Source organism: Allobrachymonas sp., assembly GCF_041912815.1.
Classification (GTDB): Bacteria; Pseudomonadota; Gammaproteobacteria; order Burkholderiales; family Burkholderiaceae_C; genus Brachymonas.
Window position 1 is genome coordinate 1 of sequence record NZ_JAYRLV010000010.1, and the last position, 57,671, is coordinate 57,671.

Here is a 57,671-nt window from a genome sequence, read left to right on the forward strand (position 1 = left end):
GCAGGCTCTCGAAGAACCATGAGCGATGGCTCAACACCAGCTTGCAGTTCGTTCACTTGGCATTCTTGGCTCTTTTGCTCAGAAGATTGTGAACACGTTCTGAGGGCTTATGACAGCGTGATTGCGGCCAAAGTCGATATTGCACAGTTCATCGAAGGGTACAACACCATGCTGACTCACGGCAGCATGGCTGACGAGGCGCTGGATTAAACCTACAGGGGCCTACTGCCAGCCCACCCTCGCAATGGGTCGCATAGAATGGAATTTTCTGGTGTGCCGGAGTTGTCCACAGCGGTCCCAGCGAAGTCGTAAGCGACGCACGTCGCCGTGGACGATTCTGCACATCTTCAACCCGCCAGCAGTCTGGGGTAAACTGCTAAAAAAGCAGCGACACTTCTTGATGCACTTGCGTTTTTTGAGGACTCGCGTGATCAGAATATTCCGCACCGCCCAGCTTATCTGGCATGTATCTGCAGGATACATTGTGTTAGTCTTCTTCATCGAGACACCACATGGAAACTAAGAACATATCTGCTGCGGATGCACTGCAGCTTTCCATTCGATCTGAGGATCATTTCTTCGATCGGAAAGCCGCTGAAATTAAAGGTGCAAAGCTGCAAAGAGTAGCTGTCGCGTTTGCAAACGCTGACGGAGGTGAGGTATACGTTGGAATAGCTGATGAGAAAGACGAGCCTGATCCGTCCAAGAGATGGGTCGGTGTCAAGAATATTGAAGACTTCAACCAACATATTCAGGCGCTAACTGAGGTTCAGCCAGCGCTTCCAATGGATATCGCTTTTCTTAAGGCTGATGGCAAGCCGCACTATGTTTTGCGAATACAGATTGACAAGAGCCAATCCGTTCATAAAACGTCGGATGGTACTGTGTACGAGCGAAAGGGTGCGCAGTCGCTTCCGGTAAGCGATCCAGCTCGTATTACGGCGTTATCGTTTGCGAAAGGAGCTGTCTCATATGAAGACTATTCGCTTGATAACGCAATTGCAGAGGATATCGTCGATTCACCCCGTATATCTGAGTTTCTTGCGGACTACTCGCCGACAACTGACCCTCTTGAACTTGCGCTCAACAAGAATCTGATCGATAGAAAAACTTTCAAACCGAAAGTCGCAGGGGTGCTGCTTTTTTCTGCAGAACCCAGCAGCCTGATGCCGAAGAAATGTTCGGTCCGGATCGTACGCTACGAAACCAAGGAAGAAGGCCCTGAACGCGATCATCTTGGCCCCATCGAGTCAGTTGAGGGGCCGCTATATCAACTTATTCACAAGACAGTTGATCGGGTGACGCAGATTATGTCGTCAATTAATGTTTGGACGACTGACGGCCCGAAAGCGATGGCCTATCCGCCGGAGACGCTCTGGGAGATAGTTGTTAACGCACTAATTCATCGTGACTACTCAATGTCAGATGACGTCCAGATTCAGATATTCGACAATCGGATTGAAGTTCTTAGTCCAGGGCGCCTTCCTGCTTTCGTTAATAAAGACAATATCCTCGACGTTCGCTACGCTCGAAATCCCAGGATCGTTGGAATTCTATCTAGGTACAAGAGTCCGCCAAACAAGGATATTGGTGAAGGATTGAATACGGCATTTCAAAAGATGAAGGAGTGGCGCCTGCGGAATCCCGACATCCTTGACGAAGGGAATTACGTTCGGGTAATCATTCCGCACGCCCCACTTGCGACTCCTCAAGAGGCGATTATGGAATTTCTTAATAAGCAAATGACTATAACGAACCGCCAAGCCAGAGATATTACGGGCATCAAGAGCGAGAATGCTGTTAAATCTGAGTTTTACAAGCTGAAAGATGCAGGTCTTATTGAAATGATTCCAGAACTAAGGGGCAACAAGGCCGCGTGGCGGCTGGTGCAGAAATGATGAGGGCTAATCCCTCGGTGCCGGGGAGTCTGCATATAGACAGAGCGTTCCTGGCCTTGAACGTTAAAGTGCAAAGGGAGACTATACGGTGCCATACACCATCGAAGAACACAAACATCGGTTTTCTGCTTGGGCTGCCGGGCGTGCAGCGAGTGTCAAGGGCTGCCGTTTTTCAGTGGAACAAGCGAAAAAAATTATTGAGGCGGCTGATTTAAACAAATTACTTGTCGATCCAAGCAATCTGCCTTTGCCACAAGAGGTAGACGCCCGTCATGAAAATTGGCGCAAAGACATTATTTTGAAAGCTGAAGGGCTTGGTCTTAAATTTACGCATGGGGTCGCGGCGAAGCTAATCAATATTTATCTAAAGGCGGGCTTTGTTTGTGGTGGGCACCATGCCCATGCTAATGTTAAAGCACTACATCCGCCAATTGATAACGTGCTTCTCGATGAGTTGTTCGCCAAAAACATCGGTGACCATCGTTGCGTATGGAATGAGGCAAAAATAATCCGCTGGTCTAAATTGAATTCAGTTCAATACCAAAAAATAATTGATGAAATTCGCAACTCAATGCCAAATCAAGCATTGTGGGAAGTTGAACAATATTGGCGAGGTTACCAGTAACAATGTTTGAGCGGTCTCCAATCCGAAGTGCAACACTGCCCAAAACGGGTAATGTACGCATATGGAATCGAGATACAAACATTTGCAAGCTGAAGAACGGGTGACACTGGCAGCGCTGCGCCAGCAAGGCATGGAGCATGCGAGCCATCGCTTGCCTGCAAGAGCGCAGTCCCTGCACCATCAGCCGTGAGCTGCGACGCAACAGCAGCGATGAGGGGGACGCCAGTGCCCCCGCCCAGCACCCATGCCAGCAGCGGCGCTTCGATGTGCGCCCACCGCCCAAGCGCCATCCTGAACCGCCCCGGTTTTGCGAGGGACGGTTGGTTGAAGGATGCCCATGCTTTGCCCCTCACCCCCGCATCACATGCAGCCGGTGCGAGAGCCAGTGGCGCAGGCCCAGCTGGTGCAGGCAGTAGCCGCCGAGCAGGCCCATGGCGCTGCCGAGCAGGGTGTCCCACAGGCGGGCGGCGATGACTTCGTTGACCATGCCGGGGTTGCCGGCTTCGGCGAGGAAGATGGTGAGCGGGGTGATGAAGACCACGGCAAATGCGTAGTGCCGGACCACGACGAATTCGATGAGGGTGCTCAGGGTCATCATGGTCAGGCACATGTACCAGACGTTCATGTGCAGCGACAGCAGCCCCCAGGCCAGCACCACGCCCAGGGCGGTGCCGGTGATGCGGTGCAGCTGCTTGCTCCATACGGCGCGGAAGTTGATGCCCTGCAGCACGGCGATGCAGCTCACCGGCACCCAGTAGGGGCGGGGCATGTCGAGGATCTGCGCGAGCAGCAGGGAGGCGCCCACGAACAGGGCGACGATGACGGAGTCGCTGACGACGAGTTCCATGTCCTGCTCGACGGGCATGATGGGCTGCTCCGGCACGCCGCGCGCCATGAGGTACAGGGTGTAGAACAGGCCCAGGATGCAGGCCATGAGGGCGCCCATGAACAGCAGGCCCACCTGATAGGGGATGTGGTCGACGGGCAGGGGCATGTAGGCTGCGATCATGGCCGCCATGAGAAAGAACAGGTTGCCAGGCGGGGCGATGCGGAAGTAGCGGCTCATGAGGGTGAGCGCAAAGGTCAGGATCGTGATGAGCGGCACCATGAGGTGCGGAAAATGGTGTGCGACGAGCCCGAACAGGAAGCTGGTGGTCATGCACGAGGCGGCGCACAGCATGAACACGATGCGGTGCGCGAGCTTGGTGTGCGGCATGTACAGAAACGTCATGCCGCCGAGGCTCGACACCAGGCCGTATTCCACGTGTTGGAAGTACGCGCCGATGAAAAGGGGCACGCCCGAGGCCATGGCGGCCACGAAGGGCATTTCCCAGCGCCGCTTGGCGGGGTTGAGTTTCCAGAAGTCGTCCCATTGCTGCATCAGCAAGGATTTCATGCGGGCTCCCTTGAGGTGAGAGGAATACAAAAACAAAGAAAGGTCAGGCAGGGCAAGGCGACACATCCCGGAGTCGGGCGATCGGCCGTACCGGGGCCGAGGCAGACCGCCCGGCCATGAGACGCGCGGCGTGCTCCCCCTCTGTCCGCCGGCCACGCGGGGGCGGCTGCATGGGTGTGCCATCTTCACGGCGCGCTGTGGATCGGCTGCCATTGACGGGCATTGACTGCCATTGGCTGTGACGGTGACTGCGGCAGCGTTCTGGCCGGAGCCGGAAACGGTGCAGCGAGAAGGGGTGGCGCGGCGTCCTCCTGCCGGAGAGAATGCTTGCTGCCGACTGGCAGCGTGGATGCCGGATGGTGAGCAGAGAGGTGCGCTGAAGGTGCAGCGCACCACTCCGCCGAGGGGTGCCCGCACCCGTCCCCGTGCGCATGCCTGAGCCACTTCCGCGAGGAGGGGCATGGGCATGATTCTGCCCCAAAGCCAGAACCCGAGAGGGGCGCCACCCTGTGCGCCACGGACGGTGTGCTTCGGTACAAGGCAATGGTAAGCTGCCCGCTGCCCGCTGCCCGCTGCCCGCTGCCCGCTGCCCGCTGCCCGCTGCCCGCTGCCCGCTGCCCGCTGCCCGCTGCGGCGGGTCGGGGGTTTCTTCTGTCGTTCTTCTGCATTCTGGTCTGGTCGTGTCCGTGTTTTCGTCTTCTTCCCTGCCTTCCGATGTGGCAGGCCGCCGTCGGTTCGATCCGATGGTGGCCATGCTGCCGCTGGCGGCGTTGCTGGGTGTGCTGGGGGCGTGCACGGTGCAGGGGTTCCGCTGGGCGCTCGATGCGCTCATGGGGCTGTATTCCAGCCAGCACCATCTGGTGGCGGCCGCTGCGGCACTGGCGCCCTGGCAGCGGGTGCTGGTGCCCTGCGTGGCGGCCACGGCGGCCGGGCTGGTGGTGTGGGCGGGGCAGCGGCTGCTGCGCGGTGCTCCGGGGCCCGCCTACATGGAGGCCGTGCGCGTGGGCGACGGCCGTCTGCCGGTGGCGCCCAATGTGGTGCGCGCAGGGGCGTCGCTGCTGGCGGTGAGCGGCGGCATCACGATCGGGCGGGAGGGGTCGATGATCCAGCTTGCGGCGGTGATGGCCTCGCTCGTGGGGCGGCTCTCGCGCATGGACGAGGCGCACCGGCGGCTGATCGTGGCATGTGGTGCGGCAGCGGGCTTTGCCGCGGCCTACCATGCGCCGATCGCGGGGACGCTGTTCGTGGCAGAGATCATTCTGGGCGGGCTGCACCTGCGCGTGATGGCGGCCCTGCTGGTGGCGGCCATGATGGGGGAGCTGACGACGCAGACGCTGTTTGCCGCCGGGCCGCTGTACCTGACCCGGGCGGTGCCGCCGATCAACTTTGCCGATCTGGTCGATGCCTGCCTGCTGGGGGTGCTGGCGGGGCTGGTGGGGCCTGCCTTTCTGTGGCTGCTGGAGCGCACGCGGCAGGGGTTCGAGCGCCGGGTGCCGTGGGTGCCGCTGCGCTTCGGGCTGGCGGGGCTGGTGATCGGGGGGCTGTCGGTGATCCGGCCCGAGGTGTGGGGCAATGGCTTCAGCACGGTGCAGGCTTTTCTGACCGATCCGTGGACGCTGTCGGCGCTGGTGCTTGTGACGGCGCTGCGGCTGATGGCCGTGACGGTGGCGAGTGCGGCTGGGGTGCCGGGCGGGGTGCTCACGCCCACGCTGGCGCTCGGTGGGGCGCTGGGGCTCATGGTGGCGCAGGGCGTGCAGGTGCCCGGTGGCCATGCCGATCAGGCGCTGTGGGCACTGGCGGGCATGAGCAGCCTGCTGGCGGCCATTACCCATGCGCCGGCCATGTCGGCGCTGATGGTGTTCGAGAGCACGCGCAGCTACAACGTGGTGCTGGCCGCCATGCCCGCGTGCGTGCTTGCGTCGGTGCTGTCGAGCATGCTGCGCCCGCGGTCGGTGTACAGCAAGGCGCTGGGGGCGCCGGTAGCTCCCGCAGGCTGGGCCGCTCTGCCGCCTCCTGAGACACGGGCAGACAGGGAGGAAGACGGGAAATCGGGCCACGAGGCTGCAGCCGCCACCGCCGCCGCACCACAGGGCGATGAGGATCTGCCCCCGGTTGTCGCGGAGTCTGCTGCACCCGAAGACGCCGGCGTATCCCCAAGTGCCGGTGCTGGTGCTGGGGCAGCCGTCCGCACGGCAGGGCGCGGGCCGCAGGGGGGACAATGACGGGCGCTGCCGTGTGTGCGTGTGCTGCTGTCGTTGCCGTTGTGTTCTGCCATGTCGTCGTCTTCTTCGTCCTTGTTTCCGGGGCTGACTGAGCCTCTGTCCCCGTCTTCTGCCACTGCCGTGCTGCCTGCGGAGCTGCAGGCGATCCAGTTGGCCACGCGCCGGCATCAGGCGGCACATGGGTGCAGCGCCCATACCTTCGAGGATGGGGAGGGGCTCTGGCGGCTGGTGGCAGCGCTCGCGCCCCGGCGCGTGCTGGAGTTCGGGACCGGGCTGGGCTACACGGCCTGCCTGATGGCCTGGGCCAGTCCGCAGGCACAGGTCGACACGCTTGAAGGCGATGCCGCCCATGCCGCGCTGGCGCGGCAGCACATTGCGCAGTGCGGTCTGGCCGGGCGGGTGCGGCTGCACGAGGGCTCGTTTTCCGTCACTTTCCCGGCGCTGGACTGTGCGCCGGGCAGTGTGGACATGGTGTTCTTCGATGGCCATGTGCCGCCCCATGCCCTGCTTGACGCATGGCACCGGCTGCTGCGGCCCGGGGGCTGGCTGGTGTGCGCCAACCTGGAGCTCAACGGCCCGCAGGGCTGTCGCAGGGCCAAGGCCGATCTGCGCGACGGGGCACGCTGGCAGCTGCAGCCTCCCCTGGAGGGCGGCCAGACCTGGGTGGCCTGTCGGGTGGAGAGGCCACGGCAGCAGGCCCTGGTGCGCCCGCCGATAATGCGGGCATGAATGTCTTTCAGCGCGCACTCGATCTGGCCGCCCAGGCCCTGACCCTCAGCAATCCCAATCCCCGCGTAGGCTGTGTCATCGTGGATGACGCCGGCCGCGTGCTGGGCGAGGGCCACACCCAGCGCCGAGGCGGCCCGCATGCCGAAGTCATGGCCCTGCGCGACGCCTCACGGCGCGGGCACGACGTGGCCGGCGCCACTGTGTACGTCACGCTGGAGCCCTGTGCCCACCATGGCCGCACGCCCCCCTGCTGCGATGCGCTCATCGCGGCCCGGGTGGGCACGGTGTGGGTGGCCCTGCGCGACCCCAATCCGCTGGTGGCAGGGCAGGGCATTGCGCGCCTGCAGGCGGCGGGCATTGCGGTGCACATGGCACCCGACGCCGTGGCCCATGCCGCGCGCGAGCTCAATCTGGGTTTTCTGCGCCGCATGGAGCAGGGGCTGCCGTGGGTGCGGCTCAAGACGGCTTCGTCGCTCGATGGCATCACGGCGCTGGCCGACGGGGATTCGCGCTGGATCACCGACGAGCCGGCGCGCGCCGACGTGCAGCACTGGCGCGCGCGGGCCTGTGCCGTGCTCACCGGCGTGGGCACCGTGCTGGCCGATGATCCGCTGCTCAACGTCCGCCTGCCGGATACCTCCCGCCAGCCGCATCTGGTGGTGGTGGATGGCGCGCTGCGCACCCCGCCGCAGGCCCGGCTGCTGGCCGTGCCGGAGCGGCAGGTGTGGATCTACGGCGTGCCGCCTGCGGAGCCGGCCGCGCGCGCAGCGTGGGAGGCGCGGCGCGAGGCCCTGTGTGCGGCCGGGGCACAGGTCGAGGCCTGGGGCGCCGATGCGGCCGGGCGCGTCGATCTGGTCAGCCTCATGCCCGAGCTGGCGCGGCGCGAGGTCAATGAACTGCACGTCGAGGCCGGGGCCACGCTGGTGGGGGCGCTGCTCGATGCCGGGTTGGCCGACGAATGGCTGGCCTATGTGGCGCCGCTGGCCCTGGGGCCGGGCAGACCGCTGGCTGCGCTGCCGCCGCTGGCCCGCGTGGCCGATGCGGTGCGCTGGCACTGGCACGAGGTGACGAGCGTGGGGGACGACCTGCGCCTGCGCCTGCGGCGGCAGTCCCCGCAAGATGCCGCGCCCTGCGCATAAGGTGGCGCAGCGCCTCCTGCGCCTGTCGGCACGCGTCTGCCGTGCATCCGTCACACTTTGCGCACATGTGTGCGGAACTCCGGGCTGCGCAGGGGAGTCCGAACGGCAGAGGCCCGCTATGGTGCATGGGCGTGGATGCAGCCCAGCCTGAGAAGGTCGAGCGGCTGCTTGTCCTGATTGCCGTGCGTGGGTGTTCTGTTCTGCTCTGTTCCGTTCCGTTTTCATCCCTTCCATCGGGGCCTCGGGTGCCCTGCCGAGGAGTTCTGTCATGTCCTTTGCTGTTTCCACTGCCGCGCGTACCGTGCGTTCGCTGCCTTGCCTGTTGCGTTGCGCCTGCGGGGCGGGCGTGCTGATGGGGGCCTCTGTGCTCGCGGGGTGCTCCGTGGGAGTGGGGGTGGGTGTGCCGATCTTTCCGGGCGTGTCGGTGGGGGTGGGGCTGGGGACGGGGGGTGCCGGGGCGGGAGTGTCCGTGCATTCCGGGCCCTTTGGCGTGGGGCTGGGTGTCGGGTCGCATGGCCAGGTCACTGCCGGCGCAGGTGTAGGTGTAGGGCTGGGCGGCCCGGTCGGTGTGGGCGTGGGAGCCGGCACGGTGGTGGGCACTCTGGGGAGTCCGACCTCGCAGCCGCAGCCGAATCCCACGGCTCCGGCCGGCGAGGCTGCACCGGCCACGGCGTTTCCGGCACCGGCATCGCGGGCTGGAGGCATGCCACCTGCCACCTCAGCGCCGGCGACGCCGGCTGCCCACGGAGGTGGGCAGGGGCTGGCGGCCTTCCGTGACTGGCCGTGGGGCGTGGAGGCGGTGCGGGCACCGAATCCCGCTGCGGCCGCCCCGGCGCCGTGACGTGACGTCCCCTCACGTGCCCTGCGCTCCGTGGCAGCCATCCGGGCAAGGGCCGTGTCTCTGCGGGAATGTCCTGTCACTCAGGCGTCACAAAGCTGCGACACCCGGGGCGGGAAGCCGGGGCGCGCGCAGATAATGAAGGCATGAGCAACACCCCTTCGGCAACCCCTCCGTGGAAACGGCGCAAGGAGCGCATGCGGCTGCGGCACCACCGGCTGGTGCGGCGCGGGCTCATGTATTCGCTGGCGCTGGCTGCGGTCATCCTGCTGCTGGGCGGGGTGGGGTTCTGGCTGCTCGACCCCACCGTCTACACCTTCTCGGACGGGCTGTGGCTGGCGTTCACCACGGCAGCCACCGTGGGCTATGGCGACGTGGTGCCTTCGACCCACGCTTCGCGCATGTTCGCGGTGGTGGTGGTGCTGCTGGGGCTGGCCGTGCTGTCGATGGTCACGGCTTCGCTGGCCGCGATCTTCGTCGAGCAGGAGGTGGAGGTCGAGGACAAGCACAGCGAGCTGGAAATGCTGGCCGAGCTGCGGATTCTGAGACACGAGCTGCATGTGGTGCGCCTCACGCTGGAGCAGCTCCAGGCACAGCGTGGCATCACGCAGGAGTCGTGCTACCAGAATGCGGCGTCTCCCTCCCTGTCACTGGCCTCGGTGGCCGATGCCCCGATTCCGTCGGCGGCAGAAGGCAGCGCCCCGATCGCTGCCGCAGCCCAGACAGCCCCCGAAGGCAACGGAGCCGCCGCTGCTGCTACCCACCGCGAACCGGAACAGGCCGTCGCCCGCGAAGCGGCCTGATGCGCGGCAGCCCGGTGTTTCCGGCACGAGTCCACAGGCGAGCGAGAACTGCCATGGAACAGACATGAAAAAAGGGACGCACACGGCGTCCCTTGTCGTTGCACAGGGGCCCGTAGAGGGCCCGCAGGCTTACTTGGCGGTGTAGTCGTACACGCCACGGCCGGTCTTGCGGCCCAGGCGGCCAGCGGCCACGTATTCGCGCAGCAGGTAGCAGGGGCGGTACTTGCTGTCGTTGAACTGCTCGACGTACACCTCCATCACGGCCAGGCACACGTCCAGACCGATCATGTCGGCCAGCGCCAGCGGGCCAATGGGGTGGTTGCAGCCGAGCTTCATGCCGGCGTCGATGTCCTCGGGCGTGGCCACGCCTTCGGACAGCACGAAGAAGGCTTCGTTGATCATGGGCACCAGGATGCGGTTGACCACGAACCCGGGGCTGTTCTTGACGGTGATGGGGGTCTTGCCCAGCTTTTCGGCCAGTTCCTTGACGGTGTCATGGGTGGCGTCGCTGGTCTGCAGGCCGCGGATGAGCTCGACGAGCGCCATCATGGGCACGGGGTTGAAGAAGTGCATGCCGATGAACTTGTCGGCACGCTGGGTCTGGGCAGCCAGCTCGGTGATGGAGATCGAGGAGGTGTTGCTGGCGATGATGGCATCGGCCGGCAGCATGCTGTCGAGCTGCTGCAGGATCTTGTTCTTGATCGTGGGGTTCTCGGTGGCGGCCTCGATCACCAGGTGGCAGTCCTTGAGGTCGTCGTAGCTGGTGCTGCCCTTGATGCGGGACAGGGCAGCAGCCTTGTCGGCTTCGGTGATCTTTTCCTTCTTGATCAGGCGGTCCAGGCTGGCCGTGACGGTGGCGATGCCCTTCTGGACGGCGGGTTCGGCGATGTCCACCATCACCACGTCGATGCCGCTGGTGGCGCAGGCCTGTGCAATGCCGTTGCCCATGGTTCCGGCGCCGATGATGCCGACCTTCTGAATGCTGATGCTCATAGAATGCTCCGCAGTTGGTTGATGATTCAATGGATTATCTTAACCCGTGTCGGTGGCATTATGCTGCACTGCACAGCGGCAAGCCCTGTCCAATCCGGCCCTTTGTGAAAGATGGCACTTCCCGTGCCGGCTTTCGGGAGAGCGCCTCCGTTCCATGTCCGATTCCCCTGCCGATTCCGCCTCCTCCCCTGCGCAGCCCGCTGCGCGCACGCCGTCTGCCCGGGCCGGGCGCCCGCTCTCGCCCCAGCAGAAGGCCCTGCGCAAGCTCGGGCTCGTGCGGCCCATGGACTTTGCCCTCCATGTGCCTCTGCGCTACGAGGACGAGACCCGCATCACCCGCCTGAGCGATGCGGCGCCCGGTGCGACGGTGCAGATCGAGGGCGTGGTCACCTCCTGCGAGGTGAGCTGGGGCGGGCGCCGCCAGCTCGTGGTGACGGTCGATGACGGCACGGACGTGGTCACGGCGCGCTTCTTTCACTTCTACCCCGGTCAGCAGAAGGCGCTGGCCGAGGGGCAGCGTGTGGTGCTGCGCGGCGAGGTCAAGACCGGCTTCATGGGCTGCACCATGCTGCATCCGGCCTTTCGGGCCGCCGGTGGCGAGCTGCCCGATGCGCTCACGCCGGTGTACCCCGCCTCCGGCAGCCTGCCGCAGGCCTATCTGCGCCGGGCCGTGGTGCAGGGGCTGCAGCGGGCGCAGACCACAGGCCAGCTCGCCGAAACCGTGCCCCCTGAGGCGCTGCGCGATCTGGCGGCGCGTCTGCACCAGCCGCCCTGGCCCCTGGCGCAGGCGCTGGCCTATCTGCATCATCCTGCGCCCGATGTGTCCATGGCCGCGCTGGAAGACCGCACCCATCCGGCCTGGCTGCGGCTCAAGGCCGAGGAACTCCTCGCCCAGCAGCTCTCGCAGGCCCAGTCGCGGGCCGAGCGCGACCGGCTGCATGCGCCGCGTCTGCCCGTGCGTGCAGGCGGCCTGCACGAGCGGCTGCTGGCAGTGCTGCCCTTTTCGCTCACCGAGGCCCAGCGCCGCGTGGCCGAGGAAATCGCCCGTGACCTGCAGACCGGCCGCCCCATGCACCGCCTCCTGCAGGGCGATGTGGGATCGGGCAAGACCGTGGTGGCCGCCCTGGCGGCAGCCATCTGCATCGATGCCGGCTGGCAGTGCGTGCTCATGGCACCGACGGAAATCCTCGCGGCCCAGCACTTCCGCAAGCTGCTCGACTGGCTCACCCCGCTGGAGGTGGGAGTCGCCTGGCTCACCGGGAGCCAGAAGCCGCGCGAGCGCCGCGAGATGCTCGCCCGCATCGCCAGCGGCGAGGCCGCCCTGGTGGTCGGTACCCATGCGGTGATCCAGGAGCGTGTGACCTTTCATCGTCTGGCGCTGGCCATCATCGACGAGCAGCACCGCTTTGGCGTGGCGCAGCGGCTGGCGCTGCGCGACAAGATGGCCCCGCCCGAAGTCCCTGGTGGGCCCGTGGCCGAACCCCATCTGCTCATGATGACGGCCACGCCCATTCCGCGCACCCTCGCCATGAGCTACTACGCCGACCTGCAGGTCAGCACCATCGACGAGCTGCCGCCGGGCCGCACCCCCGTGCTCACCAAGATCATCAGCCAGCACCGGCGCGATGAAATCGTCGAGCGCATCGGTCGCCAGCTTGCCGAGGGCCGGCAGGTCTACTGGGTCTGCCCCCTCATCGAGGAAAGCGAGACGCTCGACCTGCAGAACGCCACCCGCACCTGGGAGGAACTGCAGGAGGCCCTGCAGACCGCCCATACCCCCGATGGCCGGCCCGTGGCCGTGGCGCTGCTGCACTCCCGGCTGCCCGTGGCCGAGAAAAAGGCCGTGATGGAAGCCTTTGTGCAGGGGCAGACGCAGGTGCTGGTGAGCACCACCGTGATCGAGGTGGGCGTGGACGTGCCCAATGCCAGCCTCATGGTCATCGAGCATGCCGAACGCTTCGGCCTGTCGCAGCTGCACCAGCTGCGGGGGCGGGTGGGACGCGGTGCGGCCGCCAGCGTGTGTGTGCTTCTCTACGCCACCAACGAGGCCGGCCGCGTGAGCGACACCGCCAAGGCGCGGCTGCAGGCCATGGTGGAAACCGGGGATGGCTTCGAGATTGCGCGACGCGACCTCGCCATCCGGGGCCCCGGCGAGCTGCTGGGTGCCCGCCAGAGCGGTACCCCTTTGCTGCGCTTTGCCGACCTCGATACCGACACCGAACTCATCGAATGGGCCCGCCACTGGGCCCCTCACATGCTCGCCCACCATCCCCGCGAGGCCACCCGCCACCTCGACCGCTGGATCGGGGGGCGGGAGGACTACCTCAAGGCCTGAGAGCCGAGGCCCCAGGCGAATCGAATCGGCCGGCGGAACCCGTGTAGAGCGATCTGCAAAGACCTCTCGCTTCTTCCATTTTTAGACCGTCTGCTCAGTGATGGAAAAGCGCTGGGCCAGGATGCTGGCTGGTTCATGGCTTGCAGCAATCCCCGGTTGGATGACAGGGACTCTATCAGCTCTTGCAGGAGCACTTCTGGCCATGAAGAGAGGGGAGCGTTTGGAATCTATGCAATCATCCGGGATGCGACACTTAATGGCATATGCCGGGTCATCCTGCACCCACGCAGAAGGCGGCGGGATGCAGGGGGTGGGAGCGGCACGCTCACGCCGCCTGGGGGCGACGCACCAGGGCGAGGAGGATGCCGAAGGCGATCATCATGGTGCCGCTGGCGCGGTTGAGCCACTGCATCATGCGGCCGCGGTTGGCCATGTGGGCCATGTAGCGTCCCACGCCACCGTAGATGCCGACGGTGACGATTTCCAGCAGCAGGAAGGTGGCGCCGACTTCGGTGTAGCTCACGGCGTAGTGCTCGGGCACCACGAACTGGGGCAGGAAGGCGGTGAAGATGAGGATGGCCTTGGGGTTGCTGATGGCGGTGGTGAATTCCTGTCGGGCGAGCACACCGAGATGGGGGCCGTGGTCCTGTCCGGCCGTGTCGGCGGCGAGGTCGGCGATGCCGTCGGCCGGCACATGGGCGCGCAGGATGCGGATGCCCATCCAGATCAGGTAGGCCGCCCCGCAGAACTTGACGATGGCAAAGCCCACCTCGGAGGCCAGCAGCAGTGCGCCCATGCCCACGCCGGAGATGGCGATCATGATGGCGAAGGCCACGATGCGGCCCAGCCCGGCGGTGACGGCCACGCGCACGCCGTGGCGGGTGCCGTTGAGCACCGACAGCAGGTTGTTGGGCCCGAAGGCCAGGTTGAGGGCAAAGCAGGCCGGGAGAAAGAGCAGGTATTCGTGCAGGGACATGGCGGAACGATGCGGTGAGAAGGCAGGGACAGGGAAATGAAAATGGAGAAAGCCACGGACGGGGCCGTGCGTGCAGAGCGGAACGGCCGGGCCCCCTAGACCAGCGGCTTGCGGGCACTGAGGGCAGCAGTCCGGGGAGCGGTGGGGGGGCTGAGGGAGGTGTCGGGCGCGTCGGCGGCCGTGCCGGCTGCAGCCGGCTGGGGCATGCGGGCGTATTCGGCGAGTACGCCGCGCTCGGAATGGACGAGATAGGCTTCCATGGCCTGGGCGGCTTCGTCGTGCTGGCCGGCGATGAACAGGCTCAGGATGTGCCGGTTCATGTCGATGTAGGGGGCGTGCAGGAATTCGGGGTTCTGCAGCATGCCAAACACCAGCCGCAGCTCGGTGAGCACGTGCGAGAAGAGGGTCTGGAGGCGTTCGCTGTCGGTCAGCGAGACGATGGCGCGGTGGAAGGCCATGTTGGCCGTGCCGACGCCGCGCCAGTCGCCCGCATCGCGGCAGCGCAGCGCGTCGGCAATGGCGGCTTCCATCTGCTGGCGGGCCGGATGCCACGGGTGGGCCTGTGCCAGCGCCTGGCATTCGAGCATGCGGCGCACGCGGTAGATGTCGATGATGGCGGCGAGCGTGGGCACCGTGACCGACACACCGCGGTTGGGCTCGTGGCACAGCAGGCCTTCCTGCGTGAGGATGCGGAAAGCCTCGCGCAGGGTGTTGCGCGAGATGCCGAGGAGCTCGGCCATGGCGGCTTCCGACAGGCGCTGGCCCGGCGCGCAGGCTCCGGCCAGCAGCTTCTGCCGGATGTCTTCGGCCGTGCGATGGGCCAGGTTCTGGATGTCGGCGGTACGTGTCATGGCGGTCGGGGTGGCGCGGTGCACACCAGCGCGAGCGGGGCGCAGTGGGTGGGCCAGGGCTCCCAGTGTAGCGGCATCGGGCTGCAGGCGCAGTGGCGCCAGGGGCCCGGCCGGTGCGGCGGAGGCCGCTTTGCGGTGCATGAAACGCCGCCTGCATGCCCCGGCATGAGGCACAAAGAACCGACGACGCTCCGAATTTGCCCCACATTGGTGAATCTCCTGATGAAAATTCAACGCCATTTTGTTGAACAATATGTGTCTTATGAGTGATGCATAGATATGCATTGCTCAACGCTGGCATGGCTTTTGCATGGAGATGCGGGCCATTCCATCTTTACGGGAGAGTCTCATGAGTGAAGCACAGCACATGCCGGCACCGTCCGGCGACTTTGTGAAGGCGCGGCGTTCGTCGCTTGTGGCCGCCATCTTTCTGATGGCCACATCGGCCATCGGGCCGGGGTTCATCACCCAGACGGCGACGTTCACGGCCACCATGGGGGCGGCCTTTGCCTTCGGCATTCTGGCGTCGGTGCTGATCGACTTCGTCGTGCAGCTCAATGTGTGGCGCATGGTGTCGCTCACGGGCATGCGGGCCTCGGATCTGGCCAATGCGGCCATTCCCGGCAGCGGCTATGTGCTGGCCGTGCTGGTGATCTTCGGGGGGCTGGTGTTCAACGTGGGCAACATCGCGGGGGCGGCCCTGGGGCTCAACGCCATGATGGGACTCGACATCAAGTGGGGCGGGCTGCTGAGTGCGGTGATCGCCATCGGGCTGTTTCTGTCCAAGCGGGCTGGCCGTGCGGTGGACCGGCTGATCGTGGTGCTGGGCATCGTGATGATCGGGCTGACGGTGTTCGTGGCGTTTGCGTCCCATCCGCCGCTCGGGGAGGCGCTGCGCCAGACCGTGTGGCCCGACCGGATCAATTTCGCCACCATCACCACCATCGTCGGTGGCACGGTGGGGGGCTACATCACCTACGCGGGAGCGCACCGGCTGCTCGATACGGGGGTGACCGGGGTGGACAACCTGCCGGCCGTGACGCGCGGGGCGCTCAACGGCGTGATCGTGACGGGCGTGATGCGCTATGTGCTCTTTCTGGCCGTGCTGGGTGTGGTGGCCAGCGGCGTGGTGATCGACATCTCGGGCAAGAGTGCCAATCCGGCGGCCCAGGCGTTCCAGGCGGCCGCCGGGCAGATGGGGCTGCGGGTGTTCGGCGTCATTCTGTGGGCGGCGGCGCTGACGAGCGTGATCGGGGCGGCCTATACGTCGATTTCCTTCGTGACGGTGTTCCGTCCGGGGCTGACCGAGCCGGCGCGCAACCGGGCCACGGTGGTGTTCATCGTGGTGTCGCTTGCGGTGTTCCTGCTGCTCGGCACGGCACCGGCTGCGCTGCTGGTGTTTGCAGGCGGCTTCAACGGGCTGATTCTGCCGCTCGGGCTGACCCTGTTCATGTATGTGGGCTGGATGCGGCGTGACCTGATGGGGGGCTATCCGTATTCGCGTGCGCTGCTGGCGCTGGGCACGCTGGCCTGCGTGCTGACCTGGTGGATGGCACTGCAGTCCATCGGCCCGATTTTCCGGTTCCTGTCGATGTGAGCGAGGAGAGCGAGATGACCGTGATCGATCTGAACAGCGACCTGGGCGAGAGCCTGGGCGCCTGGAAGATGGGAGATGATGCCGCGATGCTCGACATCGTCACGAGTGCCAATGTGGCCTGTGGCTTCCATGCCGGCGATGCGGCGGGCATTCTGGCCACGCTGCGTGCGGCGGCGGCACGTGGGGTGGCGGTGGGGGCGCATGTCGGCTACCGCGATCTGGCGGGGTTCGGGCGGCGCAACATGGACGTGGCCAGTGCCGATCTGGTGGCCGACGTGATCTACCAGATCGGGGCGCTGCAGGGGCTCGCCCGTGCCGCAGGCACGACGGTGCGCTACGTCAAGCCGCACGGCGCGCTCTACAACACCATTGCACACGACGAGCGGCAGGCACGGGACGTGATCACGGCGATTCGGGCAGCCGATCCGTCGCTGGTGCTCGTGGCACTGGCGGGATCTGCGCTGGTGGGCTGGGCACGCGCCGAGGGGCTGACCGTGGTGGCCGAGGCGTTTGCCGACCGGGCCTATACGGCGCAGGGTACCCTGGTATCGCGCCGGGAGCCGGGGGCGGTGCTGCACGATGCGCAGGCCGTGGCGCGCCGCATGGTGCGTCTGGTGCGCGAGGGGGTGGTGGAGGCCATCGACGGCCGCGTCACCCGCGTCGAGGCCGATTCGATCTGCGTGCATGGCGACAGTCCCGGTGCGGTTCAGATGGCCCGTGCCGTGCGTGAGGCGCTGGCCCGCGAAGGGGTGGCGCTGCGCGCCTTCACCGCCCGCAGCGAGTTGCAGGGTCCGCGTGCCGGTTCGGGCGCGGCCTGCGGATGTGCGTGCACCTGTTCCACCACCGACTGAGGAGGATTCCCATGACGCAGGCTTCCACCGGGACGTTTTACCCCGCCTCTCCTGCCGCCCTGGCTGCAGGCCGTGCCGCGCGGGCGGCCTACCGGGCTGGCAAGGTCGCCCCCACGGCTGGGGTGGCACCCGGCATGACCCAGGCCAACATGATCGCCTTGCCGCGAGACTGGGCGTGGGACTTTCTGCTCTACGCCCAGCGCAATCCCAAGCCCTGTCCGGTGCTGGACGTGATCGAGGCCGGAGCCCACCACACGGTGCTGGCCGAGGGCGCCGATCTGCGCACCGACATTCCGCTGTACCGGGTGTGGCGCCACGGCCGCCTCGAAGCCGAGGTGGGCGATGCGACCGCACTGTGGGCCGAGCATCCCGATCTGGTGACTTTTCTCATCGGCTGCAGCTTCACCTTCGAGACGCCGCTGCAGGAGGCGGGCATCGAGGTGCGGCACATCACCGACGGGGTCAACGTGCCCATGTACCGCACCTCGCGTGCCTGCCGTCCCGCCGGGCGGCTGCATGGGGAGATGGTGGTGTCGATGCGGCCGATTCCCGCCGCGCGCGTGGCCGAGGCCGTGATGATCTCGGGGCGCTTTCCCTCGGTGCACGGAGCCCCCGTGCATGTGGGCGATCCGGCGGCGCTGGGCATCCGCGATCTGTCGCGGCCCGATTTCGGCGATGCGGTGCGCATCGAGCCGGGCGAGGTGCCGGTCTTCTGGGCCTGCGGGGTCACGCCCCAGGCGGCGGTGATGGCATCGGGCGTGCCCTTTGCCGTGACCCATGCGCCGGGCTACATGTTCATCACCGATGTGCCCGATGGGGCCTATCACGTCTGAGCCCGTCCAGGTCCAGCCGGGGCCCTGCGCCCGTATCCGTGTTTCCATCAGGAGTGTTGCGTTGCGTTTTCTGCCTGTACAACCCCATGTCGTGCTCGTCGAGCTCGATGACCTGCCGCACGTGCTGGCGCTTCTGGATGCGCTGCGCAGCGACCCTGTCGAAGGGATCGAGGAGCTGGTGCCTGCCGCGCGCACGCTGCTCGTGCGCTTCCGGCCCGAGGTGTGCTCCCGTGCCCGGCTGATCGAGCTCCTGCGTGCCCGGCAGGGCGGGGCAGTGGCGCGCGCGGCGGAAGGAGAGCTCGTCGAGATTCCGGTGCATTACGACGGCGAGGATCTGGCCGAGGTGGCCGACTACCTGCACCTCACGCCCGCCGACGTGGTGCGCCGCCATGCGGGCAGCATCTACACGGTGGCGTTCACGGGCTTCGCGCCCGGATTCGCCTATCTGGCCGGGGGCGATCCGCTGCTCGACGTGCCCCGCCGCAAGACCCCGCGCACCCGCATTCCGGCCGGTGCCGTGGGGCTGGCGGGTGTGTTCAGCGGGGTGTATCCGCAGGCCAGTCCGGGAGGCTGGCAGATCATAGGTACCACGCCGCTGGCCATGTGGGATCTGTCGCGCCAGCCGCCCGCGCTGTTGCAGCCGGGCCAGCGGGTGCGCTTTGTCGACATGGACGCAGCCGGCGCCGGCAGCGCACGCAGCACCCCCAGGGCGGCGGCTGTCCAGGTCACGCAGGCTGCGTCCCCGCTGTCGGCCGTGCCCACCCTGCCTCAGGCCAGGTCCGTGGCCGAAGCCCGCGCTCCGGCTGCTGCCGGCTTCGAGGTGTGCCAGGCGGGCCTGCAGACCCTGTTCCAGGACGGGGGCCGTCCCGGACTGGCCGGCATGGGGGTATCCGCTTCGGGCGCGCTCGACCAGGGCGCCTTCCGGCAGGCCAACCGGCTCGTGGGCAACCCGGCGCATCTGCCCGTGCTCGAAACCTTGGCCTGCGGGCTGCAGCTGCGCAGCCGGGGCGACAGCGTGGTGGCCGTGACCGGCGCGCGTGTGCCCCTCTCTCTCACGGCTGCAGACGGCACCCGCTGGCATGCCCAGCCGGATGCCCCTGTGGCGCTGGCAGCCGGAGACACCCTGACGCTGGGCCTGCCCACGGCCGGCGTGCGCTGCTATGTGGCCGTGCGCGGGGGCTTTGCCGTGGCACCCGTGCTGGGGAGCTGTGCCACTGATACGCTCGCCCGGCTGGGCCCTGCGCCGGTGGCTGCCGGCGACCTGCTGGCCGTGATGCCGCCACGGCCCGGGCAGGTGGTGGGCGACCCCGATTCCGCGCCCCCCGTGCTGCCCACCGCGCAGGACTGTGTCGTGCTCGACGTGCTGCTTGGCCCGCGTACCGACTGGTTCACCCCCGAGGCCGTGGCCCGACTGGCATCGAGCGAGTGGACCGTCACGCCCCAATCCAACCGCGTAGGCCTGCGCCTCGCGGGAGAGGAGCCGCTCGTGCGTGCCTGCACGGGCGAGCTGCCCAGCGAGGGCACCCCCACTGGCGCCATTCAGGTCCCGCCCAGTGGGCAGCCCGTGCTGTTCCTCGCGGACCACCCGCTCACCGGTGGCTACCCGGTCATCGCCTGCGTGGCGCCCCACCACCTCGATCTGGCGGGACAGATTCCCGTCGGTGCGCGCATCCGCTTCCGTCCCCTGTCGGCCTTTGTGGTCGAGTAGGGCGGGCCTGCCACCCGTATCTGCCCCCTCGCGCCTTTCCGTCTTCTCCCTTTCCGTTCACTGCACCGCCATGAAAAAAGTCCTGATTGCCAACCGCGGAGAAATTGCCGTCCGCATCATCCGGGCCTGCGCCGACTACGGCGTGCGCTCCGTTGCTGTCTACGCCGACCCCGACCACGATGCCCTGCACGTGCGCATGGCCGACGAGGCCTGGGCCCTGCAGGGCACCCGCCCGGCCGATACCTACCTCGACATGGCCAGGCTGATCGAGGTGGCGCGCGCCAGCGGGGCGGACGCCGTGCATCCGGGCTATGGCTTTCTGTCCGAGAACGCCGCCTTCGCCCAGGCCGTGTGCGATGCCGGTCTGACCTGGATCGGCCCATCGCCGCAGGCCATCGCCCGTCTGGGAGACAAGGTACAGGCCCGCGCTCTCGCGCAGGAGGTGGGCGCTCCCCTGGTGGCTGGCACGCCAGGCCCTGTCGGTGGCGCGGAAGAAGTGCTCGCCTTTGCGGCCACGCACGGACTGCCCATCGCCATCAAGGCGGCCTTCGGAGGGGGCGGGCGCGGCATGAAGGTGGCCTGGCAGATGGACGAGGTGGCCGACCTGTACGCCTCTGCCGTGCGCGAGGCGACCGTGGCCTTCGGGCGCGGGGAATGCTATGTCGAGCAGTTCCTCGACCACCCCAGGCACGTCGAAGCCCAGATCCTGGCCGACACCCACGGCCATGTGGTGGTCGTGGGCACGCGCGACTGCTCGCTCCAGCGCCGCAACCAGAAGCTCGTCGAGGAGGCTCCGGCCCCCTTCCTCACCGACGCACAGCGCCATCGCATCCACGAGGCTGCGCAGGCCATCTGCGCGGCGGCGGGCTATGTGGGCGCAGGCACGGTCGAATTCCTGCTGGCCACCAGCGGGGCCCTGTCGTTCCTGGAGGTGAACACCCGTCTCCAGGTCGAGCATCCCGTCACCGAGGAAACCTCCGGCATCGACCTCGTCATCGAGCAGCTGCGCATTGCCGACGGCCTGCCGCTGTCCATCACCGCCACCCCCGAGCCGCGCGGCCATGCCATCGAGTTCCGCATCAACGCCGAAGACCCAGGACGCGGCTTCCTGCCCACGCCCGGCCCCATCACGTGCTTTGCCCCGCCTTCCGGGCCGGGTGTGCGGCTCGATACGGGAGTGGAGAGCGGCTCTTCCATCCCGCCCGTGTTCGACTCCATGATGGCCAAGCTGGTCGTCACCGGTGCCACCCGCGAGCAGGCGCTGGCGCGTGCCCGTCGGGCCCTGGCCGAATTCCGGATCGAGGGCATCCCCACCGTGCTGCCCTTCCACCGTGCCGTGCTGGAGGCTCCCGACTTCACCGCCGAGCACGGCCATGCCTTTGGCGTGCACACCCGCTGGATCGAGACCGACTTCGCCACCCCGCTCGCTGCTGCCCAGCGCATCGTCCCGGCAGGCGATGCCGCGCCGCTGTGGCGCACTGCCATCGAGCTCGACGGCCGGCGTGTCACCCTGGGGCTGCCAGCCGCGCTCCTGCAGGCCTGGCAGGCTGCCGGAGCGGCCGGTGCCCCGGCGTCCGCAGGCGCCATGCCCTCGCCCGTGGCGTCCGAACCAGCCGTGAGCGACCTGACCGCGCCCATGACTGGCCTGCTCCAGGTCTGGAAGGTGGAGGACGGCGCTCCGGTGGCCGCCGGCGACAGTGTGGCCGTCATGGAGGCCATGAAAATGGAGGTTGCGCTCACAGCCCCCTGCGCCGGCCGGCTGCGGCATGTGGCAGCCCCCGGCCAGACCTGCCAGGCCGGAGAGTGCCTCGCACACATCGAGCCCGTCTGAAAGCCCTGCCCCTGCAGGGAGCGGAGGGGCCGAGTGCGGCGAATGCGCCACAGCCCGGTCCGGGGAGCACATGCGGCACCGGCTGCAGGCACGGGTTTACGGGCTATGATGAAAAGTTATGGAAACCCGCTGGACCCCCCGCGTCACCGTTGCCGGCATTCTGGAACGCGATGGACGCTATCTGCTCGTCGAGGAACGCCAATCGCGCGGCCTGGTGCTCAACACCCCGGCCGGCCATCTGGATCAGGGCGAATCGCTCACCCAGGCCGTCGTGCGCGAAGTGCTCGAAGAAACCGCCTACGACTTCACTCCCACGGCGCTGGTGGGGGTGTACCTCTCGCGCTATCAGGGGCATGACCCTCGCAAGGGCGTCGACCGCGACCTGACCTTCCTGCGCTTCACCTTCTGCGGCACGCTCGGCGCCTTCCATCCCGAACGCGCCCTCGACGAACCCATCGAGCGCACCCTCTGGCTCACGCCCGACGAGATCCGCGCCAGTGTCGCCCGCCATCGCAGCCCCATGGTCCTGCGCTCGCTCGACGACTACCTCGCCGGCCACCGCTTCCCGCTCGACACCATCTACGCCGACGCCAGCATCTTCTCCCCGGCCGCCCTCAGCGAGCGCTGAGGCACGCAGCATCGCCGGCATGGGCCGGCGGCTGCACAGGCCCATTACCCTTCCTTGCCGTCGGCTCGCGGCTTGCCATACCAGCGGGCATAGCGCCAGCTCCAGGCCGTCAGCAGCCCGAACCACAGCAGGGCTGCAGCCGTGATCCACCACGCCGACGCTCCCGGCAGTGCGCCGATCAGGCGCAGCACCACGGCAGCCTGCAGCAGCCAGAACAGGGTCCACACCACCTCATCGGCCACCAGGGCACGCCCACTGTGCCCGCAGGAAACGCGGGTCACCATCGCCAGGATCAGCGATCCGATGCAGCCCATGGTCAGCGCATGCAGCCCCCCCCAGCCAAACACCGGGCTCCCCAGATAGACGGCCGCGAACTGCGCCACCGCGCTCAGGGCATAGGCCACACCCAGCCACACGAACCCGATGTGCAGCATCGCCAGCAGGCGCACGCGCAGGCTCTGCACCAGTCCCCACACCACGGCCAGCCACAGCAGCATGCCGGCTACCCCCAGCTCGACCAGCCCCCGCAGCAGCAGCCAGCCCGTTCCCGGAGCAGCAAGCCCCTCGATCCACACCGCCAGCACCTCGAACACGCTGGCTCCCAGCATCAGGCCCAGCACCCAGAATGGGCGCCACACCTGTACCAGCGGCACCGCGTTGGAGGTGAAGAACGGAATCATGCGATGCGCCACGGCCACGAAGACCGGCACGATGAATCCCCACAGCGCCGTCAGTACCCACAGCCGTGCCAGGTCATAGCGCTCCAGCGCCACGCACACCAGCACGCCGGCGAGGCTGATGCAGCCCACCACGCCAGCCACGCCCACCGTCCTGGCATGCAGACGGTCAGGCAGCGTGCTGGCCCGCACCAGCTTCCAGAAGTGGCCCACCATGCCCAGCAGTCCACCCAGCGCCAGTGCGCCGCCTCCCAGCGCAAGCCCGCGGCCCTGCGCGGTCACCCCGGCTGTCAGCCACAGGGCCCAGCCCACGGCCTGCAGCAGGAGTGGAGTGCGGATGTCCGTGGCCGTCGGCGCGTCCACATGCAGCCACTTGGGACCTGCCGTGAACAGAAACCCCGCAAAATACAGCGGCATGAATCCCAGCACCATCACCGTGCCGTGGACGATGATCTGCGGCAGCCCCCCTGCGAGGTGCAGGGCTCCCGTCGCGCGGTCCACCTGCACCAGCGCCCACCACAGGCTCGCGAGCACCAGGACGCAGGACGCCAGGAAGAACCCCAGCCGGTGCGGCGCATGCAGAAGCCAGCTTGCGCGCCAGGGAGCCGCATCGGCGACAGCGGCCAGCTCCGCCTTGCGGCGTGCGGCAGCCTCCTTGTCGGCAGGTGCGCGGGCACCGAGCTGAACGGAAATGGTCGGACGGAGAGGAGGGACAGGACTGCTCATGACCGCATTGTGGGCGACAGCCTCCACAGCGGCGTTTGACAGGAGGCAAGGAAAGGAAACTCCGGGTCGATCCCCGGCGTCCCGTTACACCTTGGTCGGCATCCAGCGGCGCACGATCAGCAGGGCCGTGCACACCACCGCGCACAGCAGCGCCACGGTGCCATGCCAGCGGCCATGGGTGTAGGCGATGCCGCACAGCCAGGCTCCGGTGAATCCGCCGCAGTAGTAGGCCATGTAGTACAGCCCCGAAGCCAGCGAGCGTCCTTCGCTCACCCGATGGGCGATGAAGCTGATGGTCGACGACTGCGTGATGAAGATGCCGGTGGACATGATCGCGAGCGCCACGATGATGCCGGGCGTGAAGGGCAGCAGCGTCAGGCACAGTCCCGCGAGCGACATGCCCATGGCCAGCAGAATGGTGGTGCGGAAGCCGAATCGCGGCAGCAGCCGGCTCGTCACTGGCGTGACCACCACCCCCAGCAGGTACACCGCGAAGATGTTGGCCAGCTGCCCGGAGCTCAGCATGTACGGGGCATCGGCCAGATGCAGGTTGATGTAGGTGAAGCCGCCCACCAGCGTGAAGAGCACGCAGAACCCCAGCGCGCACGCCGTGAGCACGGCCGGGTTGGCCACGTGCATGCGCAGCGTGTGGAGGCCATCGGCAAACCGGGGGTTGGCCACGAAATGGCGTGACGGCGGCAGAATGCGCCACACCAGCACGGCGCCGGCCAGGTTCACCAGCCCCATGAACAGGAACGCCGTCTGCCAGTGCATGTGCTCCGACAGGTGCCCGATGAGAAACCGGCCCAGAAATCCGCCCAGCACCGTGCCGGACACATACATCGACACCATGCGCGCCATGTTGCGGCCACGGAACTCCTCGCCGATGTAGGCCAGGATCACCACCGTGATCCCCGGCACTGCCAGCCCCTGCAGAAACCGCAGCACCAGCATGGTGTGAATGTCGCGCACCCAGAAGATCGCCATGGTGGGCAGCGCCAGAAACAGCACCGACCCCACGATCAGCGGCTTGCGCCCCCACGCGTCCGAGATCATGCCCATGAGCGGAGCCGTGAGCGCCACCGCCAGCACCGTCACCCCCACCGTATTGCCGACCTGCACCACCGTGGCATGGAAGTCCTGCAGCAGGATCGCCAGAATGGCCTGCACCGAATACACATGCAGGAAGGCAAAGGCCCCGATCAGCGCGCTTGTGACCAGCAGCATCGGACTCGGGATGCGTTCGGGTTCGAGCGTGGGGATGGGGGCCGGGGCGGCGGCGGGTGTGGCAGCGGCCGGCAGCGCGGCAGCGGAAGAGGTGTTCATGGCAAAGGGCGTGGTTCCCGGGTGCTGCCGCATGCAGCCGCCGGGGCGGAGGGCAGGACCAGCCTGGCAGACGGGCCCTGTTCCGGCAACAATTTCCTCTTCCCTTCTCGGGAAGGGAAAAGTGTGCGTCTGGCAGATGTTTTCGGGAAAACCCCGAAAACCGAGCTGTCAGCGCAGCGTCAATATCGCCTATTGTGCGCCATTTGCCTAAATCGTGTGCAGACGGCCGCCATGTCCCAGCGCATCAGGAGGCCGCAGGCGGCTCGGCCTGCAGCAGGGCATCGAGCTCGGCGTCCTTTTCCTTCCACAGCCGCTGCACCCAGCGTTGCAGCCCGATGCGCTGCACCGGTTCGCCCGGAGCGGCCTGCACCTCGGGCGGCACCAGCCGCTCATGCACCCGCACAGACACGGAGCGGAAGCGCCCCGCCATCACGTCGCCGAAGGTCGGCACGCCATCCGGGTAGGCGATGGTCACGTCCAGCACGGCCGTGAACTTGTCGCCCATGGTCTCGAGCGCAATGCCCACGCCGCCGCTCTTGGGCTTGAGCAGGTGGCGGTAGGGCGACTGCTGTTCATTCTGCTTGGCGGGGGTGAAGCGCGTGCCCTCGGCATAGCTGATGAGCGAAGTCGGATTCAGCCGGAACTTGGCGCAGGCCTTGCGGGCCGCCTCCAGATCCTGCTGGGCCGTGGCGCCGCCCTTGCGCTTCATGAACGGGAAGTCGAGTGCCCACCAGGCCAGGCCGATCACCGGCACGTAGATCAGCTCGTGCTTGATGAAGAACTTCAGAAACGGAATGCGGTGGTTGAACACCTGCTGCAGCACCAGAATGTCCACCCAGCTCTGGTGGTTGCTCAGCACCAGGTACCAGCCGTCGCGACGCAGACCGGCAGGGACATCCACCTGCCAGCGGGTGCCGTTGATGGCCTCGAACCAGCTCCCGTTGACGCCGACCCACAGCCCTGCGATGTGCATCAGGGCCCGGTCGCACGGAATGCGCACCGCCCGCACGGGCAGCAGCAGCTTGAGCAGGGCAAAGGGCACCATGCAGCAGGACACCACCAGGGTGTTGAGGGCCAGCACCAGGGCCGACAGGATTTTCTTGAGGGAAGACATGAAGCGCAAGCAGTGGAAAGGAAGAGCCGAAGGGCCGGGGCTGCGGGCGGGCAGGAGCATCCGCGTGGCGCGACGGAAGAGCGGCAAACCGGTGTGGGCGCGATGGGCGACCGCCAGCCGGCACCGCTCCGCCATCTCGGTGCGGCGCCGGATCTGCCCCGCACGCCTCGGGCGGGCAGTGTCAGCCCTGGGCGACGCGCCGGAAAGCCTCGGCAGCCACCTCCACGGAGGCGTCGATGTCGGCATCGGTGTGCGCAGCACTCACAAAGCCCGCCTCGTACAGGGCAGGCGCCACATACACGCCTCCGTCGAGCAGACCGTGGAAGAAGCGGTTGAAGGCGGCTGAGTCGCTCTTCATCACCTCGCTGTAGTTGTGCGGCAGCGTCGGCAGCAGGAAGAAGCCGAACAGCCCGCCCTCGCAGTCCGTGCTGAAGGGCACGCCAGCCGCATCGGCCGCGCGCTGCAGCCCCTGCATGAGGCGACGCGTCTTGGCACCCAGTGCCTCGTGGAAGCCGGGTTTCTGGATCTCGCGCAGCGTGGCCAGCCCTGCGGCCGTGGCCACCGGGTTGCCCGAGAGCGTGCCGGCCTGGTACACCGGGCCCAGCGGGGAAATCTGCTCCATCACCTCGCGCTTGCCGCCAAAGGCCGCCAGCGGCATGCCGCCGCCGATCACCTTGCCCATGACCGTGATGTCGGGCTCGATGCCCAGCACCGACTGCGCCCCATGCAGCGCCACGCGGAATCCCGTCATCACCTCGTCGATGATGAGCAGCGCGCCATGCCGGCGCGTCAGCTCGCGACAGGCATTGGCAAAGGCCTGCGTGGGCCGCACGAAGTTCATGTTGCCGGCGATCGGCTCCATGATGATGCAGGCCACCTCATGGCCGTACAGGGCAAAGGCCTCTTCGAGCTGTGCCACATTGTTGTACTCCAGCACCACGGTGTCCTGCACCACTGCCTCGGGCACGCCCGCGCTCGTGGCCGCCCCAAAGGTGGCCAGCCCGGAGCCGGCTTTCACCAGAAGCGCATCGGCATGGCCGTGGTAGCAGCCTTCGAACTTGATGAGCTTGTTGCGTCCCGTGGCTCCCCGGGCCAGGCGAATGGCACTCATGCCGGCTTCGGTGCCGGAGGACACCAGGCGCACCATTTCGATGCCCGGCATGATCCGGATGATTTCCTCGGCCAGCTCGATCTCGCGCTCGGTCGGCGCCCCGAACGAAAAGCCGTCGCAGGCCGCCTTCTGCACCGCCTCCAGCACGGCCGGATGGCCATGGCCGAGGATCATGGGCCCCCAGGAGCCGATGTAGTCGTAGTAGCGGCGACCGTCGGCATCCCAGATGTAGGGGCCCTGGGCCCGGGTGATGAAGCGCGGCGTGCCTCCCACGGCCCGGAAGGCGCGCACGGGCGAGTTGACCCCGCCAGGGATCACGCGGCGGGCGCGCTCGAACAGCACATCATTGAGATCGGTAGAGGCGGAATGGGTGGACATGGGCGTCGAATGGGGGCAGAACGGAGCCATTGCGACGTCTTGCGCGCATCAGGACGGCGGGACGGATGCAGCTGGGTGCTTTCCGACGGGCCGGGTGGCTCCAAAAAACAAAAAAAGTGAATGAATCCTGAAAGTTAGGCTCCCGTAGAATGTGGCATGCTGGGAACGGAAGCCTCAGGGAGGAAGTGTACCGCGCGGCACCTGCGCCTGGATGTGGTTCCTTCTGAAGTAAAGTCCCTTCCCGGGGCTGCCGGCCGGGAACCATGGTTCGCCATGCCGCCCATGCGGGCCAGGCTGGCGTTTCCGTTCCTGCACAGGGAGGGGGCATCGGCCCTCGATCCCGACCCCGACAAGACGATGGAGCAAGCGTGGCGACTGAATACAGAACCTGGATGTGTCTGCTGTGTGGGTGGATTTACGACGAAGCCGAGGGATGGCCGGCCGACGGCATTCCTCCCGGCACGCGCTGGGAAGACGTGCCCGACACCTGGCTGTGTCCCGAGTGCGGCGCCAGCAAGGCCGATTTCGAGATGGCTCTGATCTGAGCGCGGAGCTCCGTTCGGCGATCGCCCATCCCCACGCACCACAGGATTCCAGGGAGGAACAACCATGAAAGTGCTGGTAGTAGACGACAGCAACACCATCCGCCGCAGTGCAGAGATCTTTCTCAAGCAGGCAGGCCACGACGTGCTTCTCGCCGAGGACGGCTTCGACGCGCTCGCCAAGATCAACGACTGGCATCCCGAAGTCGTCTTCTGCGACATCATGATGCCGCGCCTCGATGGCTACCAGACTTGCGCCATCATCAAGCGCAACCCCAAGTTTTCTTCCGTGCCGGTCATCATGCTGTCGTCCAAGGACGGCGTGTTCGACCGTGCACGTGGACGCATCGTGGGCTCGGACCAGTACCTGACCAAGCCCTTCACCAAGGCCGAGCTGCTCGCCGCAGTGCAGGCATTCCAGTAATTTTCACGTAGTCCGGAGATCAACCGTGTCCATTTCCAATGTCCTCGTCGTGGACGATTCGCGTACCGAGCAGATGTTCATCGTGAGCCTGCTCCAGAAGAACGGCATGCATGTCGCCACGGCCGACAACGCCGATGCAGCCATGGCACAGCTCCAGGTGCAGAAGCCCGACCTCATCCTCATGGATGTGGTCATGCCCGGCAAGAACGGATTCCAGCTCACGCGCCAGCTGAGCAAGGACCCGGCCTATGCCGACGTGCCCATCATCATCTGCACCAGCAAGAACCAGGAAACCGACATGGTCTGGGGCATGCGCCAGGGCGCGCGCGCCTATGTGACCAAGCCGATCAACCCGGCCGAGCTGCTCACCAAGATCAAGGAACTGGGCTGAAGGCCCGTGCCGCTGGCGTGCGTGTCACTGCGCCAGCGGTCGGGAAACCACAAGGGAGCACAAGAACATGGCAAGACGGGAAGCCCTGCAGGAACTGCAGAACCGCATTGCCGGCATGCTGCAGAAGGCCGGCTCAGACAAGGGCGTCACTGCGTCCTGGCTCGGCGTGCGCATCGGCGCACGGCGCGTGCTGCTGCCCCTGCAGCAGTCCGGCGAGATCCAGTCCGCCTCGGACATCCAGTCCATCGCCTATGCCAAGCCCTGGTTTCTGGGTGTGGTGGCCCTGCGGGGCAACATTGTGGGCGTGGTGAACATTGCCTCCTTCCTTGATGCGGCGCCGGTCGACCCGGTTCTGCGCGCACAGCCCGAGCAGCCCCAGGCACGCCGGCTCGTGGTGCTCAACGAGGCCCTGGGGCTCAACGTGGCCCTGCGCGTCGAGGCGCTGGAGGGGCTGCGGGGGCGGGACGCCTTTCTGCGTTCCGGGCCGCCGGCCTCCTCGGCACCTGCCTACTTCGGCAGCGTGTTCACCGATCCGCAGGGATGCATCTGGCACGAGGTCAATCTCCAGGCGCTGGCTCAGACCCCCGAATTCCTCGACATCGCCGTCCACCCCGACGCAGGCGCGCTGGCAGCAGCGTGATTTTTTCTTTCCGTTCACAGAGCAAGCACCATGTCACTGATCGACGAACTCAACCGGCAGCAAAATGACATCCAGCCCGGCGCTGCCCCCATCCTCCCGCCGGAGGAGGCCGAGGCATCGGCCTTTGCCGACTCCAGCCTGTATGCGCCTTCGAGCACGGTAGAGGCAGCCTACACCCAGCACCATGCCGAAAAGGCCAGTGGGGACCTGGTGGAGCTGCCCGTGCTGGGCGCCCGCCCTGCGGCCGAGCACATGCGCAAGCTGCTGGTGATGCTCGGGGCGGCGTTGGTGGTGCTGGTCGTGCTGTCGATCTACGCCTTCAACCGCGCCCATGCTTCCAAGCAGCAGGTGACGGCGGCCGGCGAGGTGCTGCTGCAGTCCGAGCAGGTGACGCGCGATGCCGGCCGTGCCCTTCAGGGGGACGAAGCGGCGTTCAGCTCCCTGCAGGGCAACTACAAGGCGCTGGTGGACAATGCCAAGGGCCTGTCCGAAGGCAACGACACTTCCGCTGCGGTGCGTGACAGCTCCCTGCGTCCCATGGTCGAAGCCATCGAAAAGGGCGAGGACAGCGTCGAGAAGGACGTGGCCACCATCGGCAAGCAGAAACCCGCTCTGGTGAGCCTGGGCAAGACGCTGGCCCCGATCCACACCGACGTGGCCGAGATCGCCGAGCTCTCCGACAAGCTGCGCGCCAATCTGGTGCAGCAGCAGGCGCCTGCCGCCAATGCCGCCGCCGTGGGCGACATGGCCATGCGCGTGCAGCGCATCGAGAAATCGCTGCGCGAGTTCATGACGCCCTCCGGCATCTCGCCTGACAGCGTGTTCGCCATGGGGCAGGATCTGAACGCCTTCGACGACTATCTGGCTGGCTTTGCGGGCAACAACGCTGCAGCCGGGCTCCAGCCGCTGCAGGGCGAGAACCAGCAGATTCTCCAGCAGCTGCAGAAGACCTATCAGTCGCTGCGCGGCAAGCTCGACGAAGTGATCAAGAACATGCCCGGCGTGATCACGGCCCGTCAGGCACAGACGCATATCACGACCTCGCTCAACACGCTGCGTGAGCCGGCAAAGCAGCTCTCGAACGGTCTGCGCGACTCCGCTGGCGTGAGCTGGCTGGTGTATGTGGTCATGGCGCTGGCCGCCCTGCTGGCCATGGCATTCGCTGCCGGTCTGGCCTATGTGCAGCTGGCTGAAAGCCGCCGTCGCCAGCAACAGGCCGAAGAAGAAAACGCCGCCAACCAGAGTGCCATTCTCCGGCTGATGAACGAACTGCAGAACGTGGCCGAAGGGGACTTGACCCAGGAAGCCACCGTGACCGAGGACATCACGGGATCGATCGCCGACTCGGTGAACGTGACGGTGGAAGAACTGCGGGCCCTGGTGGGGAACGTGCAGGTGTCGGCCGACCAGGTGGCGCAGACCACCGACGACGTGGAAGGCACGTCCAACAAGCTGCTCGAAGCCTCCACCGAACAGCTCGTCGAGATCCGCAACACCGGACAGGCCGTGCTCGACATGGCCGGCCGCATCACCCGCGTATCGTCTCAGGCGCAGGAAACCGCCAGCGTGGCCGTCAAGTCCCGCGAGGCCGCCGAACAGGGCCTGCATGCGGTGCAGAACACCATCGGCAGCATGAACATGCTCCGTGACCAGATCCAGGAAACCTCCAAGCGCATCAAGCGTCTGGGTGAATCGTCCCAGGAGATCGGGGAAATCACCGAGCTGATTTCGGACATTACCGAGCAGACCAACGTGCTGGCCCTGAACGCCGCCATTCAGGCAGCGTCTGCCGGTGAAGCCGGTCGCGGCTTCTCGGTGGTGGCAGAAGAAGTGCAGCGTCTGGCCGAACGTTCCGCAGAAGCCACGCGCCAGATTGCGGCGCTCGTGAAGGCGATTCAGACCGACACGCAAGATGCCGTGGCCGCCATGGAGCGCTCCACGCAGGGTGTGGTGCAGGGGGCCCAGCTGTCCGACAACGCCGGTCAGGCCCTGACCGAGATCGACCGGGTGTCGCGCGAGCTCACCGAGCTGATTGCCCAGATTTCCTCCACCACCAACCAGGAGGCGCAGTCCGCCAACGGTCTGGCCGACAACATCCAGCAGATTTTTGCCGTGACCGAACAGGCCGGCGAAGGCACCCGCACCACCGTGCAGCAAGTACGCGAACTCTCCAAGGTGGCGCAGGCCCTGCGCACCTCGGTGGCACGTTTCAAGATCAGCTGACGGGCGCTTGCGTCCTGAGCAAGGCATTGTTGAGTACCAGTAGATGGACAACCAGAACGACTATGGCCCGGGCGCGGCCACGGGGGGCGCCATTGCCGATCTAGGGCCGTTGGCCTGGGTCGTGGACACGCTGCAGGAAACGCTGAATCTGGCCAACGGCCAGCTCCAGCGGTTCAGCGAGGAGGTGGCGGCTGCCAAGGGCAGCCACGTCACCACCATCGACACCGCTGCGCTGCGACTCGCGGCTCAGGGGCTGCACGATGCCGTGGGGGTGCTCGACATGGTCGACCGGCCTACGGCCGCCCTCGTGGTGGGGGCCATGGAGGCACTCACCCGGCGGCTGATCGACAAGCCCGAGCTGTGCACGCCCGAGGCCACGGCGCTGGTCGATCAGGCCAGCCGGTCCCTGGTGGACTATCTGCAGAACGTGCTGCGGGGTCAGCCCGATCTGGCGCCGGGTCTTTTCCCGGCCTATCGGCCGGTGGCCGAGCTCGCGGCCCTGAGCCGGGTGCATCCGGCCGATCTGTGGCCGCATCCCGATCATTGGGAGTGGCAGACCCTGGCTTCGCCTCCGGATGTCGGTGCGGGCGGCGAGGTGGGGCAGTCCGCGTTCTTCGACGTGCTGCTCCGGACTCTGCGGTCGCAGGGGCAGGACGGGGCGTCCGACCTCTCCACTCTGGGGCTGCGGCTCGCAGCGGCGTCCACGCAGCCTGCAGCCCGGGCCTTCTGGGAGCTCTTTGCGGGCTGTACCGAAGTCCTTGCCATGGGCGGCGTGCAGCTCGACGACTACCTCAAGCGTGCCCTGTCGGGGGCGGCTACCCAGCTGGCAGCGCTGCAGCACGGCACCACCCAGGTGCCCGCGCGGCAGGGGCAGGATCTGCTGTATTTCACGGCGCTGGGCGTGCACCGCCTGCCGGCCGAGGTTCCCGTGGCAGTGGCACGGGCCGTGGTCACGGGCTATGGCGTGCAGCAGGTGCCCGTGGCCGGCTACGGCAAGCTGCTGTATGGCGCCGTGCGGCCCGAATCCCTCAAGCAGGTGCGCCAGCAGCTGCTCACCTTCCAGGACCTGTGGTCCGAAGTGGCTGCAGGCGACATGCGCAAGCTCGACCGCCTGGGCGACACCCTGTCGCAGGCCGTGCAGCAGTGGCACCAGTTCTGGCCCGAGGAAAGCGCCCTGTCCACTGTCCTGCAGGAGGTCACGGGCAAGGTCCAGGCATCCGGCACTGCGCCGCTGCCGGCCGTCGGGCTGGAGGTTGCGACGGCCATGCTGTATCTGGAGTCGCTGCTCGACGATGCCCATTGGGATGACGCCGTCCTGAGCCAGCGCACCACCCAGCTCGCCCGGCGCATCACCCAGGCCGCAGCGGGCGAGGATCCCGGTGCTCCTGACGCCTGGATGCAGGCGCTCTACATGCGTCAGAGCGACCGCGACACCATGCAGCACGTCATGAAGGAGTCGCGTGCCCTGCTCGGCGAGATCGAACAGGCGCTCGACACCTTCTTCCGCGATCCGGCCCACCCCGACACCGCGCAGGCCGTGCCGGCCCGGCTGTCCACCATGTCCAGTCTGCTGGCCATGCTGGGCTTCGACGAAGCCAGCACCGCAGCCCAGGCCATGGGCGGGCAGGCGACACGGCTGCTGCAGGCCGCTGCGCAGCCGGGAGCCTGGGCGCAGGCAGACACGCAGCACACCCTGACACTGCTTGGCACGAATCTGGGCAATCTGTCCTTCCTGCTCGACATGATGGGCTACCAGCCCGAGCAGGTGCGCCAGCAGTTCCGGTTCCATGCGGACAGCGAAGAATTCCTGCAGCTGCAGTCCGCCGAGGGCGCAGCAGTGGCAGAGGCAGCGCAGGCTCCCGCAGTCGAGGTGCCCCAGCCGGCAGCCGAGGTTTCTGCGGCTACTGTCCCGGTGGCACAGGCGGCGGTTCCTGCAGCGGCTCCCGTTGACGATGGCATCGTCGACGATTTCATCGATGACGCCGAGCTGCGTGACATCTTCATGGAAGAGGCTGCCGAGGTGGTCGGCAACGGACAGGCCGCCCTGGCCGCCCTGCAGGCCGATCCGTCCAATGCGGCCCAGCTCACGACCCTGCGCCGGGCGTTCCACACCCTCAAGGGCAGTGGCCGCATGGTGGGACTGGCCTCGTTCGGCGAGGCGGCCTGGGCCATGGAGCGCGTGCTCAATGCCTGGCTGGCCGAGAACCAGCCCGCCAGTGCCGATCTGCTGGCCCTGTCGCGCGACGGTCTCCAGGCACTGTCCGAGTGGCGTGACGCCATTGCCGCCGGCCATGCTCCTGCCTGGACGCATCAGGATGTAGCCCGCAGTGCAGTCGCCTTCCAGGACGGCAAGGGCTATGTGCAGCTCCAGCCCTCGCGTGCCGCAGGAGCGGGCACGGTGTCCGTGGAGCCGGCCGAAGCCACTCCGGCTGCGCCAGCGCCGGCCGCTCCGGCTCCGGCTCCGGCTCCGGCTCCGGCTCCGGCTCCACAGCCCGAGGTCCATGCCTTCCCTCTGCTGGTCGAAGGGCGTGCTCCATCGACCACTCCGGACCGCTATGCCGGCCCGTCCACCGAATTCCTGACCGAAGACAAGCCCAAGCCGGCCGAAGTCCAGCCGGACTTTCTGCTCACCGACCTGTTTGCAGCCCCAACTGCCGCACCGACGGCTGCGGCACCCGTTCCGGCCGCATCTGTGCGGCCGGCGGTATCGACACCCGTTGTGGCTCCGGTGGTTCCTCCGTCCCAGAGGGCGGACGACGATCTCGCAGCCCTGACGCCCGCAGAGCGGGGCGCGCGGCGCAACCTGCTGACACCGGCCACCGAGCCGGCAGCCACTGGCGAAGTGCTCTTCCCTGCGGGGCAGGCGCAAGACGAAGGTCTGCACATCGACATTTCTCTCGAAGGCATGCAGGGCGACGCCCGTGCGGACGAGAGCGGGCTGGCGTCCGTCATGACGCCTGAAGAAGCGGCCGTTGCGCATCGCGAGGCACTGCATGCGCCTCTGACCGAAGGGCACGAGCTGCCTGAAGCCCTGTTCCCCGAGCGGATTACCGCCGTCGATCTGGCCATCGACGGCAGCGAGGCGGCTCCGGCTGCGGTGCCTGCTGTGCTCGATGTGCCTTCCACCCAGGGAGTGGAGCTGCAAGCCCCGCCAACGCCGCCCATCGACTGGGTGCTGGAAGAGGAGAGTGCGTCGCCCGCCGCAGGCGTGGCGTCCCTGCCCCCGGCCGAGCCCCTGTCCGCGCCTGCCGTGGACCTGGAGCTGCACCTCGAAGGCCTCCAGGGCGATGCCCATGCCGAGGACAGCGGCCTGCCGGCCGACGTGTCTTCTTCCTCTGCCTCCGTGCTCGATCGCGAGGCGCTCGAAGTGCCGCCGACCGAAGGACGCGCACTGGAAGTGCCTGCACCGCTGGCCGATGTGGATTTGTGCCTCGAAGGCCTCCAGGGTGATGCCCATGCCGAAGACAGCGGCCTGCCGGCCGACGTGTCTTCCTACTCTGCCTCGGTGCTCGATCGCGAGGCGCTTGAAGTGCCGCCGACCGAGGGCCATATCCTCGATGCATCCCTGACGGGCGATGCCATCGTGGACATCGATCTGCCGTTGGAGGGAGACGAATCCGTCCCCGCGCCCAGCGTGGAAGTGCCCGCTCCCGTCGAGACGCCTGTGGCCGAAGTGGAGGCACCGGTCGAACCGGAGGCGGCCGCTGCTCCGGAGCCTGCACCAGTTCCTGTGGTTCCGGTCGCGGCTGCTACCGTGCCGTTCGCTCCGTCGGAGGCCGTGGTGGAGGCGCTGACCGGGCTGAGCGCCCAGGCCCAGCTCCTGCCGGTGCCGCACGTCTCCGCAGAACCCGCAGAACCCGCAGAACCCGCAGAAGCTGCTTCCACTGCAGATCACGAGGAGGCCGCCACGGTGGCGTCTCCGGCTGCGGTGCCGCAGGCCGGGCTCACCCCGTTGCCGGATGCCGGCATCGATGCGCTGCGCACGGCGCACCCCGAGCTGGCGGGCGTACTCATCGATACCCGGCCCCAGCAGACCGTGCTGGCCGAAATGGTCGATGGCCTGCCCGACGACGAGATCCGGCAGGTGGGCGCACTGCGCCTGCCGCTGGCGCTCTGCAATGCCTTCATCGAGGAAGCGGAGAGCTGGTCCAGCCAACTGGACAGCGAGGTGCAGGTCTGGGCACAGTTGCCGCAGGGCAGCGCTCCCGAGTCTGCCGCCCATCTGGCCCATTCGCTCGCAGGCAGTGCCGGAGCCGTGGGGCTGTCGGCACTGGCTTCGGTGGCGCGTGCGACCGAACACGCCCTTGACCACCTGCACCTGCGCCGGGCAGTGCCGGGCGAGGCCGAGGTCATCCTCGGGGCGGCCGATACCCTGCGCCAGATGCTGCACCAGTTTGCGGCAGGCTGTGCCTCGTCGATGCCGGTGGAGCTGCTGCAGGCGCTGGTGGCCATAGTCGACCAGCCTCTGATCGACGAATCCCAGGCGCCCATCGAGTCCGCTGTCGCGCAGCCGGAAGCTCCGGAATGGGCTGTGACCGAGGAAGCTACGGCCTCCGGGGAACCCGATGTGGTGCCTGCCGAATCCGGCTCCGTGGACAATGTCCCGGTCGTGTCGACCGAAGCGGTCGAGGCAGGTGCACAGGACGCGGCTTCCGCCGCCGCCCCGCAGCCCGAGCTCCCGCCGGAGAGCAAGATCCAGCCCGAGGTGTTGGCAGTTTCGGCCGAGGCGGCTGCGCCGGTGGAGGTGCCTCCGCCTGCAGCCGCCGCACCGGTCGATCGCCAGCCCGTGCTGGCCCAGCCCTCTGCGGCGGACGAGGTGGTCGATGCCATCGACCCCGAGCTGTTCGCCATCTTCCAGGACGAAGCCGACGAAATGCTGCCCCGCCTGGGCGACACGCTGCGGCAATGGTCGGCCCATCCGGAGCAGGAAGCGACCCGCGCCGGACTCATGCGGCTCTTGCACACCCTCAAGGGCAGTGCGCGTCTGGCCGGGGCCATGCGCCTCGGAGCGCTGGCGCATGAAATGGAAACCGCGGTCGGCGACATTGCCGGAGGCGTGCCCGACGCGGCCCAGATCGACATGCTCGCCGGCATGGTCGACCGCATGGACGATGTGTACCACGCGCTGCGTGACGGCGCTCCGGCCGAGGAGGCGGCAGAGGCCGTCGCTGCGGTCGAGGCGGCTCCGATCCCCGCAGAAGCGCCTGTGCCGGCGGCGGAACCCGCAGGCGTCGCTGCCGAGCCGGGCAGCCCGAACGAGAACGAGGCCACGGCACCCGAACAGGGGGGGGCTGCAGCGCAGCCACAGGTGCCGGCGGTGGTGGATCCTGCCGTGCTCCAGCACATCGCACAGCCGGTGGCCACCAACCTGGCGGCCCACCAGACCGCGCAGCAGCAGCAAGTGCGCGTGCGCGCCCGCCTGCTCGACCGCATGCTGGGTCAGGCCGGCGAAGTCATGACCAGCCGGGCCCGGCTGGAGGGTGAGGTCGACCAGCTGCGCACCGCGCTCGGCGACATGGATGCCAGCCTGGAGCGCCTGCGCAAGCAGCTGCGCGACATGGAGCTGCAGGCCGAGTCGCAGATGCAGTCGCGCATGGCCCAGAGCAAGGACACGCATCTGGACTTCGACCCGCTCGAATTCGACCGCTTCACCCGGGTGCAGGAGCTCACGCGCATGATGGCCGAGTCGGTCAACGACGTGGCCAGCGTGCAGCGCAACCTCCAGCGCACCGTGCAGGCGACCGAGGACGATCTCTCGGCCCAGGCACGCCAGACCAAGGAGCTGCAGCGCGACCTGCTGCGCACGCGGATGGTCGAGTTCGACAGCCTGTCGGACCGTCTCTATCGCGTGGTGCGGCAGTCGGCCCTCGAAAGCGACAAGCGCGTGCGGCTCGACATTTCCGGTGCCGGCATCGAAATGGACCGCAGCGTCATCGAGCGGATCGCCCCGGTGTTCGAGCATCTGCTGCGCAACGCGGTGGTGCATGGCATCGAAGCGGCAGGCCAGCGCGAGCAGTCCGGCAAGGAGGCCGTGGGCCAGATCGCGATTGCTCTCCAGCAGGAAGGCAACGATGTGATCATCCACCTGCGCGACGACGGTGCCGGCCTCAACGTGGCCCGCATACGCGAGAAGGCGATTGAAAAGGGCCTGCTCACCCAGGACGCTCCGTTCGACGACAACGAAGCCGCCCAGCTCATCTTCCAGAGCGGGCTGAGCACGGCCGTCAAGACCACCTCGCTCGCAGGGCGTGGCGTGGGCATGGACGTGGTGCGGACCGAGGTCAATGCCCTCGGCGGGCACGTCGACGTGGCCAGCCACGCAGGGCAGGGCACCGAGTTCCGGCTGGTGCTGCCGCTCACGACGGCGGTGACCCAGGTGGTGCAGATGCGCATGGGCGATGGCCGCTTCGGTGTGCCGTCGAGCCTGATCGAATCGGTGCGCCGGGCCACGCCGCGCGAGGTGGAACAGGCCTACAACAGCCGCCATTTTGCGGTCGACGGGACCGATCTGCCCTTCTACTGGGGCGGCGCCATGGTGCAGGCATCGCCGCGCAGCCAGGAGCTCGCCAGCGGACGCCAGATCGTGGTGGTGCTGCGCAGTGCGGCACAGCGCATCGTGATGCACGTCGACGAAGTGCTGGGCACTCACGAAGTGGTGGTGAAGAACATCGGCGCCCAGCTCGCCCGCATGCCCGGTCTGACCGGCATCACGCTGCTGGCCGATGGCCGCATCCTCTACATCTACAACCCGGTGGCTCTGTCCTTCGTCTATGGCGAGCAGATCCGCGCCTTCTCCAGCGACCTGGCCGATCCGGGCGTGCTCGGAGGCGAGCGCAGCGGGGCGGCGCCCCTGCGTCCCGAGGTGCAGGTGGCTCCGCTGGTGCTGGTGGTCGATGACTCGATCACGGTGCGGCGCGTCACCGAGCGCCTGCTGCGGCGTGAAGGCTATCGGGTGTCCATGGCATCCGACGGTCTCGCGGCCCTCCGGGTGCTGGCCGAGGAACGTCCCGCACTGGTGCTCTCGGACATCGAGATGCCGCAGATGGACGGCTTCGACCTGCTGCGCAACATCCGCGGAGATGAACAGCTGCACGATCTGCCGGTGGTCATGATCACCTCGCGCACGGCCGACAAGCACCGCGAGCATGCCGAGGCGCTGGGCGCATCGGGCTTCCTGGGCAAGCCGTACTCCGAAGAGCGGCTGCTCGAACTGATCCGTACCTACGCAGGGGCAGGCGTGCATACCTGAGCCCCGCTGGGCATGTGCACAGCTCCACCGGCGCCTTTCCCTTGCGGAAGGCGCCGGTGGTTTTTTGGGGGGGTGCACCGGCACCGGGCGAGGCCGGCTGTGGCGGAGACGGGCTGCGGAATCAGCGCCGGGCGCGTCGACTGCGCTGCTGTGGGTGGTGCTGCACCAGCCGCTGCTGCACCAGACGGCGGCCCTCTGCCAGATCGACCAGGGGGGCGGGGTAGCAGGAGGGAGTCAGTCCGGCTGCCCGCCAGTCGGCCGCGGTGGCGCGGGCTGGAAACTGAAGCAGCCCATCGGGCAGTGCGGCGATTTCAGGCAGATAGCGCCGCAGGAACCGGCCCTGCGGGTCGTAACGCTGCCCCTGTCGCACGGGGTTCAGCGTGCGGTACCAGGGCAGAGCTTCGCAGCCCGTGCCTGCAGCCCATTGCCAGCCGGCGTTGTTGCTCGCGCGCTCCAGGTCATTGAGGTGCTGCGCAAAAAAGCGTTCACCCCAGCGCCAGTCCACGCCGAGGTAGCGGGTGAGAAAGCACGCACTCACCATGCGCAGCCGATGGTGCATGTACCCCGACTGCACCAGCTGCCGCATGGCGGCATCCACCAGAGGGTAGCCGGTGCGTCCTTCGCACCACGCCGCGTAGAGCTTGCGGCCATGGGCCGACCGGTCCCAGCGCACGGGGTCGCGCCCTCCGCGGAAGGGGCGGTCGATGGCGTGGGGGTGATGGGCCAGCGCCTGGGCAAAGAAATCGCGCCACGCCAGCCGTTCGAGCCACAGGCTCGCCCCTTCATGCCCCTGGCGGTGCAGGGCCCAGGCCGATGCGGCCACGTCCCGGATGCCGAGAGTGCCAAAGCGCAGATGCACCCCCAGATAACTGGGGCCGCGCACACCGGGATAGTCGTGCGCGAGGTGATAGTGCGGCATGCGCGGCAGGAATTCGTCCCACTGGCGCCGTGCTCCTTCCATGCCCGGAAACAGCGGCAGCGCGGCGAGATTGGACGGTGCATGTCCGATCGCCTCCAGGCTGGGCAGGGGGCGCCGCAGCGCGTCTGGGGCAGGTGCCAGGGCGCGGGCATGGGGTGCGACGGGGTGGGGGCGCAGGGTCTCGGCGTCGATGCGGCCGAGCCACTGGCGGTAGTAGGCGGCAAAGCCGGCTGGCAGGGTACCGCCGGGCATGTGCAGATCGTCGGGGCCGAACAGCAGGTGGTCCTGCGCCAGATGCAGCGAAATCCCGGCATCGGCCAGGGCACCGCGCACCCGGGCATCGCGGGCACTGCCTTCGGGGTCGGCGTCGGCATTGGCAAAGACGGCCTCGGCTCCCAGCCGGCGCGCCAGGGCCGTGACGGCCCGTTCGGCGCTGCCCTGTGTCCACAGCAGGTGCACCCCGTCGGCATCCATCGCGCCCGCCTGCCGCGAGAGCGCGCCCAGCGCCCCGTCCAGCGACTCCAGGCTGCGCAGCAGGAATTCCGCGCTGCGGTCGGACAGCGGGCGGGTCGTCGGGCCCGCAGCGGGGGGCTCGAACACATACACCGCATGCACGCGCCGGCAGTGCGTCAGGGCGTGGTGCAAGGCGGTGTTGTCCGTGGTGCGCAGGTCGTTGCGGAACCACATGAGGCCGGTGTCGAGGGCGGGAATCGTCATCAGCGGAAAGGGCGGGCTGCAGGGCGGATCGAGTGGACATTGTGGCATGGGCGCTGCCTCCGGCAGGGGAGGTGCCGGCCGCGCTGGCGTGACGCACACGTGACACCCGCATGACGCCCTGCGCAGGGGGCCCAACAGGTTCTAAAATCGCTCCATGCCGTCCGATCCTGCTCCAGACTTCAATCTCTCGCAGCATTTCCTGATTGCCATGCCGGGCATGGAGGACGAGCTGTTTGCCCGCAGCGTGATCTACATCTGCGAACACACCCCGCGGGGCGTGCTGGGGCTGTGCATCAACAAGCTGGCCGATCTCTCCATGCACGACCTGTTCCGCCAGGCCAAGCTGCCCATGAACCGTTCCGACCTGGAGGACGAGCCCATCTTCTGGGGCGGCCCCGTGCAGTCCGAACGCGGCTTCATCCTGCATCCCCAGGCCGAGGACGCCACCACCGGCCTGCCGGTCTATGCTTCCTCCTTGGTCACCGGAGACGGCCTGCAGATGACCACCTCGCGCGATATTCTTCAGGCCCTGGCCGAGGGCCACGGTCCCGAGAAGCTTCTGGTGGCACTCGGCTACGCCGCCTGGGAATCCGGCCAGCTCGAAGACGAGCTGCGTCGCAACAGCTGGCTCACGGTGCGGGCCGACCACCACCTCATCTTCGAGGTGCCGGTGGCCGAACGCTACGATGCAGCCATGGCCCTGCTGGGCGTCGAGGCCTGGCGTCTGGCCGGCACCGCAGGGAGCGCCTGATGCCCATGTCCGACACCTCCACGCCCTCTGCAGTTCCGTCCGGGGTGCAGAGCCCTTCCACCGCTCCGGCCGATCCGGCCGCCGCGCTCCTGCAGCAGCCGGGCTGCACGCCTCCCGTCGATCCGGCACCGTTCCAGAGCTTTCTGGCTTTCGACTATGGGCGCAAGCGCACCGGGGTGGCCACCGGCAACCGGATGCTGGGACGTGCCAGCCCGGGCAAAAGCATCGTGGCGGCAGGCGACGAGCGGTTCGCCCACATCGCAGCCCTGATCCGCGAGTGGCAGCCTCAGGCACTGGTGATCGGCGTGCCGTTTCATCCCGATGGAGCCCCGCACGAGAACACCCGCCGGGCCCTGTCCTTCGGGCGCCAGCTCGCGCTGCGCTTCCGTCTGCCGGTCTATACCGTGGACGAGCGCTATTCCACCACCGAGGCCCTGGCCCACGGCGCACGCGACGCCGATGCCGCCTCGGCCTGTATCATTCTCGAACAATTTCTCCACGGCCTCTCATGACCCCCGATACTCTGCCTGCCCATGGCGCCCTGATGCTGGACGCCGAAGCCCTCTACCAGACCCTGCGCCGCCAGCTCGAATTCCTGCGGACCCCCGAGCTGCGCGTGGCCGGAGTCGCCTCCGGCGGTGCCTGGATGGCGCAGCGCCTGCAGCAGGACTGGGGGCTCGACGCCATCGCGACGGTGTCTTCCGCCATGCACCGCGATGACTTCGCGCGCAGGGGCCTTGCCTCGGCGGCCCAGACCCATATCCCCTTCGAGGTCGAGGGGGCCCACATCCTGCTGCTCGACGACGTGCTCTACACCGGGCGCACCATCCGCGCCGTGCTCAACGAGATCTTCGACTACGGCCGCCCGGCCAGCGTGCGCCTGGCCGTCCTCGTGGACCGGGGCGGACGTCAGCTGCCCATCGAGGCCGAATACGCGGCTGCCCGGCTGCTGCTGCCGGCCGGACAGTCGCTCGCGCTGGCCCGTGCCGACGACGGCAGCTTCAGCTTCCGCCTCAAGCCCAGCAAGTCCTGATTGCCGGGGCCGGCTTTCCTTTCCGGGGCGTTGCCCCATCCTGCTACCGCCATGTTCCTCTCCAAGAATCCCCAGCTCAACAAGCACGGCGAGCTCATCCACCTGCTGTCCACCGAAGGCCTGTCGCGTGACATCCTTACGCATATCCTCGATACGGCCTCCCAGTTCGTGAGCGTCAATGACCGCGAGGTCAAGAAGGTTCCGCTCCTGCGCGGCAAGAGCGTGTTCAACCTGTTCTTCGAGAACAGCACCCGCACCCGCACCACCTTCGAGATCGCGGCCAAGCGCCTGTCGGCCGATGTCTTCAACCTCGACATCGCCCGCTCCTCCACCGCCAAAGGCGAGAGCCTGCTCGACACCATCGCCAACCTCAGCGCCATGGCGGCCGACATCTTCGTGGTGCGCCACAGCGAGAGCGGGGCTCCCTACCTCATCGCGCAGAACGTGGCACCGCACGTTCACGTGGTCAATGCCGGGGACGGACGCCATGCCCACCCCACGCAGGGGCTGCTCGACATGTACACCATCCGCCACTACAAGGGCGACTTCACGCAGCTGCGGGTGGCCATCGTGGGGGATGTGCTGCACTCGCGCGTGGCCCGCAGCGACATCCATGCGCTCACCACGCTCGGCTGCCCCGAGGTGCGGGTGGTCGGCCCCAAGACCCTCGCGCCCGAAAGCTTTGCGCCCATGGGAGTGCGGGTGTTCCACACCCTGGAGGAGGGCATCCGTGACTGCGACGTCATCATCATGCTGCGGCTGCAGAACGAGCGCATGAGCGGTGCCCTGCTGCCCAGCAGCCAGGAATACTTCAAGAGCTTCGGCCTCACCCCAGAGAAGCTGCAGCTGGCCCGGCCCGATGCCATCGTCATGCACCCGGGGCCCATCAACCGTGGCGTCGAAATCGACAGCGCCGTGGCCGATGGCGCACAGAGCGTGATCCTGCCGCAGGTCACCTTCGGCATTGCCGTGCGCATGGCCGCCATGAGCATCGTGGCCAGCCATGAGGCCTGAGCGCCGCCTGCTGCATCCACGCCGCTCCATGCCCGTTCCGTCCCTGTCCTCCTCCCGAAGGTTCGCCATGCTCCCTGCTCCGCGCTCCCTGCTGATGGCTTCCCTGGTCGCGCTCTGCGGCCTGTCGGCCGCGCTGCCTGCCACGGCGGCCGGTTCGCACCGCGACCGCACGGCGGTGTCCTTCAACCTCGACGGACTGGGCGTCACGCCGCTGGGGGTCTATCTCAGCCGTCACTGGGAAGATCCCGAGCCCGTGCTGGCCTATGCCATCCGCCAGAAGTTCTTCGACGGCATCACCGCCCGAAGCCTCGCTGCGGAAGCCCCCCGCTTCGACATGGTGTGCACCGGAGAGCGCTGCGAATACGTGGGGCTGGTGCGGGCGCACGTGCATTCGGCACGCATCAACCCCCATTACCTCGGGCCCACCAACACCCTGCGCGTCGTTGTGCGCGCGGAAGCGTCCCAGGACGGACAGGTCACCATCACCGTGCACAAGACCCGCATGTGACCTGCCGCCTTGCGACGGCCCATGACTATCCAGGAATCCATTCCATGAAGATCTTGATCCAAGGCGGCCGCATCCTGCATCCGGCCGACGGTACCGAACAGCCCGCCGATGTGGCCATTGCCGATGGGCGCATCGTCGCCCTGGGCGCCGCGCCCGCCGACTTCGTTCCCGAACGCACCCTCGATGCCCGGGGCTGCCTGGTGCTGCCCGGTCTGGTGGACCTCTCTGCGCGCATGCGGGAGCCCGGACAGGAGCATGCCCGCATGCTCGAAACCGAAATGGCTGCCGCGGTGGCCGGCGGCGTCACCAGCCTCGTCTGTCCGCCCGACACCGATCCGATTCTCGACGAGCAGGGGCTCGTGGAGATGCTCAAGTTCCGCTCGGGCCGCCTGCATCAGGCCCGCCTTTACCCGCTCGGGGCACTCACGCACGGGCTCAAGGGCGAGGTGCTGACCGAGATGGTCGAGCTCTCCGAGTCCGGCTGCGTCGGGTTCTCGCAGGCCGAGGTGCCCATCGTCGACACCCAGGTGCTGCTGCGTGCGCTGCAGTATGCGGCCACCTTCGGCTACACGGTCTGGCTGCGTCCGCAGGACGCATGGCTCGGCGGCGGCGTGGCCGCGAGCGGGGCTCTGTCCATGCGCATGGGGCTGTCCGGGGTGCCGGTGGTGGCCGAAACCATCGCCCTCATGACCCTGTTCGAGCTCATGCGCGCCACCGGAGCCCGAGTGCATCTGTGTCGCCTGAGCAGTGCCGCCGGTGTGGAGCTGGTCCGCGCGGCCAAGGCGTCGGGCCTGCCCGTCACCTGTGACGTAAGCATCAATTCCCTGCACCTCACCGACGTGGACATGGGCTATTTCGACAGCCGTACCCGCCTGCAGCCGCCGCTGCGCCAGCAGGCCGATCGGGCTGCCCTGCGCGCAGCCCTGGCCGACGGCACCATCGATGCGCTGGTCAGCAACCACACCCCCGTCACCGAAGACGAGAAGGCGCTGCCCTTCGCAGAAGCCGAGCCCGGTGCCACCGGCATCGAGCTGCTGCTGCCGCTCGCGCTGCAATGGGCACGCGAAGAAGGCGTGCCGCTCGCCACCGCTCTCGCCACGGTCACCACCCGCCCGGCCGCCGTGCTGGGCCGTGCACTGGGCGCCGAGGCCGACAGCGCCGGGCGGCTCGCCGTGGGAGGCACCGCCGATCTGTGCCTGTGGGACCCGCAGGACCACTGGCAGGTGTCGGGCGCGACCCTGCGCAGCCAGAGCAGCTACACCCCGTTCGGCGGCCATGAAATGCAGGGCCGCGTACGCGCCACGCTGGTGGGCGGACAGGTGGTCCACGAGCTGCCTTTCGCAGCGGACGCGCCGGCCTGTGGCTGCGCGTGCCAGTGCGGCGCCGCGTGAGCCGCACCCTGGCGCGGTTGCGCGGCATCCGCCGCGTGCTGGGACTGCTCCTGCACCTGCTCGCAGGCCTGTGGACTGTCTATGTCGTGTTTCCGTTTCTGAACCCTGCGCGGCGCCAGCAGCGGGTGCAGGCATGGGCGGCCACCCTGCTGCGCCGCTGCGGTCTGGCAATGGAGCGGCGCGGGGCCCCCGCAGCCCCCGAACCCGGCCACGGTCTGCTGCTCGTGTCCAACCACATTTCCTGGCTCGACATCCCGGCACTGCATGCGCTGGTGTTCTGTCGCTTCGTGTCCAAGTCCGAAGTGCGGCGCTGGCCTGTCGTGGGGCGTCTGGCCTCTGCTGCCCACACCCTGTACCTGCAGCGTGCCTCGCGGCGGGATGCCCACCGCGTGCTGCACGACATGGCTGACCGGCTGCGTGCCGGCGACGTGCTCGCGGTGTTTCCCGAGGGCACCACGAGCAATGGCCTGCAGCTGCTCCCGTTCCACGGCAATCTGCTGCAGGCCGCCATCAGTGCGGATGCATGCGTGCAGCCCGTGGCCATCCAGTTCTTCGACCGTGCCGGAGAGCCCAGCCTCATTCCGTGCTATGTCGGCAGCGACACCCTGATCGCTTCCCTGTGGCGCATCGTCTGTGCCCAGGGGCTGGTGGTGCGCGTGAGCTTCGGCATCCCCCAGAAGGCCGGCGACCGCACGCGGCAGGAATGGGCCGACGCCGTGCGCGCTGCCGTGAGCGTCATGCGGCACACCCCCGCCTGATGCAGAGCTGCATCCCCGCCAGGGAACTCTCCATGCCGGCTGTCAGGCAGCATCGGTGGCTGGGGCGGGCGAGGATGCAGGCGCGGCTGTCGCGGCCCCTGTGGTGTAGAACTGGCCACCCGCCACATAGTGCAGGGTGCGCAGGTGCTGGAGCTCCGGCGGCAATTCGTCGAAGCGCCAGCGACCTTCCCGAAAGACCCGGCTGTCGGCCCAGGCGGCTGTCACCTCGGCCACGAACAGGTCGTGCGTGGCGCGCATGCGTTCGGCCAGCTCGCCTTGCAGCACCCGGCACTGCAGCCATGCGGCACAGCCCTGCACCATAGGCACGGCAGCGCCTGCAGGCTGCCACAGGGACACGCCACACTGCGCCAGCTTGTCCGGTACTTCCCGCGCACTTTGGCTGCCCACGGCCAGTGCGAGCCCCGACTGTCCCGCCGTGGGCAGGCTCAGGGCGAGCATGCCGCAGGCGGCATCGATCAGCTCCCGGGTCCGCGAGGACTTGTCGAGCACCACGCACAGCGTCGGGGGACGAAAGTCCAGTGGCATGTTCCAGGCTGCTGCCATCACATCCACCTCGCCACCATGGCTGCCCGACACCAGCACCACCGGACCATGGTTGACGAGCCGCAGCGCCCGATCGAGTGGCACGGGCTGCACAGGGGCATCGGTGGGCAAGACGGGCAGGCTGAGAGAACCGGAAAACTGCATGGAACGGACACGGACAGAGCAGGGGAAGCAGCCATTTTCGCGCAGAGCCTGCACTCCCCGGCGCCATTGCCCGGAATGGCCCTGCCTTTCATGGGTGTGAGAGGCTGCCCTGGAGCGCTCCCTTTCCCCCTTGCGTGATGCCCCTGCGCGGGTCGTGCGTGCTGCTGCCTCTGGCTCGGGTACCATGCCGGAGGAGTGGAAGGTGCATGTGGTGCAGTCCACATGGCGCTTGTCCATTCGATCCCCTTGTCGACTCTTTCCTCTTCAGGAGCCCTGTCCATGGCGCGCTTGCCGCGGCTGAACCTTCCCGGCTACCCCCACCTGGTCCTTCAGAGCGGCCACAACAGCCAGCCCATCGCGCTCGGGGCGCCCGACTACCAGCAGCTGCTCCAGCTGATCGAGGCGGGAGCTGCACGGCACCGGGTCGCCCTGCATGCCTGGTGTCTGCTGCCGACGCGCTTCATGCTGCTCCTGACGCCGTCCACGGAAGAGGGACTGCCGCTCCTGATGCAGGACACAGGCCGTGCCTATGTCCGCTACTTCAATGGTCTTCATGCACGCACCGGCACCCTGTGGGACGGCCGCTACCGCTGCACGGTGCTCGATCCTGCGCGCTGGACACTTCCTGCCATGGTCTGCATGGACACCGAGCCCGTGCGCCGCGGCCTCGTGCTGCAGCCCGATGCCTATCCCTGGTCGAGCTGCGCGCGCTACACCGGGCTGCGCCCTCAGGCCGGGCTCACCGCGCCGGCTGCGCTCTGGGAGCTGGGCAACACCCCCTTTGCCCGTGAAAACGCCTACCGGCGCCTGCTGGACGAGGGCGATGCGCTCGCACTGTGGCCGCGGCTGCTGGACGCCGCCCTGCATGGCTGGGTGCTCGGCGATGCCGCTTTCATCGACACCCTGCAGCAGCAGACCGACAGACGCCTGCATAAAAAGCGTGCAGGCAGGCTGCCCAAAATGGTGCACTCTGCACGGACATCCTGAATTCATGAATGTATTCAACAAGATGGATGTGTCACCAATAAAATAATTGAAATTCATCCCGTCAATTTAATTGGAATCTGACCCCTATTATTTTTGCTGCAAAACAGGGGGGTTTGCTTTATGCTTGTTGCGTTGCAAAACCGTGGCGTTCAAGCAGTCGGCAAGGGACGTGGACGGAATGTGCATGCACACGGACAATCAGGCAGGGCGCCGCACCGCGCAGGGGGTGCCGCCAGCGGGACAGGGGGTGTCCCGCGCCTGCTCCCCACCGTGGCGGCACGTCCGGCACATGCCCCGGAACATCTCGCGCCCCACGCCCGCACGACCTTCGCGCGTGGCGCCCCAGCACTCTTTCAGGAACGGGAACTTTCATGACCATCTCCGCAGAAAAACTTCATCTGGAACAGCAAGGCCTGTATGCCGCAGACCTCGAACACGATGCCTGTGGCGTCGGTTTCGTGGCCCACATGCGCGGCGCCAAGAGCCATGACATCGTGACCCAGGCGCTCAAGATCCTGGAAAACCTCGATCACCGTGGCGCCGTGGGTGCCGACAAGCTCATGGGCGACGGCGCCGGCATCCTGATCCAGCTGCCCGACACCCTCTACCGCGAGGAAATGGCCAAGCAGGGCATCGAGCTGCCCCCGTTCGGCGAATACGGCGTGGGCATGGTCTTCCTGCCCAAGGAGCATGCCAGCCGACTGGCCTGCGAGCAGGAAATGGAACGTGCCGTCAAGGCCGAGGGCCAGGTGGTGCTGGGCTGGCGCGATGTGCCGGTCAACCGCGACATGCCCATGTCGCCTGCCGTGCGCGAGAAAGAGCCCGTCATCCGCCAGATCTTCATCGGCCGTGGCCCCGACGTCATCGTGCAGGACGCGCTGGAGCGCCGCCTGTACATCATCCGCAAGACCACCAGCGCCGCCATTCGCAGCCTGGGCCTGCGCTACAGCAAGGAATACTATGTCCCCAGCATGAGCACCCGTACCGTGGTGTACAAGGGTCTCCTGCTGGCTGACCAGGTCGGCACCTACTACCTCGACCTGCAGGACGCGCGCTGCGTGTCCGCCCTGGGTCTGGTGCACCAGCGCTTCTCGACCAATACCTTCCCCGAGTGGCAGCTGGCCCACCCCTACCGCTACGTGGCCCACAACGGCGAAATCAACACCGTCAAGGGCAACTACAACTGGATGCGCGCCCGCGAAGGCGTCATGACCTCGCCGGTGCTGGGCGATGACCTGCGCAAGCTCTACCCCATCAGCTTTGCCGGCCAGTCCGACACCGCCACCTTCGACAACTGCCTCGAACTGCTCACCATGGCCGGCTACCCCATCAGCCAGGCCGTGATGATGATGATCCCCGAACCCTGGGAACAGCACGCCTCCATGGAGTCGCGTCGCCGTGCGTTCTACGAATACCACGCCGCCATGCTCGAACCCTGGGACGGCCCGGCCTCCATCGTGTTCACCGACGGCCGCCAGATCGGTGCCACCCTGGACCGCAACGGCCTGCGTCCCTCGCGCTACTGCGTGACCGACGACGACTTCGTCATCATGGGCTCCGAGTCCGGCGTCCTGCCCGTGCCCGAGCACAAGATCGTCAAGAAGTGGCGCCTGCAGCCCGGCAAGATGTTCCTGATCGACTTCGAGCAGGGCCGCATGATCGACGACGAGGAACTCAAGTCCCAGATCACCAACAGCAAGCCCTACAAGCAGTGGATCGAGAACCTGCGCATCCGCCTGTCCGATCTGCCCGTGCAGAACGTCGTGCGCGGCCAGACCAACGTGGGCGTGTCGCTGCTCGACGCACAGCAGGCCTTCGGCTACAGCCAGGAAGACATCAAGTTCCTGATGGCGCCCATGGCCGCCAAGGGCGAGGAAGGCATCGGCTCCATGGGCAACGACAGCCCGCTCGCCGTGCTCTCCGACCGCAGCAAGCCGCTCTACAACTACTTCAAGCAGCTCTTTGCGCAGGTGACCAACCCGCCGATCGACCCGATCCGCGAGGCCATCGTCATGAGCCTGGTGAGCTTCATCGGCCCCAAGCCCAATCTGCTCGACATCAACCAGGTCAACCCGCCGCTGCGCCTCGAGGTGCACCAGCCGGTGCTGGACTTCACCGACATGGCCCGCCTGCGCAACATCGCAGCCGAGACCCAGGGCAAGTTCCGCAGCTACACCCTCGACATCACCTACCCCGTGTCCTGGGGCGCAGAAGGCGTGGAAGCCAAGCTGGCCTCGCTGTGTGCCGAAGCGGTCGATGCCATCAAGGCCGGCAACAACACGGTCGAGGGTCAGCACAACATCCTCATCATCAGCGACCGCGCCATCAGCGCCGACAAGGTGGCCGTACCCGCGCTGCTCGCCCTGTCCGCCGTGCACCAGCACCTCGTGCGCGAAGGTCTGCGCACCACCACCGGTCTGGTCGTCGAGACCGGCTCGGCCCGCGAGATTCACCACTTCGCCGTGCTGGCCGGCTACGGCGCAGAGGCCGTGCACCCCTACCTGGCGCTCGAAACCCTGCAGGAAATCCACAAGGAACTGCCCGGCGACCTGAGCGCCGAGAAGGCCATCTACAACTACATCAAGGCGATCGGCAAGGGCCTGTCCAAGATCATGTCCAAGATGGGCGTGTCGACCTACATGAGCTACTGCGGCGCCCAGCTGTTCGAAGCCATCGGCCTGAGCACCGCCACGGTCGATAAGTACTTCACCGGCACCCCCAGCCGCGTCGAGGGCATCAGCGTGTTCGAGATCGCCGAGGAAGCCCTGCGCATGCACCGTGCCGCCTTCGGCAGCGACCCCGTGCTCGCCAACCAGCTCCAGGCCGGCGGCGAATACGCATGGCGTGCCCGTGGCGAGGAACACATGTGGACGCCCGACGCGATTGCCAAGCTGCAGCACAGCACCCGCGCCAACAACTTCAACACCTACAAGGAATACGCACAGATCATCAACGACCAGAGCCGTCGCCACATGACCCTGCGCGGCCTGTTCGAGTTCCGCTGCGATCCCTCTCGCGCCATTCCGGTCGACGAGGTCGAATCCGCCAAGGACATCGTCAAGCGCTTCGCCACCGGCGCCATGTCGCTCGGCTCCATCTCCACCGAGGCGCACGCCACGCTGGCGCTGGCCATGAACCGCATCGGCGGCAAGAGCAACACCGGTGAAGGCGGAGAGGATCCGGCCCGCTACCGCAACGAGCTCAAGGGCATCCCGATCAACAAGGACACCACCCTTGGCGCCATCATCGGCGAGGACAAGGTCGAGTCGGAAATCACCGTCCGTGCGGGCGACAGCCTGCGCAGCCGCATCAAGCAGGTCGCCTCGGGCCGCTTCGGTGTCACGGCCGAGTACCTCAGCAGTGCCGACCAGATCCAGATCAAGATGGCCCAGGGCGCCAAGCCGGGCGAGGGCGGTCAGCTCCCGGGCGGCAAGGTGAGCGACTACATCGGCTTCCTGCGCCACAGCGTGCCGGGCGTGACCCTCGTGTCTCCGCCTCCGCACCACGACATCTACTCCATCGAGGATCTGGCGCAGCTCATCCATGACCTCAAGAACGTCGCGCCCCATGCCGACGTGAGCGTCAAGCTGGTGAGCGAGATCGGTGTCGGCACCATCGCTGCCGGCGTGGCCAAGTGCAAGGCCGACCATATCGTGATCGCCGGCCATGACGGCGGCACGGGTGCCTCGCCCTGGTCGTCCATCAAGCATGCAGGCAGCCCCTGGGAAATCGGCCTGGCCGAAACCCAGCAGACGCTGGTGCTCAACCGACTGCGTGGCCGCGTGCGCGTGCAGGCCGATGGCCAGATGAAGACCGGCCGCGACGTCGTCATCGGCGCCCTGCTGGGGGCCGACGAATTCGGCTTCGCCACCGCACCGCTGGTCGTCGAGGGCTGCATCATGATGCGCAAGTGCCACCTCAACACCTGCCCGGTGGGGGTGGCCACCCAGGACCCCGTGCTGCGTGCCAAGTTCTCCGGCAAGCCCGACCATGTGGTCAACTACTTCTTCTTCGTCGCCGAGGAAGTCCGCAGCATCATGGCTCAGCTCGGCATCCGCAAGTTCGACGACCTCATCGGTCGCAGCGACCTGCTCGACATGCAGAAGGGCGTTGCCCACTGGAAGGCTGCCGGCCTCGACTTCGGTCGCCTGTTCGCCCAGCCTGTCGTTCCGGCCGACGTGCCGCGCCTGCACCGCGAGTTCCAGGACCACGGTCTGGACAAGGCGCTCGACCAGGAGCTGATCCGCAAGTGCCGTCCCGCCATCGAAAAGGGCGAGAAGGTCAAGTTCATCGAGCACGTGCGCAACGTCAACCGCACCGTCGGGGCCATGCTGTCCGGCGCGGTGACCCAGGTGCATCCCGAAGGGCTGCCCGACGACACCATCCACATCCAGCTCGAAGGAACCGGCGGCCAGTCGTTCGGTGCCTTCCTGTGCAACGGCATCACGCTCTACCTGATCGGTGACGCAAACGACTACACCGGCAAGGGCCTCTCCGGCGGCCGCGTGGTGGTGCGCCCGAGCCTGGAATTCCCCGGCGAGGCTGCAGAGAACATCGTGGTCGGCAACACCGTGCTGTACGGCGCCACCACCGGCGAGGCCTTCTTCGCCGGCGTCGCGGGCGAGCGCTTTGCCGTGCGTCTGTCCGGAGCCACTGCGGTGGTCGAGGGCACCGGCGACCATGGCTGCGAATACATGACCGGCGGCACCGTGGCCGTGCTCGGCAAGACCGGCCGCAACTTCGCTGCCGGCATGAGCGGCGGCATTGCCTACGTCTATGACGAGGACGGCCAGTTCGCCAGCCGCTGCAACACCTCCATGGTGTCGCTCGAACCCGTGCTGCCCGCTGCCGCGCAGATCGCCGAGAACGACCGGGCGCACTGGCACCGTGGCATGACCGACGAGGAACAGCTCCGCAGCCTGCTGCAGGATCACAGCCGCTGGACCGGCAGCCGCCGTGCCCGCGAGATCCTGGAGAACTGGGAACAGAGCATCACCCGCTTCGTCAAGGTCTTCCCGCACGAGTACAAGCGTGCTCTCGGCGAGATGCATGCCCGTCGGCACAAGGTCGAAGGTGCAGGCGCCCTGGCCGACCTGCCCCAGCAGGCCACCGCTGCGGCCATCAAGCCGATCCTGGAAGAGGCCGCGCCCAAGGCGCGCCGTGCTTCGCGGGCCAAGTCCGTGGACGGCACCGCCAAGCCGGCCAAGGCACCGGCACGCAAGCCCGCCGCATCCAAGAAATAAGCCACAGCCATCTTTGAGGAATACACATCATGGGAAAAATCACCGGCTTCATGGAGTACCAGCGCCTTGAAGAGGGCTACAAGCCCGTCAAGGAACGCCTGAAGAACTACAAGGAGTTCGTCATCGGTCTCGATGACAAGCAAGAGCAGATTCAGGCCGCTCGCTGCATGGACTGCGGCACGCCGTTCTGCAACAACGGCTGTCCGGTCAACAACATCATTCCGGACTTCAACAATCTGGTCTACCAGCAGGACTGGGAAGCGGCGATCGAGGTGCTCCACAGCACCAACAACTTCCCCGACTTCACCGGCCGCATCTGCCCCGCACCCTGCGAGGCGGCCTGCACGCTGAACATCCAGAAGTCGCCTGTCGGCATCAAGAGCATCGAGCACGGCATCATCGACCGCGCCTGGGAAAACGGCTGGGTCAAGCCCCAGGTGCCGGCCGTCAAGACCGGCAAGAAGGTGGCTGTCGTCGGTTCCGGCCCTGCCGGGCTGGCTGCGGCACAGCAGCTCGCCCGTGCGGGCCACACCGTCACCGTGTTCGAGAAGAACGACCGCATCGGCGGCCTGCTGCGCTACGGCATTCCCGACTTCAAGCTCGACAAGTCCCACATCGACCGCCGCATCGAGCAGATGCAGGCCGAGGGCGTGGAATTCCGCCGGGGCGTGCTGGTCGGCGACTGGCCCAAGTCGGGTGCCGCCAGCAAGATCACCAACTGGCATCAGGAAACCATCAGCGCCAAGCAGCTGCAGAAGGACTTCGATGCCGTGCTGATCGCAGCCGGCTCCGAGCAGAGCCGCGACCTGCCCGTGCCGGGACGTGACCTCGACGGCGTGCACTTCGCCATGGAGTTCCTGCCCCAGCAAAACAAGATCAACGCCGGCGACAAGCTCGCCAAGCAGCTCCTCGCCACCGGCAAGCACGTCATCGTGATCGGCGGCGGCGACACCGGCAGCGACTGCGTGGGCACCAGCAACCGCCAGGGCGCCGAAAGCGTGGTGCAGTTCGAGCTCATGCCGCAGCCTCCGGTCGAGGAAAACCGTCCCATGACCTGGCCCTACTGGCCGATCAAGCTGCGCACCAGCTCCAGCCACGACGAAGGCTGCGAGCGCGCCTTCGCCATCGCCACCAAGGAATTCGTGCCCGGTACCGGCAAGGACAAGGGCCGCGTGGTAGGCGTCAAGACTGTCCACGTCGAATGGAAGGACGGCAAGATGGTCGAAGTCCCCGGCAGCGAGCAGGTCTACAAGGCCGACCTCGTGCTGCTGGCCATGGGCTTCGTGCATCCCGTGGCAGAGATGCTCAAGTCCTTCGGGATGGAGCTCGACGGCCGCGGCAATGCCAAGGCCGGCACCGACGAGGAAGGCGGATACGCCACCAGCGTCAAGGGCACCTTCGTTGCAGGCGATGTGCGCCGCGGCCAGTCCCTCGTGGTGTGGGCCATCCGTGAAGGCCGTCAGGCCGCCCGCGCGGTGGATCAGTACCTGATGGGATCGAGCGTGCTCCCGCGCTGATGCCATCTGCGCACTGTCCCCGCCATATGCGCGGGCGCGGCGGGGCGCATGCCTTTGCCGGCTGTGCCGGTCTGAGCGGCTCCTTCAGGGAGCCGCTTTTTTGTTGCGGCTGACGATGGATCGGCCTGAGGAAAATCCCGAGATGCGCGGGAAAACGTGAGTGGAAGCGTCTTTTTCAAACTGTCCTTGAAAATAATCAAGGATTTGTTGGAGGTATTTACCCCCAATATTGGGGATTTTCAAAGAGGTTCTCAGAGGAAGAGCGGAAGATGCGTCATCCTTGCGTCAGAATGAAAACATAGACTGAAATGTGTAGAAACAGCTTGTCCCTCTGGCATCGCAAGATAGTCCATCTGGGGAAGGCAGGGAGTTTCTGCACGCAGAGTGGTCTGCATTTATTTTCATTCGAGATCTGTCGAAATGTCCTCTGGGCATATTCGCGGGTCCGCTACTTCGCAGGACTGCGTTTCCTGCAGAAGATACCGTGCAAGTGCATCAGGGAGAATCACATGCTTGGCCGTATTACCGAACGGTCCGCGACGCCAGCCGAGAAACTGGCCGCGACCCAAATGTTCAACCAGCCCCAGTTCCGTTTCCATACGCGCGATTGCATGCGCAGCGAGGCGTATGCCATGTATGGCATCAATGCCGAGATTGAATTCACATGCATCCAGCCCGATTTCTACGAGATATCGGTGCGTCATGAGCCCAACAGCGGGCGCTTCAGCTGGAACAGTCCCCACACGTTCATGTACATGCTGCAGATGCTGTCTGCACGCATGGTGAGCCTCAAGGGCTATCCCTATTTCGCCTTTGGGCACTATCGCCGGCCGGTGGGCGGGCTGCAGATCCGTGTCGAGGGCAGCAGCCGCTACACGCAGTACTGCCTGAGGATGCTGCACACCCCGGAAATTCCTGCCGATGCACTGAGCCGCAAGGTGCTGTGGACCAAGATCCGTCCTGCCGAGCCGCAGAAGTTCGATTTCTCGCGCGATCTCATCCGCTCCGAGTTCTGCTGGTGAGTCTGTCTCTGGCGCAGGCAGGCTCGGCTTGACTGGGCTCGGAAGACAGAGGACGCCCGCCGCTGCATGGCAGCAGCCCGAGGGGCAGCCCCGAAGCATGATGCAAGCTACTTCCGAGCCAAACACACACGGGCCCTTGCGGGCCCGTGGATGAGGACAGCTTCTGCACATGGCTGGCTCCTTGGTCTGCCATGCGCTCCACAGCGTCAGGCCTGCGGGGGCGTCGTTCCTTCTGCTGCAGATTGCGGACGCACCGGACGGGGCCGACCATTCTGGTCGATGGCCACATAGGTGACGGTGGCATCCGTGACCTTGAGGTAGCTGCCCTGGGCATCGAAACGTTCGGCGTAGACCTCGACCTTGAGCGTCATCGAGGTGTTGCCGATGTGCAGGATGGAGCTGTAGAACGACAGAATGTCGCCCACGCGCACGGGCTGCTTGAAGATGAACTCCTTGACGGCCACGGTGGCCGTGCGTCCGCGCGACAGCTTGAAGGCCGTGATGGCACCGGCCATGTCCACGTGCGACATGACCCAGCCGCCGAAGATGTCGCCATTGGCATTGCAGTCGGCCGGCATGGGCACGACCTTGAGCACCAGCTCATGGGTCTTGCCGATTTCATCGGGCAGGCGGTCCAGAAAGTTGCGGTCGTTGGCCGTGTTGTGTGAACCGGGGCCGTGGACGGTGGGAAGAGGGGTTTTTTCCGAAGGTGTCATGGTGATCTCTTGTGAAGACGGGAAATGCGGGAAAGGTGCGGGTCCTGCCCGTCATGGATGAACGGGCTCGGCCATCGGCAGTCGGCAGGGGCTCTGAGGTGAGGCGTTTCCTGCCGGTGGTGTGCGGGCCTTTCTTGCGCGATACGTCTCTGATTGTGCCCAATTCGCAGGAAGTGCGGAGGAGACAGCCCTATTTCCCGCAGCGGTGTCCATGATCTGGCCGGGCTCAGGAGCCCGGAACGGGAGAGTGGGGGACCTGTGTTTGCGGGGACAATGGAGGGCTGTGCACTGTCCCGGAATGCTGTGACGGTGCTTTTGCCATAGGCACCACCGACACATCGATTCATGGGGAGATCAGGCATGCGAGGCATGGGACGCGCGATGCAGTATGAGGAATTGCCTGCACGGCCCGGTGCAACGCGCAGCGACTGGCAGACGCTGCGGCGCCTGCTGCCCTATCTATGGCAGTACCGGTGGCGGGTGGCGGTGGCGCTGGGCTTCATGGTGGGGGCCAAGCTGGCCAACATCGGGGTGCCCATTCTGCTCAAGCAGCTCGTGGATGCGCTCAACGTGCATCCGGGCAGCGCCTCTGGCATGGTGGTGGTGCCCGTGGGCCTGCTCGTGGCCTATGGCCTGTTGCGGCTGGCCACGACGGTGTTCACCGAGGTGCGCGAATGGATGTTTGCACCGGCGACCGAGGGCGCCGCGCGCAGCATTGCGTTGCAGGTGTTCCGGCATCTCACCCGGCTCAGCCTGCGCTTTCACCTCGATCGCCAGACGGGCGGCATGACGCGCGATGTCGAGCGCGGCGCCGCTGCCGTGCGGGGGCTGATCTCGGTTTCGCTCTACAGCATCATCCCTACGCTGGTCGAGGTGGGACTGGTGCTGGCGATCCTGGCCATCCGGTTCGATGCCGCCTTTGTCTGGATCACGCTGACGGCTCTGGTGGCCTATATCGGCTTCACGGTGAGCGTGACGGAGTGGCGCAACCATTTCCGGCGCGAGATGAACCGGCTGGAATCCGTGGCGCAGACCCATGCGGTCGATGCGCTGCTCAACTACGAGACGGTCAAGTACTTCAACAACGAGGAGTGGGAGGCGCGTCGCTACGACCGGGGCCTGAGAGCCTACTTCGCTGCGGCCGTGAAGAGCCAGGGGTCGCTGAGTCTGCTCAACAGCGGGCAGCAGCTCATCATCGCCACGGCACTGGTGGCCATTCTGTGGCGGGCGTCGCAAGGGGTGGCCGCCGGGCGGCTCACCATCGGCGATCTGGTGATGGTGAATGCCTTCATGATCCAGCTCTATGTGCCGCTGAACTTTCTGGGGGTGCTGT

The 57,671-nt window shown here is 66.8% G+C and carries 44 protein-coding genes and 2 pseudogenes (1 of these 46 running past the window's edge); 34 read left to right on the plus strand and 12 right to left on the minus strand.

What is annotated here, in order from left to right; genetic code table 11:
• The 4 genes and pseudogenes from ACE3P9_RS08630 to ACE3P9_RS08645 form a co-directional block, all read left to right on the plus strand.
• A pseudogene (locus ACE3P9_RS08630) lies at positions 1-92 on the plus strand (IS5/IS1182 family transposase); the annotation flags it as partial.
• A 420-nt stretch (positions 93-512) separates the two neighbouring features.
• Entirely contained in the window at positions 513-1,898 is a 1,386-nt protein-coding gene (locus ACE3P9_RS08635) for an RNA-binding domain-containing protein (RefSeq protein WP_374493372.1), read from the plus strand.
• An 88-nt stretch (positions 1,899-1,986) separates the two neighbouring features.
• Positions 1,987-2,523, plus strand: a complete 537-nt coding sequence (locus ACE3P9_RS08640) for a hypothetical protein (protein WP_374493374.1) — start codon at positions 1,987-1,989, stop codon at positions 2,521-2,523.
• A 137-nt stretch (positions 2,524-2,660) separates the two neighbouring features.
• Complete coding sequence (locus ACE3P9_RS08645; protein WP_374493375.1) at positions 2,661-2,939, plus strand: hypothetical protein; 279 nt, start codon at positions 2,661-2,663, stop codon at positions 2,937-2,939.
• Here the strand turns inward: ACE3P9_RS08645 and ACE3P9_RS08650 are convergent.
• Positions 2,873-3,919 (minus strand): FUSC family protein, encoded by a 1,047-nt coding sequence (locus tag ACE3P9_RS08650; protein ID WP_374493376.1) that lies wholly within the window; start codon positions 3,917-3,919, stop codon positions 2,873-2,875. The genes ACE3P9_RS08645 and ACE3P9_RS08650 overlap by 67 nt on opposite strands.
• Positions 3,920-4,605: 686 nt before the next feature.
• On the opposite strand from ACE3P9_RS08650, the gene ACE3P9_RS08655 reads away from it, so the two are divergent.
• The 5 genes from ACE3P9_RS08655 (at position 4,606) to ACE3P9_RS08675 (ending at position 9,650) form a co-directional block, all read left to right on the plus strand.
• Positions 4,606-6,141: a chloride channel protein gene (locus tag ACE3P9_RS08655; RefSeq protein ID WP_374493377.1), complete on the plus strand. Its 1,536-nt coding sequence runs from the start codon at positions 4,606-4,608 to the stop codon at positions 6,139-6,141.
• A gap of 51 nt (positions 6,142-6,192) precedes the next feature.
• Positions 6,193-6,870, plus strand: a complete 678-nt coding sequence (locus ACE3P9_RS08660) for an O-methyltransferase (RefSeq protein WP_374493378.1) — start codon at positions 6,193-6,195, stop codon at positions 6,868-6,870.
• Positions 6,867-8,009: a bifunctional diaminohydroxyphosphoribosylaminopyrimidine deaminase/5-amino-6-(5-phosphoribosylamino)uracil reductase RibD gene (gene ribD / locus ACE3P9_RS08665; protein ID WP_374493379.1), complete on the plus strand. Its 1,143-nt coding sequence runs from the start codon at positions 6,867-6,869 to the stop codon at positions 8,007-8,009. The genes ACE3P9_RS08660 and ribD overlap by 4 nt, the downstream gene beginning before the upstream one ends.
• 268 nt (positions 8,010-8,277) lie before the next feature.
• Positions 8,278-8,850: a hypothetical protein gene (locus ACE3P9_RS08670; RefSeq protein WP_374493380.1), complete on the plus strand. Its 573-nt coding sequence runs from the start codon at positions 8,278-8,280 to the stop codon at positions 8,848-8,850.
• A gap of 143 nt (positions 8,851-8,993) precedes the next feature.
• Positions 8,994-9,650, plus strand: coding sequence for a potassium channel family protein (locus tag ACE3P9_RS08675; protein ID WP_374493381.1), 657 nt, complete (start codon positions 8,994-8,996; stop codon positions 9,648-9,650).
• Positions 9,651-9,779: 129 nt separating this feature from the next.
• On the opposite strand, the gene ACE3P9_RS08680 is transcribed toward ACE3P9_RS08675, so the two are convergent.
• A complete protein-coding gene (locus ACE3P9_RS08680; protein ID WP_374493486.1) occupies positions 9,780-10,637 on the minus strand; it encodes a 3-hydroxybutyryl-CoA dehydrogenase in 858 nt (285 codons plus the stop codon).
• Between the two features lie 160 nt (positions 10,638-10,797).
• On the opposite strand from ACE3P9_RS08680, the gene recG reads away from it, so the two are divergent.
• Positions 10,798-12,978, plus strand: coding sequence for an ATP-dependent DNA helicase RecG (gene recG / locus ACE3P9_RS08685; RefSeq protein ID WP_374493382.1), 2,181 nt, complete (start codon positions 10,798-10,800; stop codon positions 12,976-12,978).
• Between the two features lie 325 nt (positions 12,979-13,303).
• Here recG and ACE3P9_RS08690 read toward each other — a convergent pair whose 3' ends face one another.
• Both ACE3P9_RS08690 and ACE3P9_RS08695 read right to left on the minus strand, forming a co-directional pair.
• Positions 13,304-13,954, minus strand: coding sequence for a LysE family translocator (locus ACE3P9_RS08690; protein WP_374493384.1), 651 nt, complete (start codon positions 13,952-13,954; stop codon positions 13,304-13,306).
• Positions 13,955-14,160: 206 nt separating this feature from the next.
• Positions 14,161-14,805 (minus strand): annotated as a pseudogene (locus ACE3P9_RS08695) (GntR family transcriptional regulator); the annotation flags it as partial.
• 349 nt (positions 14,806-15,154) lie between these two features.
• On the opposite strand from ACE3P9_RS08695, the gene ACE3P9_RS08700 reads away from it, so the two are divergent.
• The 6 genes from ACE3P9_RS08700 to ACE3P9_RS08725 all read left to right on the plus strand — a co-directional run bounded on the left by ACE3P9_RS08700 (position 15,155) and on the right by ACE3P9_RS08725 (position 22,253).
• Positions 15,155-16,402 (plus strand): NRAMP family divalent metal transporter, encoded by a 1,248-nt coding sequence (locus ACE3P9_RS08700; RefSeq protein WP_374493386.1) that lies wholly within the window; start codon positions 15,155-15,157, stop codon positions 16,400-16,402.
• A gap of 14 nt (positions 16,403-16,416) precedes the next feature.
• Entirely contained in the window at positions 16,417-17,253 is an 837-nt protein-coding gene (locus ACE3P9_RS08705) for a LamB/YcsF family protein (protein ID WP_374493387.1), read from the plus strand.
• An 11-nt stretch (positions 17,254-17,264) separates the two neighbouring features.
• Positions 17,265-18,086 carry a putative hydro-lyase gene (locus ACE3P9_RS08710; protein ID WP_374493388.1) on the plus strand — a complete coding sequence of 274 codons (822 nt, stop codon included), beginning with the start codon at positions 17,265-17,267 and terminating at the stop codon, positions 18,084-18,086.
• 61 nt (positions 18,087-18,147) lie between these two features.
• Positions 18,148-19,794 (plus strand): 5-oxoprolinase/urea amidolyase family protein, encoded by a 1,647-nt coding sequence (locus tag ACE3P9_RS08715; RefSeq protein ID WP_374493390.1) that lies wholly within the window; start codon positions 18,148-18,150, stop codon positions 19,792-19,794.
• A 70-nt stretch (positions 19,795-19,864) separates the two neighbouring features.
• Positions 19,865-21,625, plus strand: coding sequence for a biotin carboxylase N-terminal domain-containing protein (locus ACE3P9_RS08720; RefSeq protein WP_374493392.1), 1,761 nt, complete (start codon positions 19,865-19,867; stop codon positions 21,623-21,625).
• A 118-nt stretch (positions 21,626-21,743) separates the two neighbouring features.
• On the plus strand, positions 21,744-22,253 hold the full coding sequence (locus ACE3P9_RS08725; RefSeq protein WP_374493394.1) for an NUDIX hydrolase: 510 nt from the start codon (positions 21,744-21,746) through the stop codon (positions 22,251-22,253).
• Positions 22,254-22,297: 44 nt separating this feature from the next.
• Here ACE3P9_RS08725 and ACE3P9_RS08730 read toward each other — a convergent pair whose 3' ends face one another.
• The 4 genes from ACE3P9_RS08730 to hemL form a co-directional block, all read right to left on the minus strand.
• Positions 22,298-23,656 (minus strand): NnrS family protein, encoded by a 1,359-nt coding sequence (locus tag ACE3P9_RS08730; protein WP_374493395.1) that lies wholly within the window; start codon positions 23,654-23,656, stop codon positions 22,298-22,300.
• Positions 23,657-23,740: 84 nt separating this feature from the next.
• Complete coding sequence (locus tag ACE3P9_RS08735; protein ID WP_374493398.1) at positions 23,741-24,982, minus strand: MFS transporter; 1,242 nt, start codon at positions 24,980-24,982, stop codon at positions 23,741-23,743.
• Positions 24,983-25,226: 244 nt separating this feature from the next.
• Positions 25,227-26,096, minus strand: a complete 870-nt coding sequence (locus ACE3P9_RS08740; RefSeq protein ID WP_374493399.1) for an acyltransferase — start codon at positions 26,094-26,096, stop codon at positions 25,227-25,229.
• Positions 26,097-26,277: 181 nt separating this feature from the next.
• Positions 26,278-27,585, minus strand: coding sequence for a glutamate-1-semialdehyde 2,1-aminomutase (gene hemL / locus ACE3P9_RS08745; RefSeq protein WP_374493400.1), 1,308 nt, complete (start codon positions 27,583-27,585; stop codon positions 26,278-26,280).
• Positions 27,586-27,977: 392 nt separating this feature from the next.
• Here hemL and ACE3P9_RS08750 point away from each other — a divergent pair, with 392 nt between their 5' ends.
• The 6 genes from ACE3P9_RS08750 (at position 27,978) to ACE3P9_RS08775 (ending at position 39,054) form a co-directional block, all read left to right on the plus strand.
• The gene (locus ACE3P9_RS08750; protein WP_374493489.1) at positions 27,978-28,130 is read left to right on the plus strand and encodes a rubredoxin; all 153 of its coding nucleotides are present in this window, start codon (positions 27,978-27,980) and stop codon (positions 28,128-28,130) included.
• 64 nt (positions 28,131-28,194) lie between these two features.
• The gene (locus ACE3P9_RS08755) at positions 28,195-28,551 is read left to right on the plus strand and encodes a PleD family two-component system response regulator (RefSeq protein WP_374493402.1); all 357 of its coding nucleotides are present in this window, start codon (positions 28,195-28,197) and stop codon (positions 28,549-28,551) included.
• A gap of 25 nt (positions 28,552-28,576) precedes the next feature.
• Positions 28,577-28,942, plus strand: coding sequence for a PleD family two-component system response regulator (locus ACE3P9_RS08760; protein ID WP_374493404.1), 366 nt, complete (start codon positions 28,577-28,579; stop codon positions 28,940-28,942).
• 67 nt (positions 28,943-29,009) lie between these two features.
• The gene (locus tag ACE3P9_RS08765) at positions 29,010-29,582 is read left to right on the plus strand and encodes a chemotaxis protein CheW (RefSeq protein ID WP_374493406.1); all 573 of its coding nucleotides are present in this window, start codon (positions 29,010-29,012) and stop codon (positions 29,580-29,582) included.
• 30 nt (positions 29,583-29,612) lie between these two features.
• Complete coding sequence (locus tag ACE3P9_RS08770; protein ID WP_374493407.1) at positions 29,613-31,805, plus strand: methyl-accepting chemotaxis protein; 2,193 nt, start codon at positions 29,613-29,615, stop codon at positions 31,803-31,805.
• A 43-nt stretch (positions 31,806-31,848) separates the two neighbouring features.
• Complete coding sequence (locus tag ACE3P9_RS08775) at positions 31,849-39,054, plus strand: Hpt domain-containing protein (RefSeq protein ID WP_374493409.1); 7,206 nt, start codon at positions 31,849-31,851, stop codon at positions 39,052-39,054.
• 121 nt (positions 39,055-39,175) lie between these two features.
• On the opposite strand, the gene ACE3P9_RS08780 is transcribed toward ACE3P9_RS08775, so the two are convergent.
• Positions 39,176-40,738, minus strand: a complete 1,563-nt coding sequence (locus ACE3P9_RS08780) for a deoxyribodipyrimidine photo-lyase (RefSeq protein ID WP_374493411.1) — start codon at positions 40,736-40,738, stop codon at positions 39,176-39,178.
• Between the two features lie 106 nt (positions 40,739-40,844).
• Here ACE3P9_RS08780 and ACE3P9_RS08785 point away from each other — a divergent pair, with 106 nt between their 5' ends.
• The 7 genes from ACE3P9_RS08785 to ACE3P9_RS08815 all read left to right on the plus strand — a co-directional run bounded on the left by ACE3P9_RS08785 (position 40,845) and on the right by ACE3P9_RS08815 (position 46,145).
• Positions 40,845-41,441: a YqgE/AlgH family protein gene (locus ACE3P9_RS08785; protein WP_374493413.1), complete on the plus strand. Its 597-nt coding sequence runs from the start codon at positions 40,845-40,847 to the stop codon at positions 41,439-41,441.
• 5 nt (positions 41,442-41,446) lie between these two features.
• A complete protein-coding gene (ruvX, locus tag ACE3P9_RS08790; protein ID WP_374493415.1) occupies positions 41,447-41,953 on the plus strand; it encodes a Holliday junction resolvase RuvX in 507 nt (168 codons plus the stop codon).
• Positions 41,950-42,474, plus strand: coding sequence for a bifunctional pyr operon transcriptional regulator/uracil phosphoribosyltransferase PyrR (pyrR, locus tag ACE3P9_RS08795; protein ID WP_374493416.1), 525 nt, complete (start codon positions 41,950-41,952; stop codon positions 42,472-42,474). Before ruvX ends, pyrR begins: the two co-directional genes overlap by 4 nt.
• Positions 42,475-42,525: 51 nt before the next feature.
• Positions 42,526-43,488, plus strand: coding sequence for an aspartate carbamoyltransferase catalytic subunit (locus ACE3P9_RS08800; RefSeq protein WP_374493418.1), 963 nt, complete (start codon positions 42,526-42,528; stop codon positions 43,486-43,488).
• Between the two features lie 67 nt (positions 43,489-43,555).
• Positions 43,556-43,996, plus strand: coding sequence for a hypothetical protein (locus ACE3P9_RS08805; protein WP_374493420.1), 441 nt, complete (start codon positions 43,556-43,558; stop codon positions 43,994-43,996).
• Positions 43,997-44,040: 44 nt separating this feature from the next.
• Complete coding sequence (locus ACE3P9_RS08810) at positions 44,041-45,387, plus strand: dihydroorotase (RefSeq protein WP_374493422.1); 1,347 nt, start codon at positions 44,041-44,043, stop codon at positions 45,385-45,387.
• On the plus strand, positions 45,384-46,145 hold the full coding sequence (locus ACE3P9_RS08815) for a lysophospholipid acyltransferase family protein (RefSeq protein WP_374493424.1): 762 nt from the start codon (positions 45,384-45,386) through the stop codon (positions 46,143-46,145). Before ACE3P9_RS08810 ends, ACE3P9_RS08815 begins: the two co-directional genes overlap by 4 nt.
• Positions 46,146-46,187: 42 nt before the next feature.
• Here ACE3P9_RS08815 and ACE3P9_RS08820 read toward each other — a convergent pair whose 3' ends face one another.
• Positions 46,188-46,853 carry a flavin reductase family protein gene (locus tag ACE3P9_RS08820; RefSeq protein ID WP_374493426.1) on the minus strand — a complete coding sequence of 222 codons (666 nt, stop codon included), beginning with the start codon at positions 46,851-46,853 and terminating at the stop codon, positions 46,188-46,190.
• Positions 46,854-47,132: 279 nt separating this feature from the next.
• On the opposite strand from ACE3P9_RS08820, the gene ACE3P9_RS08825 reads away from it, so the two are divergent.
• The 3 genes from ACE3P9_RS08825 (at position 47,133) to ACE3P9_RS08835 (ending at position 54,600) form a co-directional block, all read left to right on the plus strand.
• A complete protein-coding gene (locus tag ACE3P9_RS08825) occupies positions 47,133-47,840 on the plus strand; it encodes a transposase (protein WP_374493428.1) in 708 nt (235 codons plus the stop codon).
• A gap of 371 nt (positions 47,841-48,211) precedes the next feature.
• Complete coding sequence (locus ACE3P9_RS08830) at positions 48,212-53,083, plus strand: glutamate synthase-related protein (protein ID WP_374493431.1); 4,872 nt, start codon at positions 48,212-48,214, stop codon at positions 53,081-53,083.
• A gap of 29 nt (positions 53,084-53,112) precedes the next feature.
• Complete coding sequence (locus ACE3P9_RS08835; protein ID WP_374493432.1) at positions 53,113-54,600, plus strand: glutamate synthase subunit beta; 1,488 nt, start codon at positions 53,113-53,115, stop codon at positions 54,598-54,600.
• 84 nt (positions 54,601-54,684) lie between these two features.
• Here ACE3P9_RS08835 and ACE3P9_RS08840 read toward each other — a convergent pair whose 3' ends face one another.
• Positions 54,685-54,843, minus strand: coding sequence for a hypothetical protein (locus ACE3P9_RS08840; protein WP_374493433.1), 159 nt, complete (start codon positions 54,841-54,843; stop codon positions 54,685-54,687).
• Between the two features lie 266 nt (positions 54,844-55,109).
• Here ACE3P9_RS08840 and ACE3P9_RS08845 point away from each other — a divergent pair, with 266 nt between their 5' ends.
• Positions 55,110-55,622, plus strand: coding sequence for a hypothetical protein (locus tag ACE3P9_RS08845; protein ID WP_374493434.1), 513 nt, complete (start codon positions 55,110-55,112; stop codon positions 55,620-55,622).
• A 206-nt stretch (positions 55,623-55,828) separates the two neighbouring features.
• Here the strand turns inward: ACE3P9_RS08845 and ACE3P9_RS08850 are convergent, their stop codons facing one another.
• Positions 55,829-56,338 (minus strand): acyl-CoA thioesterase, encoded by a 510-nt coding sequence (locus ACE3P9_RS08850; RefSeq protein WP_374493437.1) that lies wholly within the window; start codon positions 56,336-56,338, stop codon positions 55,829-55,831.
• A gap of 369 nt (positions 56,339-56,707) precedes the next feature.
• Here ACE3P9_RS08850 and ACE3P9_RS08855 point away from each other — a divergent pair, with 369 nt between their 5' ends.
• Positions 56,708-57,671, plus strand: partial view of an ABC transporter ATP-binding protein/permease gene (locus ACE3P9_RS08855; protein WP_374493439.1) — the 5' portion only. 851 nt of this gene lie beyond the right edge of the window; the window shows 964 of its 1,815 coding nt (coding positions 1-964); its start codon is at positions 56,708-56,710; its stop codon lies beyond the right edge, outside the window.

Bases quoted from the DNA above. Each gene is read 5' to 3' on its own strand.
- ribD (WP_374493379.1), top strand. From the start codon at position 6,867: ATGAATGTCTTTCAGCGCGCACTCGATCTGGCCGCCCAGGCCCTGACC.
- ACE3P9_RS08650 (WP_374493376.1), bottom strand. From the start codon at position 3,919: ATGAAATCCTTGCTGATGCAGCAATGGGACGACTTCTGGAAACTCAAC.
- ACE3P9_RS08850 (WP_374493437.1), bottom strand. From the start codon at position 56,338: ATGACACCTTCGGAAAAAACCCCTCTTCCCACCGTCCACGGCCCCGGT.
- ACE3P9_RS08725 (WP_374493394.1), top strand. From the start codon at position 21,744: ATGGAAACCCGCTGGACCCCCCGCGTCACCGTTGCCGGCATTCTGGAA.
- ACE3P9_RS08735 (WP_374493398.1), bottom strand. From the start codon at position 24,982: ATGAACACCTCTTCCGCTGCCGCGCTGCCGGCCGCTGCCACACCCGCC.
- ACE3P9_RS08810 (WP_374493422.1), top strand. From the start codon at position 44,041: ATGAAGATCTTGATCCAAGGCGGCCGCATCCTGCATCCGGCCGACGGT.
- ACE3P9_RS08700 (WP_374493386.1), top strand. From the start codon at position 15,155: ATGAGTGAAGCACAGCACATGCCGGCACCGTCCGGCGACTTTGTGAAG.
- ACE3P9_RS08710 (WP_374493388.1), top strand. From the start codon at position 17,265: ATGACGCAGGCTTCCACCGGGACGTTTTACCCCGCCTCTCCTGCCGCC.
- ACE3P9_RS08670 (WP_374493380.1), top strand. From the start codon at position 8,278: ATGTCCTTTGCTGTTTCCACTGCCGCGCGTACCGTGCGTTCGCTGCCT.
- ACE3P9_RS08645 (WP_374493375.1), top strand. From the start codon at position 2,661: ATGCGAGCCATCGCTTGCCTGCAAGAGCGCAGTCCCTGCACCATCAGC.
- ACE3P9_RS08740 (WP_374493399.1), bottom strand. From the start codon at position 26,096: ATGTCTTCCCTCAAGAAAATCCTGTCGGCCCTGGTGCTGGCCCTCAAC.
- ruvX (WP_374493415.1), top strand. From the start codon at position 41,447: ATGTCCGACACCTCCACGCCCTCTGCAGTTCCGTCCGGGGTGCAGAGC.
- ACE3P9_RS08825 (WP_374493428.1), top strand. From the start codon at position 47,133: ATGGCGCGCTTGCCGCGGCTGAACCTTCCCGGCTACCCCCACCTGGTC.
- ACE3P9_RS08660 (WP_374493378.1), top strand. From the start codon at position 6,193: ATGTCGTCGTCTTCTTCGTCCTTGTTTCCGGGGCTGACTGAGCCTCTG.
- ACE3P9_RS08635 (WP_374493372.1), top strand. From the start codon at position 513: ATGGAAACTAAGAACATATCTGCTGCGGATGCACTGCAGCTTTCCATT.
- ACE3P9_RS08835 (WP_374493432.1), top strand. From the start codon at position 53,113: ATGGGAAAAATCACCGGCTTCATGGAGTACCAGCGCCTTGAAGAGGGC.
- ACE3P9_RS08780 (WP_374493411.1), bottom strand. From the start codon at position 40,738: ATGCCACAATGTCCACTCGATCCGCCCTGCAGCCCGCCCTTTCCGCTG.
- ACE3P9_RS08705 (WP_374493387.1), top strand. From the start codon at position 16,417: ATGACCGTGATCGATCTGAACAGCGACCTGGGCGAGAGCCTGGGCGCC.
- ACE3P9_RS08800 (WP_374493418.1), top strand. From the start codon at position 42,526: ATGTTCCTCTCCAAGAATCCCCAGCTCAACAAGCACGGCGAGCTCATC.
- ACE3P9_RS08820 (WP_374493426.1), bottom strand. From the start codon at position 46,853: ATGCAGTTTTCCGGTTCTCTCAGCCTGCCCGTCTTGCCCACCGATGCC.
- ACE3P9_RS08720 (WP_374493392.1), top strand. From the start codon at position 19,865: ATGAAAAAAGTCCTGATTGCCAACCGCGGAGAAATTGCCGTCCGCATC.
- ACE3P9_RS08845 (WP_374493434.1), top strand. From the start codon at position 55,110: ATGCTTGGCCGTATTACCGAACGGTCCGCGACGCCAGCCGAGAAACTG.
- recG (WP_374493382.1), top strand. From the start codon at position 10,798: ATGTCCGATTCCCCTGCCGATTCCGCCTCCTCCCCTGCGCAGCCCGCT.
- ACE3P9_RS08765 (WP_374493406.1), top strand. From the start codon at position 29,010: ATGGCAAGACGGGAAGCCCTGCAGGAACTGCAGAACCGCATTGCCGGC.
- hemL (WP_374493400.1), bottom strand. From the start codon at position 27,585: ATGTCCACCCATTCCGCCTCTACCGATCTCAATGATGTGCTGTTCGAG.
- pyrR (WP_374493416.1), top strand. From the start codon at position 41,950: ATGACCCCCGATACTCTGCCTGCCCATGGCGCCCTGATGCTGGACGCC.
- ACE3P9_RS08675 (WP_374493381.1), top strand. From the start codon at position 8,994: ATGAGCAACACCCCTTCGGCAACCCCTCCGTGGAAACGGCGCAAGGAG.
- ACE3P9_RS08730 (WP_374493395.1), bottom strand. From the start codon at position 23,656: ATGAGCAGTCCTGTCCCTCCTCTCCGTCCGACCATTTCCGTTCAGCTC.
- ACE3P9_RS08750 (WP_374493489.1), top strand. From the start codon at position 27,978: ATGTGTCTGCTGTGTGGGTGGATTTACGACGAAGCCGAGGGATGGCCG.
- ACE3P9_RS08755 (WP_374493402.1), top strand. From the start codon at position 28,195: ATGAAAGTGCTGGTAGTAGACGACAGCAACACCATCCGCCGCAGTGCA.
- ACE3P9_RS08805 (WP_374493420.1), top strand. From the start codon at position 43,556: ATGCTCCCTGCTCCGCGCTCCCTGCTGATGGCTTCCCTGGTCGCGCTC.
- ACE3P9_RS08775 (WP_374493409.1), top strand. From the start codon at position 31,849: ATGGACAACCAGAACGACTATGGCCCGGGCGCGGCCACGGGGGGCGCC.
- ACE3P9_RS08770 (WP_374493407.1), top strand. From the start codon at position 29,613: ATGTCACTGATCGACGAACTCAACCGGCAGCAAAATGACATCCAGCCC.
- ACE3P9_RS08785 (WP_374493413.1), top strand. From the start codon at position 40,845: ATGCCGTCCGATCCTGCTCCAGACTTCAATCTCTCGCAGCATTTCCTG.
- ACE3P9_RS08690 (WP_374493384.1), bottom strand. From the start codon at position 13,954: ATGTCCCTGCACGAATACCTGCTCTTTCTCCCGGCCTGCTTTGCCCTC.
- ACE3P9_RS08830 (WP_374493431.1), top strand. From the start codon at position 48,212: ATGACCATCTCCGCAGAAAAACTTCATCTGGAACAGCAAGGCCTGTAT.